Source organism: Desulfovibrio piger (assembly GCF_951793255.1).
Lineage (GTDB): Bacteria > Desulfobacterota > Desulfovibrionia > Desulfovibrionales > Desulfovibrionaceae > Desulfovibrio.
The window spans coordinates 1,394,427-1,451,094 of the sequence record NZ_OX636706.1; the positions used below are offsets into that span (position 1 = coordinate 1,394,427).

At 65.4% G+C, this 56,668-nt stretch carries 46 protein-coding genes (2 of these 46 only partly in view); 20 read left to right on the forward strand and 26 right to left on the reverse strand.

Going from position 1 to position 56,668, the window contains the following annotated elements; translation table 11 throughout:
- The 5 genes from Q4I12_RS06275 to Q4I12_RS06295 all read left to right on the forward strand — a co-directional run.
- Positions 1-673: the 3' portion of a phosphatidate cytidylyltransferase gene (locus tag Q4I12_RS06275; protein ID WP_168935880.1), read on the forward strand. It extends 140 nt beyond the left edge of the window; only the last 673 of its 813 coding nucleotides appear in the window; its start codon lies beyond the left edge, outside the window; its stop codon occupies positions 671-673.
- Between the two features lie 585 nt (positions 674-1,258).
- The gene (gene dxr, locus Q4I12_RS06280) at positions 1,259-2,578 is read left to right on the forward strand and encodes a 1-deoxy-D-xylulose-5-phosphate reductoisomerase (RefSeq protein ID WP_168935881.1); all 1,320 of its coding nucleotides are present in this window, start codon (positions 1,259-1,261) and stop codon (positions 2,576-2,578) included.
- Entirely contained in the window at positions 2,572-3,699 is a 1,128-nt protein-coding gene (gene rseP, locus Q4I12_RS06285; protein ID WP_204625519.1) for an RIP metalloprotease RseP, read from the forward strand. Before dxr ends, rseP begins: the two co-directional genes overlap by 7 nt.
- Positions 3,700-3,720: 21 nt before the next feature.
- Positions 3,721-4,533, forward strand: a complete 813-nt coding sequence (gene tsaB, locus Q4I12_RS06290; protein WP_204674326.1) for a tRNA (adenosine(37)-N6)-threonylcarbamoyltransferase complex dimerization subunit type 1 TsaB — start codon at positions 3,721-3,723, stop codon at positions 4,531-4,533.
- 133 nt (positions 4,534-4,666) lie between these two features.
- On the forward strand, positions 4,667-5,173 hold the full coding sequence (locus tag Q4I12_RS06295; protein WP_297158523.1) for a hypothetical protein: 507 nt from the start codon (positions 4,667-4,669) through the stop codon (positions 5,171-5,173).
- 420 nt (positions 5,174-5,593) lie between these two features.
- Here Q4I12_RS06295 and Q4I12_RS06300 read toward each other — a convergent pair whose 3' ends face one another.
- On the reverse strand, positions 5,594-6,661 hold the full coding sequence (locus Q4I12_RS06300) for a tetratricopeptide repeat protein (RefSeq protein WP_302261066.1): 1,068 nt from the start codon (positions 6,659-6,661) through the stop codon (positions 5,594-5,596).
- 11 nt (positions 6,662-6,672) lie between these two features.
- The gene (locus tag Q4I12_RS06305) at positions 6,673-8,460 is read right to left on the reverse strand and encodes an LIC12162 family transferase (protein ID WP_302261068.1); all 1,788 of its coding nucleotides are present in this window, start codon (positions 8,458-8,460) and stop codon (positions 6,673-6,675) included.
- 189 nt (positions 8,461-8,649) lie between these two features.
- Here Q4I12_RS06305 and Q4I12_RS06310 point away from each other — a divergent pair, with 189 nt between their 5' ends.
- On the forward strand, positions 8,650-9,564 hold the full coding sequence (locus Q4I12_RS06310) for a DMT family transporter (RefSeq protein WP_204625522.1): 915 nt from the start codon (positions 8,650-8,652) through the stop codon (positions 9,562-9,564).
- Positions 9,561-10,196, forward strand: coding sequence for an RdgB/HAM1 family non-canonical purine NTP pyrophosphatase (gene rdgB, locus Q4I12_RS06315; protein ID WP_278337908.1), 636 nt, complete (start codon positions 9,561-9,563; stop codon positions 10,194-10,196). Before Q4I12_RS06310 ends, rdgB begins: the two co-directional genes overlap by 4 nt.
- Before the next feature lie 548 nt (positions 10,197-10,744).
- On the opposite strand, the gene Q4I12_RS06320 is transcribed toward rdgB, so the two are convergent.
- The 8 genes from Q4I12_RS06320 to Q4I12_RS06355 form a co-directional block, all read right to left on the reverse strand.
- The gene (locus tag Q4I12_RS06320; protein ID WP_302261072.1) at positions 10,745-11,296 is read right to left on the reverse strand and encodes a 4Fe-4S dicluster domain-containing protein; all 552 of its coding nucleotides are present in this window, start codon (positions 11,294-11,296) and stop codon (positions 10,745-10,747) included.
- Positions 11,289-11,669, reverse strand: a complete 381-nt coding sequence (locus Q4I12_RS06325) for a hydrogenase maturation nickel metallochaperone HypA/HybF (protein WP_168935888.1) — start codon at positions 11,667-11,669, stop codon at positions 11,289-11,291. Before Q4I12_RS06325 ends, Q4I12_RS06320 begins: the two co-directional genes overlap by 8 nt.
- A 13-nt stretch (positions 11,670-11,682) precedes the next feature.
- On the reverse strand, positions 11,683-12,771 hold the full coding sequence (locus tag Q4I12_RS06330; protein WP_168935889.1) for a hydrogenase large subunit: 1,089 nt from the start codon (positions 12,769-12,771) through the stop codon (positions 11,683-11,685).
- A complete protein-coding gene (locus Q4I12_RS06335; protein ID WP_168935890.1) occupies positions 12,768-13,307 on the reverse strand; it encodes an NADH-quinone oxidoreductase subunit C in 540 nt (179 codons plus the stop codon). Before Q4I12_RS06335 ends, Q4I12_RS06330 begins: the two co-directional genes overlap by 4 nt.
- A gap of 21 nt (positions 13,308-13,328) precedes the next feature.
- Positions 13,329-13,910, reverse strand: a complete 582-nt coding sequence (locus tag Q4I12_RS06340) for a 4Fe-4S binding protein (protein ID WP_204625528.1) — start codon at positions 13,908-13,910, stop codon at positions 13,329-13,331.
- 215 nt (positions 13,911-14,125) lie between these two features.
- Positions 14,126-14,575, reverse strand: a complete 450-nt coding sequence (locus tag Q4I12_RS06345; RefSeq protein ID WP_302261075.1) for an NADH-quinone oxidoreductase subunit B family protein — start codon at positions 14,573-14,575, stop codon at positions 14,126-14,128.
- Positions 14,576-14,586: 11 nt separating this feature from the next.
- Positions 14,587-15,549, reverse strand: a complete 963-nt coding sequence (locus Q4I12_RS06350; protein ID WP_006007886.1) for a respiratory chain complex I subunit 1 family protein — start codon at positions 15,547-15,549, stop codon at positions 14,587-14,589.
- 15 nt (positions 15,550-15,564) lie between these two features.
- Positions 15,565-19,350 (reverse strand): complex I subunit 5 family protein, encoded by a 3,786-nt coding sequence (locus Q4I12_RS06355; RefSeq protein WP_302261077.1) that lies wholly within the window; start codon positions 19,348-19,350, stop codon positions 15,565-15,567.
- 113 nt (positions 19,351-19,463) lie between these two features.
- On the opposite strand from Q4I12_RS06355, the gene tnpA (Q4I12_RS06360) reads away from it, so the two are divergent.
- Positions 19,464-19,892, forward strand: coding sequence for an IS200/IS605 family transposase (gene tnpA / locus Q4I12_RS06360; protein WP_302260190.1), 429 nt, complete (start codon positions 19,464-19,466; stop codon positions 19,890-19,892).
- A 235-nt stretch (positions 19,893-20,127) separates the two neighbouring features.
- Here tnpA (Q4I12_RS06360) and Q4I12_RS06365 read toward each other — a convergent pair whose 3' ends face one another.
- Both Q4I12_RS06365 and Q4I12_RS06370 read right to left on the reverse strand, forming a co-directional pair.
- Positions 20,128-21,120 carry an NAD(P)H-dependent glycerol-3-phosphate dehydrogenase gene (locus Q4I12_RS06365; RefSeq protein ID WP_168935893.1) on the reverse strand — a complete coding sequence of 331 codons (993 nt, stop codon included), beginning with the start codon at positions 21,118-21,120 and terminating at the stop codon, positions 20,128-20,130.
- Positions 21,121-21,338: 218 nt separating this feature from the next.
- Positions 21,339-21,536 (reverse strand): heavy-metal-associated domain-containing protein, encoded by a 198-nt coding sequence (locus Q4I12_RS06370; protein ID WP_040369785.1) that lies wholly within the window; start codon positions 21,534-21,536, stop codon positions 21,339-21,341.
- A gap of 112 nt (positions 21,537-21,648) precedes the next feature.
- On the opposite strand from Q4I12_RS06370, the gene Q4I12_RS06375 reads away from it, so the two are divergent.
- Positions 21,649-24,009, forward strand: coding sequence for a heavy metal translocating P-type ATPase (locus tag Q4I12_RS06375; RefSeq protein WP_302261080.1), 2,361 nt, complete (start codon positions 21,649-21,651; stop codon positions 24,007-24,009).
- Between the two features lie 692 nt (positions 24,010-24,701).
- On the opposite strand, the gene Q4I12_RS06380 is transcribed toward Q4I12_RS06375, so the two are convergent.
- From Q4I12_RS06380 to Q4I12_RS06395, 4 genes are all read right to left on the reverse strand, one after another.
- Entirely contained in the window at positions 24,702-25,598 is an 897-nt protein-coding gene (locus Q4I12_RS06380; RefSeq protein ID WP_302261082.1) for a tRNA (adenine-N1)-methyltransferase, read from the reverse strand.
- 292 nt (positions 25,599-25,890) lie between these two features.
- Positions 25,891-28,353 carry a penicillin-binding protein 1A gene (locus Q4I12_RS06385; protein WP_168936174.1) on the reverse strand — a complete coding sequence of 821 codons (2,463 nt, stop codon included), beginning with the start codon at positions 28,351-28,353 and terminating at the stop codon, positions 25,891-25,893.
- 149 nt (positions 28,354-28,502) lie between these two features.
- Positions 28,503-28,820, reverse strand: coding sequence for a TusE/DsrC/DsvC family sulfur relay protein (locus Q4I12_RS06390; protein WP_006007905.1), 318 nt, complete (start codon positions 28,818-28,820; stop codon positions 28,503-28,505).
- Positions 28,821-29,046: 226 nt separating this feature from the next.
- Complete coding sequence (locus Q4I12_RS06395) at positions 29,047-29,703, reverse strand: CBS and ACT domain-containing protein (RefSeq protein ID WP_168936173.1); 657 nt, start codon at positions 29,701-29,703, stop codon at positions 29,047-29,049.
- Between the two features lie 153 nt (positions 29,704-29,856).
- Here Q4I12_RS06395 and larC point away from each other — a divergent pair, with 153 nt between their 5' ends.
- From larC to Q4I12_RS06415, 4 genes are all read left to right on the forward strand, one after another.
- Positions 29,857-31,017, forward strand: a complete 1,161-nt coding sequence (gene larC / locus Q4I12_RS06400; protein WP_302261083.1) for a nickel pincer cofactor biosynthesis protein LarC — start codon at positions 29,857-29,859, stop codon at positions 31,015-31,017.
- 122 nt (positions 31,018-31,139) lie between these two features.
- Positions 31,140-31,664, forward strand: a complete 525-nt coding sequence (locus Q4I12_RS06405; protein ID WP_168936164.1) for a hypothetical protein — start codon at positions 31,140-31,142, stop codon at positions 31,662-31,664.
- Between the two features lie 170 nt (positions 31,665-31,834).
- Entirely contained in the window at positions 31,835-33,064 is a 1,230-nt protein-coding gene (locus Q4I12_RS06410) for a dicarboxylate/amino acid:cation symporter (RefSeq protein ID WP_204625533.1), read from the forward strand.
- 294 nt (positions 33,065-33,358) lie between these two features.
- The gene (locus Q4I12_RS06415; protein WP_204625534.1) at positions 33,359-34,645 is read left to right on the forward strand and encodes an L-cysteine desulfidase family protein; all 1,287 of its coding nucleotides are present in this window, start codon (positions 33,359-33,361) and stop codon (positions 34,643-34,645) included.
- A gap of 626 nt (positions 34,646-35,271) precedes the next feature.
- Here Q4I12_RS06415 and gatA read toward each other — a convergent pair.
- From gatA to dnaK, 5 genes are all read right to left on the reverse strand, one after another.
- Entirely contained in the window at positions 35,272-36,732 is a 1,461-nt protein-coding gene (gatA, locus tag Q4I12_RS06420; protein ID WP_168936169.1) for an Asp-tRNA(Asn)/Glu-tRNA(Gln) amidotransferase subunit GatA, read from the reverse strand.
- A 12-nt stretch (positions 36,733-36,744) separates the two neighbouring features.
- The gene (gene gatC, locus Q4I12_RS06425) at positions 36,745-37,041 is read right to left on the reverse strand and encodes an Asp-tRNA(Asn)/Glu-tRNA(Gln) amidotransferase subunit GatC (RefSeq protein ID WP_006007921.1); all 297 of its coding nucleotides are present in this window, start codon (positions 37,039-37,041) and stop codon (positions 36,745-36,747) included.
- Between the two features lie 23 nt (positions 37,042-37,064).
- Positions 37,065-38,471 carry a type 1 periplasmic-binding domain-containing protein gene (locus Q4I12_RS06430; RefSeq protein ID WP_302261087.1) on the reverse strand — a complete coding sequence of 469 codons (1,407 nt, stop codon included), beginning with the start codon at positions 38,469-38,471 and terminating at the stop codon, positions 37,065-37,067.
- A gap of 545 nt (positions 38,472-39,016) precedes the next feature.
- Positions 39,017-39,310 carry a hypothetical protein gene (locus Q4I12_RS06435; protein WP_302261088.1) on the reverse strand — a complete coding sequence of 98 codons (294 nt, stop codon included), beginning with the start codon at positions 39,308-39,310 and terminating at the stop codon, positions 39,017-39,019.
- A 117-nt stretch (positions 39,311-39,427) separates the two neighbouring features.
- Positions 39,428-41,344: a molecular chaperone DnaK gene (dnaK, locus tag Q4I12_RS06440; protein WP_168936166.1), complete on the reverse strand. Its 1,917-nt coding sequence runs from the start codon at positions 41,342-41,344 to the stop codon at positions 39,428-39,430.
- Positions 41,345-41,771: 427 nt separating this feature from the next.
- Between dnaK and Q4I12_RS06445 the strand changes: the two genes are divergently transcribed.
- A complete protein-coding gene (locus Q4I12_RS06445) occupies positions 41,772-42,608 on the forward strand; it encodes a split-Soret cytochrome c (RefSeq protein ID WP_302261090.1) in 837 nt (278 codons plus the stop codon).
- A gap of 240 nt (positions 42,609-42,848) precedes the next feature.
- Positions 42,849-43,304, forward strand: coding sequence for an IS200/IS605 family transposase (gene tnpA, locus Q4I12_RS06450; protein ID WP_072333439.1), 456 nt, complete (start codon positions 42,849-42,851; stop codon positions 43,302-43,304).
- A gap of 204 nt (positions 43,305-43,508) precedes the next feature.
- On the opposite strand, the gene Q4I12_RS06455 is transcribed toward tnpA (Q4I12_RS06450), so the two are convergent.
- From Q4I12_RS06455 to Q4I12_RS06475, 5 genes are all read right to left on the reverse strand, one after another.
- A complete protein-coding gene (locus Q4I12_RS06455; RefSeq protein WP_168936080.1) occupies positions 43,509-44,324 on the reverse strand; it encodes a ZIP family metal transporter in 816 nt (271 codons plus the stop codon).
- A 574-nt stretch (positions 44,325-44,898) separates the two neighbouring features.
- Positions 44,899-45,507, reverse strand: a complete 609-nt coding sequence (gene recR, locus Q4I12_RS06460) for a recombination mediator RecR (protein ID WP_302261093.1) — start codon at positions 45,505-45,507, stop codon at positions 44,899-44,901.
- A gap of 3 nt (positions 45,508-45,510) precedes the next feature.
- Positions 45,511-45,822 carry a YbaB/EbfC family nucleoid-associated protein gene (locus Q4I12_RS06465; protein WP_006007936.1) on the reverse strand — a complete coding sequence of 104 codons (312 nt, stop codon included), beginning with the start codon at positions 45,820-45,822 and terminating at the stop codon, positions 45,511-45,513.
- Positions 45,815-47,812 (reverse strand): DNA polymerase III subunit gamma/tau, encoded by a 1,998-nt coding sequence (gene dnaX, locus Q4I12_RS06470; protein WP_297158625.1) that lies wholly within the window; start codon positions 47,810-47,812, stop codon positions 45,815-45,817. Before dnaX ends, Q4I12_RS06465 begins: the two co-directional genes overlap by 8 nt.
- Positions 47,813-47,872: 60 nt before the next feature.
- Entirely contained in the window at positions 47,873-48,793 is a 921-nt protein-coding gene (locus Q4I12_RS06475) for a branched-chain amino acid transaminase (RefSeq protein ID WP_006007938.1), read from the reverse strand.
- A 410-nt stretch (positions 48,794-49,203) separates the two neighbouring features.
- Here Q4I12_RS06475 and Q4I12_RS06480 point away from each other — a divergent pair, with 410 nt between their 5' ends.
- The 5 genes from Q4I12_RS06480 to Q4I12_RS06500 all read left to right on the forward strand — a co-directional run.
- Positions 49,204-50,940 (forward strand): hydantoinase/oxoprolinase family protein, encoded by a 1,737-nt coding sequence (locus Q4I12_RS06480; protein WP_302261096.1) that lies wholly within the window; start codon positions 49,204-49,206, stop codon positions 50,938-50,940.
- 268 nt (positions 50,941-51,208) lie between these two features.
- Complete coding sequence (locus Q4I12_RS06485; protein ID WP_168936084.1) at positions 51,209-51,694, forward strand: tRNA (cytidine(34)-2'-O)-methyltransferase; 486 nt, start codon at positions 51,209-51,211, stop codon at positions 51,692-51,694.
- Positions 51,695-52,050: 356 nt separating this feature from the next.
- The gene (locus Q4I12_RS06490) at positions 52,051-52,791 is read left to right on the forward strand and encodes a sulfite exporter TauE/SafE family protein (protein ID WP_006007943.1); all 741 of its coding nucleotides are present in this window, start codon (positions 52,051-52,053) and stop codon (positions 52,789-52,791) included.
- Positions 52,792-52,932: 141 nt separating this feature from the next.
- On the forward strand, positions 52,933-56,085 hold the full coding sequence (locus Q4I12_RS06495; protein WP_302262093.1) for an efflux RND transporter permease subunit: 3,153 nt from the start codon (positions 52,933-52,935) through the stop codon (positions 56,083-56,085).
- Positions 56,075-56,668 carry the 5' portion of a YkgJ family cysteine cluster protein gene (locus tag Q4I12_RS06500; protein WP_297158630.1) on the forward strand. 33 nt of this gene lie beyond the right edge of the window, so the window shows 594 of its 627 coding nt (coding positions 1-594); it begins with the start codon at positions 56,075-56,077; its stop codon lies off the right edge, out of view. The genes Q4I12_RS06495 and Q4I12_RS06500 overlap by 11 nt, the downstream gene beginning before the upstream one ends.

The following is a 56,668-nucleotide window of genomic DNA, read 5'->3' on the forward strand; positions in this document are numbered from 1 at the left end:
GTTCTTCTCCCTGTTCTGGGGCAACAAGCGCATCCCCAGCCGCGTCTGCGCCATCGCCCTGGGCTGGGGCATGCTGACGCTGACCTGGGCCCACCGCACGCAGGACGCCCTGGTCTGCCTGGGCGCGGGCTTCGTGCTGGCTGCCATGAGCTTCCTGTTCCGCTGGAACGAGGTGGAAGAGGAAGGCGTGCCCGCCTTTGCCGCCAGCGGCATCTTCATGGCCGGTCTGGCCTACATCCCGCTGCTGTTGCTGCCCGCCACCTATCTTTCCACCACCAAGCTCATCTTCGTGCTGGCGGCCGTGGCCGTCTCCGATACGTCCGCCTATTTCGTGGGCACCCGCTTCGGGCACCACAAGCTGTGGCCCCGCGTGAGCCCCAACAAGAGCTCCGAAGGCGCGGTGGGCAGTCTGGTGGGCTGCGTCATCTTCTGCACCATCTACGGCGCCTGCCTGGGCAGCGCCAGCTGGTGGGCCTTCGCCCTGCTGGGGATCGCCATCAATGCCTTTGCCCAGCTGGGCGACCTGTTCGAATCCGCCCTCAAGCGCGCGGTGCATGTGAAGGACTCCAGCAACCTGCTGCCCGGCCATGGCGGCATCCTGGACCGTGCGGACAGCATCCTGTTCGCCATGCCCATGTTCGCCGTCGTGGACCAGTGGTTCTTCTTCTTTTAGCCGTCATGCCGCCGGCAGCTGATGGAAGCGTCGGCTGCCCGTGCTGAGCCCGATTTTGCAAAGGGGCCGGTCTTCTTCTGGAGGCCGGCCCCTTTGGCGTTTTTGGGGGGACGCTGGCGGGGAATAGATCCGCTTGCCCTCTGTGGAATAGCCGTCGGATGACGGCCATTGCCCGACATCCGGGCGGGGTCAAGCGTGCCCCCAGCCCCCCTGCACCCCCGTGCCCCATGTTGGTCCCCGGTGCTGTGTGGGGGACGCCGTAGGAGGGGCGGCACGCTCAACTCCTGGGGAAGACAGCCTGAAGGCGAAAGGGCCACATTTTTTCCATCTCTGCCTGTCGTGTCATCCAGTCCTTTTTTCCCCGAGACTCCCTCCATGATCCTGTTCGCCCTGTGAGCGGTTTTTGGGGGAGGGAAGGGGGGCCGGGGGAAGGGAGGGGACTTTTTTCCGCTGGAAAAAGTCCCCTCCCTTCCCCCGCAAATACTTTTGCATCCCCCTCCTTCCTCCCTCCGGCCCGCTCTCGACGCGGCAAGGGATTTTTGGCATGCTGTGGACGATTTTGTCCCGGAGACAAAGGAGAAACACATGTCAGATCTGTGGCCCGGGCTGAACGGCCCTGCGATTCGGTATATTTCGGAAGCGCCTTCCGAGGCGTGGCGGCGCGGCGTGCGCCAGCTTGTCCTTTTGGGTTCCACCGGTTCCATCGGCGGCAACACATTGGCGGCTATCCGTTCGCGGCGGCGTGAATGCGTGGTGCTGGGCCTTTCCTGCGCGCGCAACATCAAGACCCTGGCCGAGCAGGCCCAGGAGTTCCGGCCCCCGTATCTGGCCGTGCTGGACGAGGCTTCGGCAGCGGGCCTGCGCAAGCTGCTGCCCACGGGCTACACCCCCGAGATCCTGGTGGGCAGCGAAGGCTATGCCCGTCTGGCGGCCCTGCCCGAAGCGGACACCGTGCTTTCGGCGCAGGTGGGCGCGGCGGGCCTGGCCGGGACGCTGGCGGCCGCGCTGGCGGGCAAGGTCATCTGCCTGGCCAACAAGGAATCGCTGGTGCTGGCCGGTGACATGCTGCGTCAGGTCTGCGCCCGTACCCATGCCAGCATCCTGCCGGTGGACTCCGAGCACAACGCCATCTTCCAGTGCCTGGCCGGACGCGGGCAGGAGGTGGACCGCCTGCTGCTGACGGCCTCCGGCGGCCCGTTCCGCGGCCGCAGCCGCGAGGAGCTGCGCAACGTGACCCGCGCGCAGGCCCTGGATCATCCCAACTGGAAGATGGGCGCCAAGATCAGCATCGACTCGGCCACCATGATGAACAAGGCCCTGGAAGTGGTGGAAGCCTTCCACCTGTACGGCGTGCCGCTGGAAAAGATCACGGTGCTGGTGCATCCGCAGTCGCTGGTGCACTCGCTGGTGCAGTTCACGGACGGCAGCCAGCTGGCGCAGCTGGGCACGCCGGACATGCGCATCCCCATCGCGGCCTGCCTGTTCTGGCCCCGCTGCGTGGATACGGGCGTGCCGCCGCTGGATCTGGTCAAGGCCGGTACCCTGCAATTCTTCGCCCCTGACGACGAGGCCTTCCCGGCCCTGAAGCTGGCGCGCCGCGCCCTGCGGGAACGCGGCGGCATGTCGGTGGTGATGAACGCCGCCAACGAGGCCGCCGTGGAGCTGTTCCTGTCCGGCAAATGCGCCTTTGCCGACATCGCGGATCTGGTCTCGGCCGCCATGGATGCCCATGCCGCCGGCGAGCCGGGGCACGAACCGTTCTGCCCGCCGCTGTCCTGTAGCGGCGATGACAGTCTTGCCCTTGAACGGGAAGTGACTATCTTGACAGAGCGCATGTCGCGCCTTGACCTGAAAACACGCGAGCTGGTGAAACAGCTGGCCCGCGCCGGAGTTGACGAGTGCTGACGACCATCGTTGCCGCCATCATTGTCCTTGGCGGCCTGATCTTTTTCCATGAACTGGGACATTTCGCCGTGGCCCGCTGGCTGGGCATGGGCGTGTCCACCTTTTCCCTGGGCTTTGGCCCCAAACTGCTCAAATACCGTCACGGCAAGACGGAATACGCCCTGTCGCTGGTGCCTCTGGGCGGTTATGTGGCCCTGGTGGGCGAGAACGACGAGAACGACATCCCCAGCGGTTTCACCCGGGAGGAATGCTTTTCCCTGCGGCCCGCGTGGCAGCGCTTCCTCGTGATCGCGGCCGGGCCCTTCGCCAACATCCTGCTGGCCTGCATCCTGTGCTGGGTGGTGGCCTGGGGCTGGGGCAATGCCGTCATGCTGCCGCAGGTGGGCGCCGTCATGCCCCAGAGCGCGGCGGCACAGGCCGGTCTGCAGAAGGGCGACCTGATCCTGAGCATCGACGGCCGTCCCCTCCATTCGTGGGACGAGATATCCCCGACCGTGGCCGAGGCCAACGGCCGTCCCCTGACCCTGACCGTGGCCCGGCAGCCCGCCGAGGGCATGACCCAGGGCACGGAGCTGGAACTGACCCTGACGCCGCAGTGGAGCACGCGCAAGACCATCTTTGGCGAGGATGAGAAAGCCTGGCTCATCGGCATCGGGCCGCTGGGCTCGGTGCGCGTGGAAGAACTGGGCTTTTCCGAGGCGTTGAAGACGGGCCTTGTCCAGACCTGGCGTCTGGTGGACCTGACCTGGCAGAGCTTCGTCAAGCTGGCCCAGCGCGTGGTGCCCGCCGATCAGGTGGGCGGCCCCATCATGATCGCCCAGATGGTGGGCCAGCAGGCGGAGCAGGGCCTTGTGGGCGTGCTCGGTCTGGCGGCGCTCATCAGCATCAACCTGGCCATCCTCAACCTGCTGCCCGTGCCCGTGCTGGACGGCGGCCAGATGCTCTTTTGCCTCATCGAGATGATCTTCCGCCGCCCCGTGCCGCAGAAGATCCAGGAATGGGGCATGCGCGTGGGCATGGCCCTGCTGCTGAGCCTGATGATCTTTGCCACCTTCAACGACGTGACACGCATCATCAATACGCCGGACGAGGCCCCGGCCGTGGAAAAGACGGCCCCCTAGCGTCCGGCGGGAGAAATCGATATGGCGACACACGCTGTCCCGGGAACGGGACTGGAGCTGATACTCAACGCCGCTGAAGGCGTGCTGCAGATCGTGGTCACGGAGGATGAGGCCATCCTTTGTGCGCAGGAATGGTACCGCAGCGAGCGGGCCACGGAGATCCTGGCCCCGGCGCTGGCCGAGCTGGCCACGTCGCTGGGCATCCGGTGGAGCGATCTGCGCCGCATCGCCTGCGTGCGCGGGCCGGGCTCCTTTACGGGCATCCGCCTGACCTTGGCCACGGCCGCCGCCCTGCGCCGTTGCGGCCGGGCGCAGCTGGCCGGGCTGGACTACATGCAGGCCCTGGCCACCACGGCCGTCATGCGGCGCGGCATGCTCTACGGCGGCCACGTCTGGGTCCTGACCCATGCCCGCCGCAACCTTGTCCACTGCCAGCCTTTCATCAGCTACGGGCCCGAGATCCCGGCCCAGCCCCTGCAGGGCGTGTCCCTGTGCACGCCGGCCGAGGCCGTGGCGGCCATCACGGCCGATACGGCGGACGCCACGCTGGTCTGCGGTACGGGCCTGCGGCGCAATGCGGACGCCTGCGCGCCGCTGGAAAACCTGCCTGCCGTGACCTGCCTGCCCGCCTGCATCCATGCCTCCACCGAGGCCCTGTGTTTGCTGGCAAGGCATGGTGACTATGCTCCCGAGGACATCGAGCCGCTGTATGTGCGCCCCTGCGATGCCGTGGACAACCTGCCCGATCTGGCCCGTCGCCAGGGCCGGGACAGCGATGCCGCCACCGCCGAACTGGAGCGCCTGCTGCATCTGGCCCCGGGCAGCGAGATCTGATGTTGTGAGGTGATGGGGCGTGTCCTGGGGAAGGGAGACTTTTTCCCAAAGACACGCCCCTCGTGTTTTCTTGCGGGCGTGCCTGCGCCCCGGAGCCCTTCACGGCGACGTCCTTTTCCAAGGAGGAACGCGCATGTCTGATGAACATATCCTTGAAGGCAGCGATGCCGCCGAACGGCCCCTGCTCAGTTATCGCCAGTCCTGGCTGGCCTGGGCCGGACCGGTGCTGATGCTGCTGGTCTGCGTGGCCCTGTGCGTGGCCGGGCAGCGCTACATGCCGGAATTTTTCTGGATTTTCGCGGGCGTGGGCGCCCTGCTGGTGCTGTGTATGGTCTACAGGGTCCTGCTGGTGCGCAGCGTGTACTTGTATGCCGACAGCAAGGGCGTCTGGCTGTACCGGGGCATCCTGCCCTGGAACCGGGGCGCCGTGGGCGTCAAATGGCGGGACATGGAAGATGCGGCCTTCACCTCGGGTTTCAGCAGCTGGCTGTTCAACAGCTACACCGTGCGGGTGGGCAACCGTTTTTCGCAGCAAAGCGAGATACTGGTGCACAACATCGCCAACGGACGCGAAGCCGTGAACCAGCTCAACGAGCTGCAGGGACGTTTTTGCGGTCGTGCCGCCCGGCATGACGACTGATCCTCCCCGTCTGAACCGGGGAAAGAGATACGAGAGGGGGAGGGGCGTTTTTTGGTAAAAACTGCCCCTCCCCCTCTCGCGCTCTTCCCCACCCCGAAAAAACTTTTCTTCTGGTCTGTATGGCGGGTCTCCGTCGCTGTATGGCGGGCATGGCGTCGCAAGGCTGGATCGGCCCGGCGCAAGGCTCGCGCTTCGTCCATATATTCCTCTGGATGGCATAAAAACGCCCCGTATCGTCTTGATACGGGGCGTTTCTGTGCTGCCGGGGAAAACAGGACGCCCGGCACGGTTTCGGCGTCTCTGATGACCGTCAGGGGCCATAATAAAAGTTTTAGGGAAGGAGAGGGGGAGTATGAGGGGGAGAGGGAGGACCCTTTTCCAAAAGGGTCTCCCTCTCCCCCTCATAAAAAATCTCCGTCGTTACTTGCGATTCTGGGCGCGCAGATAGGCCTTGGCGTCAGGGTCGCCGTTCTTGGCGGCCAGACGGTACCAGCGGGTGGCTTCGGAAAGGTTGCGCTGCACGCCGGTGCCCTGGTCGTACATAAGGCCCAGACTGTACTGGGCGGCGGGCTCGTTCTGGTCAGCCGCCTTGCGGTACCATTCCACGGCCTTGGCGTAGTCCTGCGGCACGCCGCGGCCCTGTTCGTACATGAAGCCCAGATTGTACTGGGCCTCGGCATAGCCGCGCTCGGCGGCACGGGTGTACCATTCCACAGCCTTGAGGTTGTCCTGGGCAAAGCCGCGGCCTTCGGCGTACATGTAGGCCAGATTGTTCTGGGCCTTGAGGTGGTCCTGTTCGGCGGCGCGCTGGAACCAGTGGGCCGCCTTGGTGTCGTCCTGGTTGCTGGCCTTGGCGTTGAGGTACATCCAGCCCAGGGAGTACTGGGCATCGGCCAGGCCCTGGTTGGCGGCACGGCCGTACCAGTCGATGGCCTCGTTCTCGCTTTTGCGCACACCGCGGCCGTGGGCGTAGAGGTAGCCCAGATTATACTGGGCCATGGCCAGGCCCTGCTCAGCGGCCTTGCGGAACCAGCGTCCGGCCTCGCCGTAGTTGCGCCGCACGCCGTCGCCCGTGGCCAGCGCGGTGGCCAGCGCGTTCTGGGCGTTGGCCAGGCCCTTGTCGGCGGCCTGACGGAACAGGGTCACGGCACGCTGGGGGCTCTTTTTGACGCCGCGCCCGTCCTGGGTCAGGCGGCCGAGGATGTACAGGGCCTCGGCATTGCCGTTTTTGGTGAGCGGGGTGAGCAGGGTGACGGCTTTTTTGTAATCCTTGCTGTCCAGGGCGCTCTGGACTTCGCCCAGCACGGCTTCCGCGGCGCGCTCTTCGGGACTGGAGCCGCTTTCGGCGGCCTGAGCGGCGTCAGGGGCGGGAGCCGCGGTATCGGCCGCCGGGATGGGCGCGGGCAGCAGCAGGGTCAGGGCCAGGACGGCGGGCAGGGCGAACAACGGCAGGCGGCACAGGGCGCTGCCGGTGGACATACGGGACATGGGAGGTCTCCTTACAGGCGTTGCAGCAATGAAACGATATGGGCATCCGGGCCCTTGGGATCGACGAAGGCGTGCTCGCGGCAGAAGGCCCGGCGGGCGGACTGGACGCGCTCATCCAGCCACCAGCGGGCGGGGTTGTCCCAGACTTCCCGGACCTTGGCGGCGGCCGCCTCGGCGGAAGGCTGCCAGATGCCGGCCTCGGCCAGCAGGTCCAGCCGGGCCAGGGCTTCGTCGGTCATGGGCCAGATGGATCTGTCCCAGTAGGCGATGGTGGGCACATTGGCCGCCAGGGCCTGGAGCAGGGTGGTGCCGTGATGGTCCAGCACCATGAGGGCGCAGGTGAGCATCCGGGCTTCCAGCGGGCCGCTGCACAGGCGCACATGGGGGAAGCGCGGCAACAGCCAGGGCGCATCGTCCAGCGAGCCCGGCGCGTCGAAATGGGGGCGGTAGAGGATCTTGTCGTGCAGGCGGCGGGGCAGATCCTCAAGGAACCACTGCTTGTCTTCCCGGTACTGGAGCCATTGCAGGGGCGTGGGGCGCGAGTCGAGACGGTGCCCGTACAGGGGCATCTCCGCGCCTACGAAGAGCAGAGTATCGTCGCCGCCGCGCCACTGGTCGGCCATGTTGGCCAGCAGGGGATAGGGCAGCGGCAGGAACTGGCCGCCCTTGCCCGCACCCGTGGCCTCGTAATGGCTCCAGCCCCAGGTGCCGAACGCGTGCTGGCTGAACTCCACCAGCGGGGTCTCGCACAGGCAGCGCACCTGGCCCACGTTGCCCCCGTGCTGGACGAACATGACACGGTGGCCGCGGGCACGCCAGAGGGCCAGCTTCTGGCGGTAATGGGTATCCTCATGCGCACGGACCGAGGCCACGCGCACGCGCGGGACACGCGCCGGGGCGACGTGGTCGGGATGATCCAGCTCGGCAAGGGTCTGGGGCAGGGCGCCGATGAAAATGGGCAGGGGATCGAGCGGCAGGTCGTGCTCCACACCGGTGGCCGCGCTGCCGAAATGGGCGGCCAGAGGGCGGCTGGCATCGGACTGGCGGCTGGGATGGAGCAGGGCCAGCGAATAGCGCAGGGCCTGATGCAGCCGCATGCCGCGCAGGGGCGGGCAGGGCAGGCGCAGCACGCAGGAGCGCGCCCAGGCCCGCAGGCGCTGTTTCAGGCTGCCGCTGTCTTCCGGCGGGATGAGCCGGCCATAGGAGGCGCACACGGGCAGGGCGTAGGAGCGGGTCCAGCGTTCGGGCCAGACGGCCTCCAGCAGGCGGGACATGAGCCAGGTGTTCCAGTCCGCGCCCAGGGCGCCGCTCATGACGAAATCGTGTTCCGTGGCGAAGGAAAAGGCGCAGTCCTCGGGCAGCAGCTCCACATGCAGGGGCAGGTGGCCCCAGTCCTCCACCATGGCGCGCACGCGCAGCCAGCGTTCCACCAGCTGGCGCGCCACCGTGCAGGCCCAGGGCGTCAGCAGGGTCTCCCAGTAGACGCCGGGCAGGTCGATCTCGTCCGGGCCCAGCAGGGTGCTGACGGGATTGTTTTCCTCGGCGCGACGGCGTTGCAGGTCCAACAGGTGCCGCCCCAGGGCGGGGATGCTGTCCACGGTCAGGGACTGGGCCATGAGCACGGCCCTGTCCAGGGTGGCGGGATCGCGCAGGGGCTCCCGGCCGAAGACGAAGCTGTCTTCCCAGCCGGGAAAGAAATCTTCTTCCGTATCGAAACACCAGGGCCCGGCTGCCCAATGGGTATCGGGATCGGCCCCACGGGGCATGAGCCCCAGGACAAGGTGGCGCGTCTGAGCCATGAGAGCAAACCTTGGTGGAAGTGGGCAGCGGGGGAACCCCGTGCGGGAGTGGAGACAGTGCGACATGCGTCGCGTAACGGCCAAGATAGCCGGTTTGCAGGGAAAAGGAAAGACTGCCCCGTCCCGCTTTTGCCATTTGCAGGGCAACCTGTTATGAGAGCGCAGGAGGACGGCAGCGCCGGGAAAAGCATGAAACAGAACACATCAGGCTACTTGCTGGCCCTGCTGGCCGTGGTCATCTGGTCGGGGAATTTCGTGGTGGCGCGCGCCGTGGCGGACATGATCCCGCCGTGGCAGTGCAACTTCTGGCGCTGGTTCACGGCCTTCGTCACCATCCTGCCCTTTGCCTGGCGCCATCTGCGCGAGGACTGGCCCGCTCTGCGCCGTCACTGGCGTTTTGTGGTGGTCATGTCCCTGCTGGGCGTGACGCTGATGAACACCTTTTTCTACAAGGCCGGGCAAAGCACAGAGAGCCTGAACATGGCCCTGATCGCGCCCACGGCCCCCATCATCATCCTGATATTCTCGCGCCTGCTCTACGGTGAGGCCATCACCCCGCGCCGTCTGCTGGGCATGCTGGTGGTGGCCACAGGCATCGTGATCCTGGTCAGCCGCGGCGATATGGAACGCCTGGCGGCCCTGCGCTTTGCCCCCGGTGACCTCTGGTCCCTGGGCGGAGCGGCAAGCTTTGGCCTGTATTCGCTGTTCATGCGCCACCGGGGCACGGATCTTTCGGTCTTCGGCTTCAGTGCCGCCACCTTCGGGCTGGGGGCGCTGTTCTGCGTGCCGCCCGTGCTGGCCGAGATGTGCTGGCTGCCGCCCGTGCAATGGGAGCCTGCCGTCATCATAGGCGTGCTCTATGCCGGGGTGGGCTGCTCCTTTTGTTCCTTCTGCCTCTGGACGGCCGCCATCAGCCGTATCGGGCCCGTGCGTGCGGGCATCGTCTACTACAGCATGCCCGTCTTCGCCGCCACGGGGGCCCATATCGTCCTTGGGGAGGCCGTCAACACGGCCCAGGTGGTGGGCGGCATGCTCATCATCGGCGGCATCCTGATCGCGACACTGCAACGACCGCACCTGCCGGTGCGCAAGGAGAACTCATGAACGACAACGGAAAGCTGCGGGTGGTGTTGGCCACCCATAATGCCGGCAAGATCCGGGAACTGGCCGATCCCATGGCCGACTTCGGCATCGAGGTAGTGGGCCTTTCCCTCTTCCCCGAGATCGGCGAGATCGAAGAGACCGGGACCACCTTCGAAGAGAACGCCCTCATCAAGGCCCGTGCCGTGTGTGCCGCCACCGGCCTTGTGGCCGTGGCCGACGACTCCGGCTTGGAAGTGGACGCCCTGGACAAGGGCCCCGGCGTCTATTCCGCCCGCTATTCCAACGACTGGGAAAGCCTGCCCGGCGAGAGCGTGGACAAGCGCAACATGCGCAAGCTGCTTTTCGAACTGCGCGATGTGCCCCAGGCCCGCCGCTCCTGCCGCTTCGTGAGCTGTATGGTGGCCGTGCATCCCGACGGCCGCGAGCTTGTGGTGCGCGGTACCTGGGAAGGTCGCATCCTCGAAGAGCCCCTGGGCGAGAACGGCTTCGGCTACGATCCCCTGTTCTGGGACGAGAGCATCCGCAAAAGCGCCGCCCAGCTCACCCGTGACGAGAAGAACGCCCGCAGCCATCGCGGCAATGCCCTGCGTGCCCTGCTGGCCCGCTGGTCCGATTTCATGGCCGGGAAGTAGCCCGGGAGCAGATCGGTGATGCGGGGAAAGGGGCTCGTCGCTGCTGCCGATGCCAGTAAAGTTCCTGCCCCGTTGATGGGGACGGCCTATCGTTTTTGAGGGAAGAACCTCCTCATTGTTGCTGTCGATGCCCGTAACGCTCCCTTGTCGCTAACGGGCACGGCCTGCGGCCGCCATCCGGTCGCTGCTGGCGCGAGAGGGGTTCCCCCCTCAAACTCCCCCCTCCCCAGCGCGCTTTATCGCGGTGCCTTCGGCCCCGACGGGGGCCGGCGACAAGGCTGTTTGATGCAAAGCAAGAGAGCGTCCCCACTGCCGCATGATACGCGGCAGTGGGGACGCTCCATTATTTTTGTGCGGGAGATGCTCCGGACAGGATGCCCGCGGCTTTCCTGTGCTCCAACTGCAGGGAGCAGGCCGGGACGGATAAAAGTTTTTGGAAGGGAGATGGGGGAGCACGAGGGGGAAGAGGGAGAACCTTTTTTCAAAAAGGTTTCCCTCTTCCCCCTCGTCAAAACGCGGCTGCCATGCAGCCTGTGGGCCCGTGGGCGCTATTCGGCGGCAGCGGGCTTTTTCTTTTCGGGCTTGGGCGCTTCGATGACGGTGCCGTCGGGCTCCACCATGGAAAGGGCGTGCACGGGGCAGGCCTCCATGCAGGCGGTGATCTTTTTGCCGTTCTCTTCACGCCAGGCCTTGCACATGTCGCAGCGCACGGCCACTTCGCGGCGGCTGCGCTGGGCCATGGTCTCGCCGCCTTCTTCGGGCATGCCGATGGTATCCAGCGAGATGGTGCCGTAGGGACAGACGGCGATGCACATCTTGCAGGCCACGCACAGCTGCACGCGCATGGTGATGCGACCGTCCTCTTCCTGCTGCAGGGCGCCGGTGGGGCAGATGTTGCAGCAGGGGGCGGGGGTGCACTGGTGGCAGCGCACGGTGGTCTTGAAGCCTTCGGCCTTGACCACCTGCACGCGCGAGACCAGCACGTCGCGGTGCTTCATGGCTTCCTTGAAGGTCATCCCGTGGTGCGCGGCGATACAGGCCACTTCGCAGCGGCGGCAGGCGCGGCATTTGTCGGGTATTACCTGAATATGCTCAATCATGGCTTTCCTCCGGCTCCACCTCCAGATTGGTCATCACAAGACCGTGTCCGCCGGTGAAGCGTATGGCGTCGCTGCCGCAGTGGGGGCAGGTAAAGTGCCTTCTGTGCAGCTCGAATGTATGTCCGCAATCCGTGCAGCGGCAGGGCAGGGGAGCGGTCTGCAGGATGAGCTCCGCGCCTTCGGCCATGCCGCCCTGGGCAAAGATCTCGAAGCAGCCTTTCAGGGTCTGCGGCTCCACACAGGAGATGAGGCCCAGCTCGCAGGTGATGCTGCGGATGCGGCGCACCCGTTGTTCCGGGTGGGCCGCATTGTGGTCTTCCACAGTTTTCAGGGCTATCTTGAGCAGCCCCTGGACAAGACTGGCTTCGTGCATCCTTGTTTCCGGCCTAGCGCTCCGTGCAGGAGACGCAGGGGTCGATACTGTTGGTGATCAGGGCCACGTCGGCCACGGCGCAGTCGCGCATCATGACGCCCAGGGCCTCCCAGTTCATGTACGAAGGCACGCGCCACTTGAGTCGGGCCGGGATGTCCGTGCCGTTGGTACGGATGTAGTAGAAGACTTCGCCGCGGGGCGCTTCGCTGCGGGCGCAGGCTTCGGCCGTGTGGATCTGGCGCATGGGCACGCAGTGGGGGCCTTCGGGCATGCGTTCGCAGCACTGGCGGATGAGCTTGAAGGATTCGAAGATCTCGTCCAGGCGCACCATGGTGCGGGAGTGGATGCAGCAGCCGTCATGGGTGATGCTCTTGAACTCCAGGTCGGGATAGGCCGCATAGGGCGAATCCTTGCGCACGTCGATGGCGATGCCGGAACCGCGCGCCACGGGGCCCACCACGCCCAGGCGCAGGGCGTCTTCCCTGGGCAGCAGGCCCAGGCCCTTGGTACGGCCCAGGACCATGGCGTTGGTGGCATAGATCTCGCGGATCTCGTCCACGGCGGGCTCCACCTTGTCGATCATGCCCAGGATGTACTTGAGCATGTCCGGGGGCACGTCGCACTTGACGCCGCCGATGCAGTTGGAGGCCAGGTTCATGCGGTTGCCGTACACGGTCTCCTTCACGTCCTGCATCATCTCGCGCACTTCCATGACGTGCATGAACAGCGACTTGAAGCCGATGATGTGGGCCTGGATGGCGGTGTTGAACAGGTGCGAGGCCACGCGCTTGATCTCTTCGGCCAGCACGCGCAGGTAGCGGGCGCGGACGGGGATCTCCATGCCCAGCACGTTTTCCACGGCCATGCTGTAGGTGAAGCTGTGGCTGTTGGAGCACAGGGAGCAGACGCGCTCGGTCAGGGTGACGTTCTTGATGAGGTTGCGCTGGGTGGCCAGGGCTTCCATGCCGCGGTGCACGTGACCGGAGGTCAGCTCCACCTTGCGGATGGTCTCGCCTTCCACGGTGAGGTTGAAGTAGACGGGCTCTTCAAGCGCCACATGCACGGGGCCCAGCGGCATGTTGAAAGTGGTGAGCTTGCTCATGCGCGTTCCCCTTCCTTTTCTTTCAGAATGCGTTCCCAGAGGTCCGTGGTGCAGGCCCCGTTCATCATGATGGACAGCGGCACGGCCTCGTTGAGGATGCCGGCGTCCAGTTCCTCGTCAAGGAAGAGGCGGCGCGGGTTGGGCTGGTTGGCCACGCGGATGCCGTACAGTTCCATCATCTCGCGCTCATGCCAGTCGGCATTGGCGAACAGGGGGGTGATGGAAGGCACGGTGTTGTGTTCGGCGGTCAGGGTGACGGTGATGTTGTAGACCACGCCCTGCAGCTCGAAGTGGTAGCACAGTTCCTGCTGCTGTTCGCCCAGCTGCTTCAGGTTGTAGGCCGTGATCATGCACAGACGGGCATGGGCGCCCTGCAGGGCGGTGGCGGCCTGGCTCATGAAACGGGGATGGTCCAGACGGAACCAGTGGAAGGCGTTGCCGTAGGCGTCGGTGCTGTGATGTATGGCTTTGTCGCGGGTGCAGAGGGCTCCCAGAGCCTCTATGAGCGCGGCGTTGCCTTGCAGAATCTCTTGCATGTTCAATCCTCGTAAAAACGGCTAATCCGTGGTGGGCGCGGCAGAAGCGGGGGTCTGGGCGGGCTCCATGGCTTTGTGGGGCTCGGGCAGATGACAAAGGCTGCGTTTGGCGTCCTCGATCTGGCGGCACTTGGGGCACAGGTGACGGATCTGGTCGGGGTCGATCTCGCTGTTCTTGGCGTAGAGTTTTTCCGCCAGTTTGAGCGGCAGGGGCCGCATGAGGGTGCCGCAGTGCGAGCAGGGTTCGTAATTGATGGTCTGCTGCTCCACACGACCGAACTTTTCGGACTCCAGGTGGGCCGAATGCCAGTCATTGGTGATGCTCATGGCACCGGTGGGGCAGTACTGGCGGCAGGAGGCGCACAGACAGCAGGAGTCCTGCCAGACCGTGATGGTGTAGCCGCTGTTGTCCGGTTTCTGGCGGATGTTGATGGCCCCGGCGGCACAGACATGACGGCACACGCCGCAGCCCATGCACAGGTTGGGGTCGATCTTCACCCGGCCCCGCAAGCGCTCGGGCGTGAATGTTTCACCCAGCGGGAACGGGTCCGTGCTGGGGCCTTGCAGCAGATTGCGGAACAGAATTTTCAGAAAACCCGCCATAATTATTCCTCCGGGCCCGGGCGCGGGCCTTTGGGCGTACGGGGAATCAGGCCGCAGACGTGGTGGCATATGCCGCAGCGCCGGCAGGGCTGATCCCCGGAAGTTGTCTCGGCAGCGGGGGAGGCACCGTCAAGAGGTGCGGTACCGTCAGCGGGAGCGGCGTCACGCAGCCCCAGCCAGACGGCCAGCCGATGCAAAGGCTTCCCCCTGTCCATTTATTCCTCGATGCCCAGCTTTTTGAGCCACATCTTGCGTGCCAGCACCACGCCTTCCAGGATGGCCTGGGGGCGGGGCGGACAGCCGGCCACGTTCACATCCACGGGGATGTAGCGCGAGATGGGGCCCTCGATGGAGTAGCCTTCGCGGAACACGCCGCCGGAGATGGGGCAGATGCCCACGGCCACGGTGATCTTGGGCTCGGGGATCTCGTTCCAGACCGCGAGCACGCGGTCGCGCACACGGGTGGTCAGCGGGCCGGTGATGAGCACGATGTCGGCATGGCGGGGGCTGCCGCAGTACCGGCACCCCAGGCGTTCCACGTCGTAGCGGGGGATGCAGGCCGTGGTGGCCAGTTCCACGTCACAGCCGTTGCAGGAGCCCGCGTTGATGCGGAAGAGCCACGGCGAGCGTACCGACAGTTTCTTGAGCATGTTGTCCAGACTCATGCCCGACCTCCTTACAGCGCCCACACCAGCACTAGGCTCACCAGAGCCAGGACGGTGGGGACCTTCACATAAAAGCGGAACGCCTGGTCGATGCGGAAACGCCCGGTGGCGGACTTGACCAGGGTCAGGGACAGCAGCATCAGCACCAGACATTTGAAGACGAACCAGATCAGGTTGACGATCCAGAAGTCGGAGATGGTGCCGGGGAAGAACAGGGCCACGCCCAGGCCCAGGACCACGAAGGTCTTGAGGGCGGAGCCGATCTGGAACAGGGCCAGCAGGGGGCCGCCGTATTCCAGCAGGGGACCTTCCAGCACTTCGGTCTCGGCTTCGGGGATGTCGAAGGGCGGCACGCCCATGGTGCCGGGCAGGAAGATCAGGTAGGCCAGCAGGGCCGGGATCATGACCGGGTTGAGGCCCAGGGAACCGGCGTTTTGCTGCCAGTCCACGATGGCCAGCAGCGAGAACTCGGCACCGGTACCGGTGGCCTTGCCCACGAGCATGGCCACGGCCAGCAGGATCATGAGCAGGGGGGTCTCGTAGGCCAGCATCATGAGCATCTCACGCGAGAAGCCCATGGCGCCGAAGGGCGAGCTGGAGGCCGAGCCGCCCAGCATGATGGCGATGGCCGGGATGGGCAGCAGGTAGAAGAGCACCAGCAGGTCGCCCATGTTGTACAGGCCGCTGAACACGCCGGGCACGGGGATGAAGGCCGCACAGACGGCCATGCCCGCAAAGCCCACCACGGGCGCGGCCAGGAAGACACTGCGCACGGCCGTTTTGGGGATCAGGGTCTCCTTGGTCAGCAGTTTGGCGATATCCAGCAGGGGCTGGATCAGCGGCGGGCCCACGCGGCGCTGCAGGCGGGCCTCGACGCGACGGTCAAGGCCTTTGAACAACAGCCCCACAGCCAGCGCGAACAGGCCGCCGGGGAAAATGCACATGTGCAGCACACCAAGAATGATGTCGGTCATCTCGGTTTCTCCTTCCTAGCTCTTGTTGTCTACGCTGGTATTGCCCGGGAACCAGGCCAGGCGGCGAACCAGCCCGCCGTAGATGCCCGAGGGCGCCATGCGGCTGGTGCCCACCTCGGTGGGCAGACCGCAGGTATGCACGTCCACTTCACGCAGCACCACGAAGCGGCGCACGAAGTACCAGCCCGCGGCGGCGGCGATGGCCATCATCACGCTCAGGCCGGTGGCGTTCCAGGCACCGGGGCCTTCCTGCAGGCCCGAGAGGCCCACCACCAGGCTGCCGGCGTTGTAATCGCCCAGGATGGCGTTGATGGGCCAGAGCATCAGGCCGGGGAAGATGCCGGTGATGATGCAGCCGATGGCCAGGATGGCCATGGGCACACGCATGGTCAGCGGGGCTTCCTGCACATGATCCAGATGCTTGGAAGGCTGGCCCAGGAAGGCCGCATGCAGGAACTTGGCGATGTAGGCCAGAGTCAGCACGCTGCCCACCAGGGAGAGCAGGGCCAGGAAGGGCTGGTCCGCCTGCATCAGGGCGTGGTAGATGATCCACTTGGACGAGAAGCCGCTGGTGGGCGGCACGCCGACCACGGACAGGCCGGCGATGGCGAACATGCACAGGGTGAAGGGCATCTTGCGGCCGATGCCGCCCAGGTCATCCAGGCTGTCGGCGTGGGTGGCGAACATCACGGCGCCGCAGACGAGGAAGAGCAGGTCCTTGAAGAACACGTGGTTGATCACGTGCAGCATGCCGCCCGCGTAGCCCAGGGCATCGCCGGCAGCCACGGCCAGCACCATGTAGCCGATCTGGCTCACGGTGGAGTAGATGAAGACCAGCTTCACGTTGTTGACCAGCAGGGCCTGGGTGGCGGCCATGACGATGGTGATGCCGCCGATCCACATGACCACGGTCTGGATCAGTTCATTGGGCCAGGCGGCGCTGACGCCGATCATGGCCAGGCTGCCGCCCATGAGCATGAAGAGCTTGATGAGGCCCAGGATGGAGCTCTTCAGCAGCACCGAGGATATGTAGCCGGACACGGGCGTGGGGGCCAGGGCCGGATGCATCTGCCAGTCGATGCGGAAGGGCAGCTGGGCGGCCTTCATGACGAAGCCGAGGGCCAGCAGGGCGGTACCGCCCCAGACGACCCAGCCGGGCAGCAGGAAGATCTTGGTCAGGTGCTGCATGGACTCGGAAGAGAACGGCGTGGCCGGACCGAGCACACAGACGCCCACGAAGATGAAGCCGGCGCCCAGCACGTTGAAGAAGAAGTACTTGAAGGCTTCGCGCAGCGAGGCCTTGTCGCCTTCATGGGCGATGGCCATGTAGAGCGTCCACGAGCTCATGATCTCCCAGAACAGGAAGAACTGGAAAAGATAGGTGCTGGCGGAGATGCCCACCAGGCCGCCGCACATGGCGGTGAAGGCACAGTAGAAGCGCCACTGGGTGTGGCTGTGGGACATGTAGCCCTGGGCGTAGAAGACGTTCAGGGCGCCGATGAGCGGCACGATGAGCGCGAAGCAGTAGCTCAGGGTATCCAGGTCGCGGCCCAGGAAGATCACCAGGGCGGCGGTCAGCAGCAGCACGAAGGCGCTGGAGCGGGCGGCCCAGATGGGATTGCGGCGGAAGAAGGCCGGCAGCAGGGCACCGAACACGGGCACGGCCACATAGATGGGCCAGGGCGCCATGACGGACTGGAGCACGACCAGATCCATGGAGGCCGGGGCGAAGCAGGCCGAGGCCACGGGGATGACCAGCGTGAGCGGGGCCCAGGGGGCCAGGCCCAGCAGCAGGCTGAGGGCGGCCAGGGCCATGAGGGCGCCGCGGATGGACCACGGGGCCTCTTCCACCATGGGCAGGTCGGCGGGACGTTCCTCGAAGACCAGGGTCTTGAGGATGCGCACGTAGTAGATGGCACCCACCAGGGAGCCGATGAGGATCAGGGCCGCCAGCGCGGGATGACCGGCATGGATGGCGGACTGGATCATCAGGTATTTGCTGAAGAAGGCGGTGAACGGCGGCAGGCCCATGATGCAGATGAGGCCCACGGCCATACAGCTCACGGTCCAGGGCATGCACTGGCCAAGACCGCGCAGGTCGGCGAGCTTGCGGCTGCCGGCCCGCAGGATGAGGGCGCCCGCACCGAGGAAGAGCAGGTCCTTCATGATGGCGTGGCTGAGCATGTGCGACAGGGCGCCGGCCGTGGCCAGCCAGGTGCCCATGCCCAGCACCAGGGCGATCTCGCCCAGCTGGCCCAGGGTCGAGTAGGCCAGCATGCGCTTGATGTCGTCCTGCTTCAGGGCCATGAGCTCACCGAAGATCAGGGTGGCCGCGCCCATGAAGGTCAGGATGGAGCCGAACCAGGACAGGCCGAAGACCTCGGCCTTGGCGAACAGGGCGCCGTTGGTCTGGCCCAGCAGCAGGACCACGATGCCGAACATGCCCATCTTGGTGATGATACCGGACAGGGGACCGGACACCGAGGAAGGCGCGGCGGGGTGGGCATCGGGCAGCCAGGAGTGCAGGGGCACCAGACCGGCCTTGACGCCGAAGCCGACGAGGCAGAGCAGGGCGGCCATGTTCAGCACATGGGGCGAAAGCAGGGCGCTCTGGATGCGGACATCGGCAAGGCCCAGGCCGCCGTTGCCCAGCAGCAGCATGCCGGGCAGCATCAGCAGGGCGCCGCCCGCGCACATCAGGTAGTATTTGAAGCCCGCGTCAAAGGCCACGCGGTTGGCTTCGTGCACCACCAGGAAGTAGGAGGCGAAGGTCATCAGTTCCCAGTAGCCGTACATGGCGGCCATGTCGGGCGTGGAAACGATGCCGGCCAGAGAGGCGAAGGTCAGCAGCAGGAAGAACCAGTACCAGCCCTGCCGGTGGGCGTGGGCCATGTAGCCCAGGGAGTACACCGAGACGATGAAGGCGATGAAGCCGATCATCACCAGGAAGAGCAGGGCCACGGGCGCGGGCGCATCCAGCGTCAGGGTCGCGGCCAGGGCGGCGGCACAGGCCAGCACGCCAAGGTGGGGCATCCAGCGGAATTTCGCCCAGGCGGCCACGCCGCAGACGAAGGCGCCGGCAAAGTAGATCCAGAAGGCGGGATGCACGGTGGCGTGGGCCACCTGCAGGCCGGCCCAGCCGGCGGCCACATCCAGCATGGGGCCGCGGGCCAGGCCCATGAGCGCCACCAGCACGCCCAGCACCAAGGTCAGGGCGTCGGAACGGCAGCTGCCGGAGGCAGCGCCGTCATAGGCGGTGCTACAGGGCTGCAGGAAGCACTGGCGCAGGGCGTCCACATGCAGGGCGATGAGGACCGTGGCCGTGACGGCCGCCAGCACGGTGCAGAACAGGCCGCAGTGCAGGGGCAGGGAAGAGGCCAGTATGCCCTGGGTGATAAAAAGACGCCCTTCCGGGATCAGGAAGGGCGAACCGCCCACGCTGGCCATGAGGCCGAGGGCGAACAGGGCACCATTGACGGGCTGGAGTTTGACGGCCCCGCGCAGGGCCGCGAAGGTCGCCGACGGAGCGGCGGGCCCGGCCAGGGAGTTGAGGGCGCTCCAGCTCAGGCCGCGGGCCAGCAGCTGGAAGGCCACGAACAGCCAGACGCCTGTACCGGCGGCGGCATTGGCCGCACCCAGCGCCATGCAGATGAGGCCCGCGTCATGCACGGCCCCCCACAGGATGAGCCGGCGGGCGTTCTGCCGCTGGCGGATCGCCTGCCATGCGCCGTACAGCAGGAACAGCAGGCCCGGGATGAAAAGGATGAAGGAACCGCTTGCCGTGTAGGATGGTATTGTCATACGCGCCCCATTGTCTGCCGGGTAAAAAGTACAAAATTATTGTCCCACTCAGGGAGGGGTAAAACCCCCACCTTTAGGTGGCGGCTTTAGCGTTTCTTTTGTAGTCTGTGGGCATGAGCAATTATCGTAAAGGCTCCCACAGTGTTTTTTCAATTCACCTGCACCTGGTCTGGATAACCAAGTACAGGAAAAAGATTTTGTCAGGCGACATCGCCCAGAGAGCCAGGTCGCTGATACGCGGCATCTGTGAAAAGCATCAGGTGGAAATTCTCAAAGGACATATAGCACCCGACCATATCCATCTTTTCGTTTCGATTTCACCAAGCCTTGCTGTGAGCAAGTTGATGCAACAACTGAAAGGCCGAACCGCGCATGCCATGATAAATGAATTTCCATTGTTGCGCCGCCAGTACTGGGGACGTCATATGTGGGCGCGTGGCTATTTCTGTTGCAGCAGTGGCAATGTGACCGATGAGGTCATTAAGCAATACATCACGCAACAGGAAGATGCAGATGAAACCTTCCGAATTGAGGGGGAATGACTTCAGCCTGCTTCAGCAGGGGCCATACCGGCTTTAGCCGGAACGCGACTTTAGTCGCCACGGTGAATCCACCGGCTTTAGCCGGTGGAGTGTTCAATGCAGAGGACGTGGATGCGCGTCATCTGCCCGTGTTTGCCCTTCCGGCGGGATATCCTCGTGAAAAAAATTTTTTTCACGATTAGCCTAAAGATACGCGACACTCCTGACTGGTGCAAGCCTTTTTTTGGCTTGCTTGTCATTCCTGGCGCAAAGTCCTCGTCATCAGACGCATGACCGCTTCGCGGGGGGATTCGCCCCCGTGCAGCAGCCCCTGGACGGTATCGGTCACCGGCGTCTCCACGCCCAGCCGCCGGGCCAGGTCGTAGACCGCCGAGGTGGTCTTGACCCCTTCGGCCACCATGCCCAGGCTGGAGGTGATGTGCTCCAGGCTCTCCCCCTGTCCCAGGCGCAGGCCCACCTGCCGGTTGCGGGAAAGGTCGCCCGTGCAGGTCAGCGCCAGGTCGCCCAGGCCGGAAAGGCCCATGAAGGTGGCCGCCTGCGCCCCGCAGGCCTCGCCGATACGGCTCATCTCGGCCAGGCCGCGCGTCAGCAGGGCCGCACGGCTGTTGTGTCCCAGCCCCAGCCCGTCGCAGACGCCGGCCGCTATGGCCATGACGTTTTTCAGCGCGCCGCCCAGTTCCACGCCCAGCACGTCGGTGCTGGAGTAGCAGCGGAAGGTGGCGCAGGAAAAAAGTTCACGCAGACGGCAGCCCAGCGCTTCTTCCGCCGTGGCCAGCACCACGGCCGTGGGCTGGTCGCGCACCACTTCGGCTGCGAAGGACGGCCCGGAAAGCATGGCATAGTGGAACGGCCTGCCCGCCAGCTCTTCCGCCACGATGCGGCTGCACGGGGAAAGCGTGCCCAGCTCCAGCCCCTTGGCGGCATTGATGAGCACGGGCTCGGGATGCAGATGGTCCCGCATGGCGTGGAGCCAGCCGCGCAGCTGCTGGCAGGGTATGGCCAGCAGAAGGAGCTCGGTACCCAGCAGTTCCGGCCCCGTCCCGGCCTCCAGGTCGGGATGCAGGGCAAGCCCCGGCAGGTAGCGCGGGTTCTCGTGCCTGGTATTGATGGCCTCGGCCACGGCGGCATCACGCAGCCACAGGCGCGTCCTGTGCCCGCGGACTGCCAGCAGATGCGCCAGGGCCGTGCCCCAGCTGCCGCCACCGGCCACAGTGATGGTGTGTCGCATGTTCTCTCCTGACGATCTGCGGACAATAAAACTCTTCGTTATTACGGCTTTTGTGCCATCACGGCAAGTAGGGAACGCTTGTTGTTCTATGCGTGTAGAATCATTGAAATAAATTAGAAAATATTTCATAAGATATTTTTTAAGGAAAAAGCGCCTGCCGTTTGGGGACAAAAAAAGGCCGCATGCGCGGCCTGAAAAAGATGTGGCGGTCGTGGGGGTTATTGGGGATCGAAGCCGATGTCGAAGATGGCCTGACGCAGGGCGGCCTCATCGACCGGAGCGCTTTCTTCATAGCGCAGTTCCTTGGCGTCCAGGTCCACCACGGGGTTGCTCACGCCGGGGATCTTGGCGGCGGCTTCTTCCACAGCGGCTTTGCAATGGCCGCAACGCATGCCGTTGACTTTGAGGATCTTCATGCGACACTCCTTGCTGTGTTCCCACATATTGATTTTCATTTTCAATGGGAGCACCATCAGGAATAATACTGCCGGAACGGAGCGTCAAGACCACCGGCAGGCAGGAGGTTTTATGGAAACGCGAAAGGCAGGTCCCTTGCGTTTTGATATCGGCGGCATGCATTGCGCCGCCTGCTCCTCACGTATCGAACGCGTGGTGGGGCGCATGGAGAACGTGGAGCGCATCGCGGTCAACCTGGCCACGGCCAAGGCGCAGATCTGGCTCAAGCCGGGCACGGAAAGCGAGACGGTGCCCCTGATCATGGAACGCGTGGCGGGCATGGGCTTCAGTGCCGTGCCGTCACAGGAAGAGGACGTGGCCGTCCAGTACGAGAAAAAACGCCGGCAGGACGAAAAGGACCGGCGCGTGCGTCTGGGGCGTCTGGGCCCCATGCTGGTCTTTGCCGTGCCCCTGCTCATCCTCTCCATGGGACATATGCTGGGCATGCCCCTGCCCGCCTGGCTCGATCCGCACCACGCGCCCCGCACCTTCATGCTGGCGCAGCTGGCCCTGACCCTGCCCGTGGTCTGGCTGGGCCGCCATTTCTACCGCGAAGGTCTGCTGGCCCTGGGCCACAAGGCCCCCACCATGGACAGTCTGGTGGCCGTGGGCACGGGATCGGCCCTGCTCTACAGCCTGTGGACGACCCTGCTGGGCCTTGCGGGCAGCGATCCCCAGCTGCGGGCCATGAACCTTTACTATGAATCCGTGGCCGTGCTGCTGACCATGATCGAGCTGGGCCAGTTCCTGGAGGCCACGGCCAAGCGCAAGGCCGGGGACGCCATGGGCGCGCTGCTGCGCCTGACGCCGGAAACGGCCCTGCGTCTGGAAGCTGACGGCCAGAGCCGCGAGATCCCGCTGGCCGAGGTCATGCCCGGCGATACCCTGGTCATCAGGCCCGGCGCCCGCATCCCCGTGGACGGCAGCGTGACCGGCGGCAAGAGCGCCGTGGACCTTTCCCTGCTGACCGGGGAATCCATCCCCGTGGCCGTGGGCCCCGGCGACAGCCTCGTGGCCGGGAGCGTCAACGGTGAAGGCGCCCTGACCATGACCGCCGAACATGTGGGGCAGGACACCCGTCTGGCCCGCATCATCCGGCTGGTGCGCGAGGCCCAGGGCAGCAAGGCCCCCATCGCCCGACTGGCCGACCGGGTGAGCTTCTACTTCGTGCCCGCGGTCATGGGCATCGCCACCCTGGCCGGGCTGGCCTGGCTCATCTTCAGCGACGAGCCCGCCACCGTGGCCGTCACGGTCTTCGTGGCCGTGCTGGTCATGGCCTGCCCCTGCGCCATGGGCCTGGCCACGCCCATGTCCATCATGGTGGGCACCGGACGCGGCGCCCAGCTGGGCGTGCTCATCAAGAACGGTGCTGCCCTGGAGCAGGCCGGCCACGTCCGGGCCATCGCCGTGGACAAGACCGGGACCCTGACCACCGGCAAGCCCGTGCTGACCGGAGTCATCCCCCTCGCCGCCCATGACGAGCAGGCCCTCGTCACACTGGCCGCCGCGCTGGAGGCCCGCTCCGAGCATCCGCTGGCCCTGGCCCTGGTGGCCGCGGGCAAGGAACGCGGCTGCCCCGCCTGCCCCGTGGATGCCGTGGACGTGGCGCCCGGCCTGGGCATCGCCGGTGTGGTGACGCTGGACGGTACGGCCTGGCGCGTGGCCCTGGGCAATGTCGCTTTCATGGAGCAGAACCGCATCGCTCCCGATGCCGCAGTGCTGGAACGTCTGGCCTCGCTGGCCGAGGCCGGGCAGACGCCGCTGCTGCTGGCGCTGGCTCCGGCCCGTGCCGCCCTTGCCGCTGCCGGTGATGACGACAGCGCCCGCTGGCAGTGGGACGACCTCCAGATCGCGGGCATCCTCTCACTGGCCGACGCCTTGCGCCCCGAATCCGCCGCGGTGGTGGCCCGCCTGCACGAGATGGGCATCCGGGTGGTCATGCTCACTGGTGACAACGAACGCACCGCCCGGGCCGTGGCCCGACAGGCCGGTCTGGCTGACGCCGACGTGGCCGCCGGACTGTTGCCCGCCGAAAAGGCCGAGCGCATCCGTCGGCTCCAGGCCGAAGGCCTGCTGGTGGCCATGGTGGGCGACGGCATCAATGACGCCCCGGCCCTGGCCGTGGCCGACGTGGGCATGGCCGTGGGCAGCGGTGTGGACGTGAGCGCCGAAGCCGGGGACATCGTCCTCATGCGCGGCGGCATGGACGCCGTGCTCACAGCTCTGGCTCTTTCCCGCGCCACCATGCGCAACATCCGCCAGAACCTGGGCTGGGCCCTCGGCTACAACCTGCTGGGCCTGCCCGTGGCCGCCGGGCTGCTGCATGTCTTCGGCGGGCCCATGCTCTCGCCCATGATCGCCGGCACCGCCATGGCCCTGTCGTCCTTCTCCGTGGTCAGCAACGCGCTGCGGCTACGCTTCTTCAAAGTATAGGCGGGTATTGTCTGCTGTTTGTTTGCAGGGGGGAAGGGAAACCTTTTTGGAAAAAGGTTCTCCCTTCCCCCCTTGCATCCCCCCATCCTTTCCAAAAACTTTTATTTTGAACGATGGCAGTGACGGGAGGGGCGGCGGTCTGGTCGCCGGCTGCCGGTCTCCATTTGGAAAGGTTGGACGTAGGTGGGAAGGCTGTGTCCCGGGTCGCAGAGGACGGGCAAAGTCCGTCGGGATCGGGGGGACAGGTCTGCCGCCGTCCTGCCGTATCCGGCATAAAAAAGAGAACGTCCAAAGACGTTCTTTTTTTGTGCGTTCAGGCAGAGGACGGCACAGTTTTCCGAGAGAGGCTCCAGCCGTCGCAGCTGCATGTGATTTTTGGCGATGTGCCGCGTTGTTCCCTGCTGTGAGGCAGCGGCGGGGAACAGCATCCCGACCAGAGAAAAGTTTTTCAGGGTGGGGGGAGAGCGCGAGAGGGGGGAGGGACAGTTTTTACAAAAAACGTCCCTCCCCCCTCTCGTTTATCCTGTCAGAGCAAGCCTGACGTAACGTCCTGTTGTCGCGCAGCCAGCGGCGGGGACCAGCCATCCGGCTAGGGAAAAGTTTTTTCAGGGTGGGGGAGAGCGCGAGAGGGGGAGGGACAGTTTTTACAAAAAACGTCCCTCCCCCTCTCGTTCAAAAAAGCGTTGCGGAAACTATTCGTCGTCGCCGGCGGTCTCGCCGTCGTCGTGGGGATTGGCGCCGCTTTCGGCAAGGCGGGCCTGACGGGCGGCTTCCTGCTTGCGCTGGCGGGTGCCCAGGGGGCGGCTGTATTCGAAGTCGGCACTGCGCTCCTGATGGCGGCAGAAGATGAGGAAGCCGGTATGGGCGTTCATGCGGTCTTCGGGGCGCAGGCGGTCAGCCACGGGCTTCCAGTTGCGCATGAGGATCTCGCAGACTTCGATGTCGGCGAAGGGGCCCTTTTCCAGACCCATGAGCAGCTTGCTGACCTGGTCCACAGTGGGCACGAGGAAGCCGAACATGGCGCCGGGCTTTACGGCTTTGACGGCGTGGTCGAGGTATTCCCAGGGGGTGCGCACATCGAGGAAGAGGGCGTCGGCGTTGTCGATGCAGAAACCGTCGGCGATGTCGCGGTGGACGATCTCCACGTTGTCGCCCACGCCGGCCCATTCGAGGTTGCGGCGGGCCAGCTTCATGAATTCTTCGCGGGCCTCGTGGCTGACGACGCGGCCGGTGGGGCCGCAGAACCAGGAAAGACCGGTGGTCAGGCCGCCGGAACCGCAACCGGCCTCGATGATGGTACGGCCGGGACCGGCGCCGAGGCGCAGGCAGATGTAGGCGATATCCTTGGGATAGATGATCTGGGTCTGGCGCTTCAGGCCCTTGAGACGGTCGTGCAGGGTGGCTTCCAGCACACGGATGGGGATATCCAGACTGGTGCGCACTTCGCTGCCGAAGTTGGCGGCGTGTACGGCTTCGGCGCTGAGGACGCCGTCGTTGCTGTGCCAGTCCTGACCTTCCTCAAGGCGCTTGATGTAGCGCCGGTCCTTGTTGGGGGTGACGTAGACCACCAGAGAGCCGTAGGGGATCATGTGTTTCCTTGTGGTTGGAGTGGGTCGGGGCAGGGCGCGGGCACTGCCCGGAAAGGGGCGCCGCAGGGCAGGGGCTGCCGGGCGGCCGGGGCCTTTCGTTATGGTCCGGGCCTGCCTGTCCGCGAAGGGGCGGGGCAGGGCGATCTGTGCTATGTGGCAGCGCCCGCAGCCCGTGCTGCGGAGGCTTCGGGTACATCAGGCGGGGCCTCCATCCGTCGGAAGGAGGCCCCGCAGTGTGCGTGTGTCTGTTTTTCAGAGGCTGTCCCCTGTGGGGACGGCTCTGGTTAGGGAGCTAGAACATCTGCCGCATGAGGTCTTCACCGCCACCGGAGGTATCGGGAGTCTCCGGGGTACTGCTGCCCGTGGCCGGGTCCTCGCTGGCGTTGTCGATGGCCGAGAGGCCGGGGCCGGGCACGCCCTGGAAGGCCAGACCGTCTTGCATGGTGATGCCGGGCGGCATGGTGAAGTCCTGGGGCTGGTCGTTGTACAGGTCTTCGATCTGGCTGCGGTAATAGCGGAAGATGGGGGCCGCGGTACGCCCGCCCTGTTCTTGCTTGCCCAGGGACTGGAGCTGGTCGAAGCCCACATAGACGCCCGTGACCAGAGAGGGCGAGAAGCCCACGAACCAGGCATCGTTCTCGTCGTTGCTGGTGCCGGTCTTGCCGGCGATGACGTGGCCGTCCACACGGGCGCGGCTGCCGGTGCCGGAGTTGACCACGTTCTTGAGCAGGGTGGCCATCTGGTAGGCGTTCTGCGGGGTGAGGGCCTGCCAGTGCTGGATGTCCTGCCGGTAGAGTTCGCGGCCGTTGTTGTCGGTGATGGAGGTGATGATGCGCGGGCGCACGCCCAGGCCCTGGTTGGCGAAGGCGGCGTAGGCCTGCGTCAGGTTGAGGGGCGAGACCGCCACGGCACCGAGACTGATGGACAGTTCCTGCGGGAAGTGGGGTTCGAGACCCAGCATCTTGGCGCGCTGGATGACGTTGCTGATGCCCACCTTGTGGGCCAGGCGCACGGTGCAGGTGTTGCGGGAAAGAGTCAGGGCCTCATAGAGCGGCATGATGCCGCGGAAGTTCTTTTCGTAGTTGCCGGGGCGCCAGACTTCGTTGGTGTAGGGGTTCACGTAGACGAAGGGGCCGTCCAGCACCGAGGACGTGGGCGTGAAGCCGAAGTCCAGGGCCGTGGAGTAGACCACGGGCTTGAAGCTGGAACCGGGCTGACGCCGGGCCTGGGTAGCGCGGTTGAAGTGGCTGTCGCCGAACTGGTAGCCGCCGATGAGGGCCACCACGTCGCCGCTCTGGGTCTCTACGGAAGCCAGAGCGCCCTGCACCAGCGGCTCCTGCTGGAGGAGCAGGGTGATGGGCTTTTGCGGCGAGGCCGTGGCGGGATCGAAGTCCACGGTCTTGGTGGCGGCCTTGCCCTTTTTGCCGCCTTCGGCCTGGACGGTCACGGGCGCGGCCGAGACCATGATCAGATCGTTGACGTTCAGCACCTTGCGGGCGTCACGCACGGCGGGAGCCCCCCAGCCGGAGATCTTGCGGTTGGGGGTACGGGCCCAGGACATGTTGGCCACGGGGATATAGCCGGTGTAGCCCTTGCCCAGCAGGACGCGGGCGCCCTTGGCGTCCACGGCCGTGACCACGGCCTGCACCCAGGCCTTGCCCATGAGGTCGGCGGGGGCGAAGGTACTTTTTTCGCGGAACTCGGTCACCTCCGCGGGGGAGAGCTTCTTGACCGGGCCGCGCCAGCCCTGGCGCTTGTCCAGTTCTTCCAGACCGCGGCGCAGGGCGGCGCCCGCGGCATCCTGCTGCACGGGGTCCATGGCGGTGCGCACGGTGAGGCCCGCGGTGTAGACGTATTCCTCGCCGCTCTTCAGGGTATCGATGCCCAGGGTGCGCAGGTTCTCTTCGGTGAAGAATTCCACCAGCAGGCGGCGGGCTTCTTCAAAATACCATTTGGAGGCCCCGCCGCGGTTCTCGGGCATGCTCCAGTAGACCAGGGGCTCGTTGATGGCCTGCTGGTACTGTTCCTCGGTGATCCACTTGAGGGTGCGCAGACGGCCAAGGACGTACATCTGGCGGGCCTTGGCGGCCTCGGGATGCCGGAAGGGATTGTAGCGGCTGGGGGCCTGGGGCAGACCGGCGATGACGGCGCTCTCGGCCAGGGTGATGTCGGAAGCATGCTTGCCGAAATAGGTACGGGCCGCGGCTTCCACGCCGTAGGAGTGCTGTCCCAGATAGATATAGTTGAGGTAGGTCTGGAGGATGTCGTCCTTGCTGACGGTGTGCTCCAGCCGGTAGGCCAGGATGGCTTCCTTCATCTTTCGGGTATAGCTGCGTTCCGAACTCAGCAGGAGCTGCTTGATGATCTGCTGGGTGATGGTGCTGCCGCCCTGCTGGCCGCCGCCGGAGGCCTTGTTGCGCAGGTTGTAGATGAAGGCACGCACGATGGCCACGGGATCGACGCCATGATGCTGGTAGAAGGAATCGTCTTCCGCAGCCAGGAAGGACATGGGCAGCCAGGGAGACATCTCCTTGAGGGTGATGCTGTAGCGTTTTTCCGTGGCAAGGGTGCCGATGGTGGAGCCGTCACGGGCCAGGATGACCGTGGCCTGCGGGGCTTCGTAACCAGTAAGGCGTTCCAGGTCGGGCAGGTCGCGTGAGGCCCAGTAGAACAGGCCGGCCACGGCGGCACAGCCGAGGATGCCCAGCGTGAACAGCAGACCGAAGGACCAGAGGAAGACTTTTTTTACGTTCATGGCAAGGCGGATACCGTTTTTTTGTCTGCGCGTAAAGGGAGGGCGCGGGGCGCCGCGGGCCGGGACAGAAAAAGGCGTCCGCCTGCGAGAGGGGACGCCTGAAAGGGAAAAGGCGGGACGAAGCCCCGCCTTTCAAGCAATGCTGAGAACTACACGCAGCCGGTGGGCTTGGGCAGGCCAGCCATTTTGCAGGCGCCTTTGCCGGGGCCGGAGGGGAACAGTTCGTACACTTCTTTTAGCTTGTAGCCGGTGTTCTTGGACAGAATGCGGACCATGGGAGCGATACCGTTCTTCTTGTAGTAGTCCTGCAGGAAGTCCAGGATCTTCTGATGGTCAGCGGTGATTTCGGCGATACCTTCGGATTCCTTCACGAATTCCATCCATTCCGGGCACCAGTCGTCGAAACGGAGCAGGAAGCCGTCTTCATCAACTTCGAAGGTTTTGCCCTGAAAGCTAATTTCAGCCATGCGTGTCCTCCTTGGACGTTTGCTCTATTCGGGCCTTGCGGCCCGAGCCAGACAGCCGAAGCATATGGTGTTCGGCTCATTCCCCATTAATTGCGAAAGCTCTGCAATCGCAAATGCACACTTCTTTTGCCACAAAAAAATAATCTTGGCAAGCCCTGAAAAAACCGTCAAAACCTACGCATATACGAAGATTTGCGTCTGCTGTTTCCTTCAGGGAGGCGGTCAGCTACACGTCATAGGGAGCAGCCAGCAGCAGCGTGCCGGTCGCTTCCAGATCCTTGACGAGGGCTTCGACAGCCGATTCTTCCATGCTGCGGATACGGACGTAGATCTGGCGCTTGTTGTCTTCCATATAAGAGGACAGCACCGAAATGATGCGGGCATTGTGCTTGCGCATGGTATCGAAGATCACGCGCATGCTGCCGGGGGTATCGGGCAGTTCGAAGGCGAACTGCATGCCTTCCACGCGGGCACCGGTGATGTTGATCAGCAGCTTGAAGATGTCCTGGTCGGTGATGATGCCCACCAGCTTGTTGTCTTCGGAGACCACGGGCAGACCGCCGAACTTTTTGTCCATCATGATGATGGCCGCCTGCTCCACGCTGTCCCAGGGCTTGATAGTGACCGGCTTGGCGGTCATAATGTCCTTGGCCTTGAGTTCTGCCAGAAGGTATTGCATTTCATGCACTTCCAGCGCCGTGGCCTTGGAGGGCGACGCGCCCTTGACGTCTCTGTCGGAGATGATACCCACCACCCGGTTCTGGTCATCGACCACGGGCAGGCGGCGGATCTGGTGTTCCTTGAGCAGGTTGCGGCACTTCAGCAGGGACGTGTCGGGCTTGACGGCAATGACGTTGGTAGCCATCCAGTTTTCTACGAGCATGGATCCTCCTGTTGAACAGAGACCCTGCGGCATACCGCGGGCGGGAAGGTTCCCTTTTCTGTCCTGTCCTCTCACCATATACCAAGCTGCGCCCACAAACAAGCCTGTAAGCAAAAGTGGCAGCGCGGAGTTTCATAACGGAGTCATTATCAGATGCAGCATCTTTTCCTTGATTGCAGTCACGGCATGAGCGGGGACATGACCCTGGCTTCCCTTGCCCATCTTGGTGTGGACCTTTCCCCCCTGCCGGGCCTGCTGGCACAGGCGGGCGTGGCCTGCCGTCTGGAGGTCTGGCAGGAAGAGCGGGGCGGCGGTCCCGGCTGCCGGGTGGAGGTCAGCTGGGAGGTGGAGGGCCAGCCCCTGCGGCACCCGGCGGACATCGCCGCCATTTTTGCCGCCGTGCCTGTGGCCGACAGGGTGCGCCACAAGGCCCTGGCCGTGCTGGAGGCCCTGACCCTGGCCGAAGCCGAGGCCCACGGCATCGCCCCTGAAGAGGTGCATTTCCATGAAGTGGGCGCCGTGGACACCCTGGTGGACATCCTGGGCGCCTGCTGGGCGCTGGACCAGCTGGGCGTGGAGCGGGTGACGGCCTGTGCACTGCCCTGGTTCGGGGGCAGCATCACCTGTGCCCATGGCGAGATCCCCCTGCCCGCGCCCGCCACGGCCAACCTCATGCGCGGTCTGCCCGTGTACCCCACCGACGCGAAGGCGGAGCTGGTGACCCCCACCGGCGCGGCCCTGGCCCGTGTGCTGGTGGACGAATTCGTGGAAGGCCCGGAAGGCCGCCTGCTGGCCATGGGCACGGGCTACGGCGCGCGTCCGGCGCCCACCGGCCTGCGGGCCTGGCTCGTGGAGGCCCGGGAGCCCCGGCAGGCTGATCACGGCCAGGGGGGCGAGGAAGACGTGATGCAGCTGGAATGCCATCTCGACCATCTGACCGGCGAGGAGCTGGGCACGGCCCTGGAGCAGCTGGCCGCTGCCGCCGATGTGCTGGACGTGCTGTGGCTGCCGGGCACGGGCAAAAAGAACCGTCCTGCGGGCCTGCTGCGGGTGCTCTGCCGTCCTGCCGATACGGAAAATGTCGCCCGGGCCGTCCTGCGGCATACGCATACCCTGGGCCTGCGGCGCCAGCTGCTGCAACGTCTGGTGCTGCCCCGCAGGGCCACGACCTGTGCCTGCGGCGGGGCCAGCCTGCCGGCCAAGGAATATGAACTGGAAGGCAGGGTGTATGTCCGGCCGGAGGCTGACGCCGTGGCCCGTCAGGCGACGGCCCTCGGACTGGGGGCCCCGGCGTTGCGCTTTGGGAGAAAATGAAAATTTTTTCCGCTACCTGTAAAAATATTTAGCCTTGCTCCGTTCCTACGGGAATGCTATGCGGGAAATGTGGGGCAAATCTGCCCGCAACGGGCAGTCCCCGACTCGCAAGGAGTTTTGCCATGAGCGCAAAGAACTTTCGTCTGTTGCTGCCGGCCCTGGCCCTGGCCTGTATGGCTACGTTCGCTTTTGCGGATGAAGGACAGGCCGCGCAGCATGTCGCTGACGGGATGCCCGTGGTCGCGGATCATGTGGATCACATGGGCGTATTGCCCGGGACCCTGGTGGCCCGCAACGACAACGGCCGCCATGAAGGCTGGTACAAGGACAAGCCCCGTCCCAAGGGACACTACAAAAAGGGGCCCCCTCCCGGACCTCGCCCCGGGTACCATCGCCCCGGCGACCGTCCTGGCCCCCGTCCCGGCTATCACCGTCCCGGTGACCGCCCCGGTCCTCGTCCGGGTTACCACCGTCCCGGTCCTCGCCCCGACGGCCCGCGCCCGGGCTATCATCGCCCCGGTGACCGTCCCGGCCCCCGCCCCGGCATCCATGACGGACGCGGCCCGCGCCATGATGGTCCCCGCCCCGGCCCGCGTCCCGGCGGCCCGCGGCCCGATCATCGGCCTGACGGTCCCCGTCCCCGCTAGGGCACTGTCTTTTTCCGGTTAAGGAATCCGCAGGAGGTCTGCTTTGTAGGCCTCCTTTTTTGTCGGGGAAAGCAGGCCATGCGGCACGGCACATTGCAAAAGCCTCTGGCCTGCGCTACGGTAGCCACGGTGTCTATGGTTTGCGTATCTTAACCCCCCGGAGGTGCAGGATGGCTGCTAAGGTCGGCGATTTTTCCCTTATTCTCAAACTGTTGGGCGGCATCATCATCGGCGCCCTGCTTGGTCTGTACATCGGCGAGAACGCCGAAGGCTCCCTGAAGCACGTCATGGACGTGGTGGTCTCCCTGCGCCATATCTTCGGCCAGATCATCTTCTTCCTGGTGCCCCTGGTCATCGTGGGCTTCATCACCCCCGCCATCGTGCGTCTGGGCCAGAACGCCAGCAAGATCCTGCTGGTGGCCGTGGCCCTGGCCTACGTCTCCTCGCTGGGCGCGGCCCTGTTCTCCATGATCTCCGGCTACTGCATCATCCCCAACCTCTCCATCGCCACCAGCACCGAGACCCTGCGCTCCCTGCCCGAGATGGTCTTCCGTCTGGACATCCCGCCGCTGTTCAGCGTCATGAGCGCCCTGGTGCTGGCCCTGACCATGGGCGTGGCCATCGTCTGGACCAAGTCCGAGACCCTGGGCAAGATCTTCTGCGAGATGGAACGCATCATGACCGCCCTGGTCAACCGCATCATGATCCCCATCCTGCCTTTCTTCGTGGGCCTGTCCTTCCTGGGCCTGGCCTATGAGGGCTCCCTCAGCCGCCACCTGCCCGTGTTCATCATGATGGTGCTCATCGTCATCGTGGGCCACTTCATCTGGCTGGCCGTGCTCTACGGCATCGGCGGCGCCCTGTCCGGCCGCAATCCCTCGCAGGTCTTCCGTCATTACGCGCCTGCCTATCTGACCGCCGTGGGCACCATGTCCAGCGCCGCCACCCTGCCCGTGGCCCTGGAATGCGCCCGCAAGTCCTCCGTCCTCAGCCGCACCATGGTGGAATTCATGGTGCCCCTGGGCGCCACCGTGCATCTGTGCGGTTCCGTGCTGACCGAGACCTTCTTTGTCATGACCATCAGCCTGATGCTGTACGGTTCCCTGCCTTCCGTGGGCACCATGCTGCTCTTCTGCGTGCTGCTGGGCATCTTTGCCGTGGGTGCCCCCGGCGTGCCCGGTGGTACCGTGGTGGCCTCGCTGGGCATCGTGACCGGCGTGTTGGGCTTCGACCCCAATGGTGTGGCCCTGCTCATCGCCATCTTTGCCCTGCAGGACAGCTTCGGCACGGCCTGCAACGTGACCGGCGACGGCGCCCTGACCCTGATGCTGGAAGGCCTGTTCAACCGCAATGGCGAACTTGGGCCGTTGCAGGACGTGGCCCCGGCGGAAAAGGTCTAGCCGTTTCAGTTTCGATCGTTTGACGGGGAGGGGCCCGGCGGCAGGTACGCTCCGGCCCCTGTCTCCGGGCCTTTCCCGTCTTGTTGTGCCCTCTCCGGCAGTCTTTTCCCCTTCGTGGCTGCCCGTGCGTCCCCTGCCTTGCCGGGATCCCTGAACGGGTGTCCGCCGAAAGTGGCGCCCCGCTGTCCGCGTCGTACCGTTGCCGAAAAGGGCATCCGCCCGCTATCCCCGGGAGCCTGTCTCCCGTTCCTTGCTCCAACCTTCTACATCGTGGGCCTCAGGCCCGGAGAATGCATGAGTCTGTCTCTTGCCGACAGGCAGGCCATCCTGGCCCTGCTGCATCAGGAAGTGGTGCCCGCCCTGGGCTGCACCGAACCCATCGCCGTGGCGCTGACCGCGGCCCGTGCCGCCGAGGCGCTGGGCCGGAAGCCGGAACGCCTGGACGTGGCCGTCAGCGCCAATCTGCTCAAGAACGGCATGGGCGTCATGGTCCCCGGCACGGGCGAGATGGGCCTGGCCATCGCCGCCGCTGCCGGTGCCCTGGGCGGGAAGAGCGCCCTTGGCCTGGAGTGCCTGGCCTCGCTCGATCCCGCGCAGGCCGAAGCCGCCCGGGCCATGGTGGCCGCCGACGCCGTGGAACTGCACCTGCCGGACAACGACCTGCTGCTGTACTGCCTGGTCACGGCCCATGCCGACGGGCACAGCGCCGCCGCCGAGCTGCGTGACAGCCATGACAACATCACCCGTGTCTGGCAGGACGGCGCCCTGGTGGAAGACCATATGCCTGCGGAAGCCAACGAGGCTGCGCCCGCCGACTGGCCCCTGACCCTGGCCCGGGTCTACGAATTCGCCACCACCGCGCCGCTGGAAGAGATCAGCTTCATCCTTGAAGCCGCGCGCATGAACCGTCAGGTGGCCGAGGAAGGCCTTTCCAGCCAGTACGGTCTGGGCGTGGGCAAATCCATGGATGCTCGGGTGCGCAAGCACATCCTTTCCGATGACCTGCCCACCTTCGCCATCCGTCTGACCGCCGCAGCGGCCGACGCCCGCATGGCCGGGGTCATGATGCCCGTCATGAGCAATTCGGGCAGCGGCAATCAGGGCATCACCTGCACCATGCCCGTGGTGGCCTGCGCCATCCGGCAGGAAAGCAGCAACGAGGATCTGGCCCGCGCCCTGATGATGAGCCACCTCACCTCCATCCACATCAAGCACCATCTGGGTCGCCTGTCCGCCCATTGCGGCGCCATGGTGGCCGCCACGGCCGCCGGTTGCGGTATCGCCCTGCTGCTGGACGGCGATCTGGCGGTCATGGAACGCACCATCCGCAACATGGTGGGCAACGTGGCGGGCATGATCTGCGACGGCGCCAAGAGCAGCTGCGCCCTCAAGGTGGCCACCGCCGTGGGCGCGGGCATCCAGGCCGTCATGCTGGCCCTGGACGGCTCCGTGGTGCCCGGCAACGAAGGCATCACCGATGACGATATCGAAGTCTGCATCGCCAACCTGGGCCGTCTGGGCTCCACGGGCATGAAGGAGGCCGACAAGGTCATCCTGGATATCATGCTCAAAAAGTCCTAGGCAGGATGGTTGAAGAAAACGTTTGCTGAGGGGAGAGGGAGACCCTTTTGGAAAAGGGTCCTCCCTCTCCCCTCATGCTCCCCTCTCCCTTCCCAAAACTTTTGCTCTGGTCCCCGGCAGGTGGCGTAACGCCACAGGCGGAAAAAAGATGGCAGTCCCCCGGAGAGGATGGAGGACGGCACGATTGGCCTTGCTCAGGCATAAAAAGCGCCCGGTCACAACGACCGGGCGCTTTTGCATTGGCAGGGTGGGGACTGGTAGGCCGTGTTTCCTCCACTGTGTACCATGGCATCCACTTGGGGCAGTCGGGGGCGGCAGTCCAGGGGCAGGAGACGCGGAGTGTCCCTGTTTCTTGCAAAAAGGAGGTTTAAACGAGAAGAGCCCGGTCAGTTCCTGACCGGGCTCCTCTCGTCTGGCGGTCCTTCATCCGAAGACGGGGACCTGCATGCAGATCGGAAGAAAAGGTTTTGGAAGGGAGGGGGAAAGGCCGGCCAGGGGCGGCCCGCAGGGCCGTGCCCGTTACGACGAAGGAAGTTACGGGCATCGAGAGCTGGCTGGAGGGAGGACCTTTTCCCCGAAAAGGTTTCCCTCCCCCTCAGCTTTCCCTTTGAGTCTGACGTTACGACCTACAGCTGTGCCAGACCGATGCCGGGCAGGGCGGCTTCGAGACCGGCACCCAGGCGGAAGAGGCCGGCTTCGTCAAAGGCCTTGCCGATGAGCTGCATGCCCACGGGCATCCTGCTTTCGGCGGCCATGCCCACGGGCAGGGACAGGCCGGGCAGACCGGCCAGGTTCAGGGACAGGGTGTAGGCGTCCATGAGGTACATCTGCAGCGGATCGGCGCTGTGGCAGCCCATTTCCCAGGCCGTGACGGGGGAGACGGGGGCCAGCAGGGCGTCGCACTGTTCGAGGGCGGCCAGGTATTCGTCGCGGATAAGGCGGCGGACCTGGGCGGCCTTGCGGAAGTAGGCGTCGTAGTAACCGGAGGAGAGCACATAGGTGCCCAGCAGGATGCGGCGCTTGACTTCCTGGCCGAAGCCTTCGCTGCGCGAGCGCACATAGAGCTCGGCCAGCTGCTTGACGTCGGCGGCACGATGGCCGTAGCGCACGCCGTCGAAGCGGGCCAGGTTGGAGCTCGCTTCGGCCATGGCGATGATGTAGTAGGTGGCGATGGCCGCATTGGTATGCGGCAGGCTCACTTCCACGATCTCGGCACCTTCGGCGCGGGCCGTTTCGATGGCTTTTTCGCACACGGCGCGCACTTCGGGGGCCAGACCTTCGGCATAGAATTCCTTGGGCAGGCCCAGGCGGGCGCCCTTGAGGGAAGGCGCGGCGGCAGCGGCGTCATAGTCGTCCACGGGGCGGGGATCGCAGGTGGCGTCGCGCTGGTCATGACCGGCGATGACGCCCAGCACGCGGGCGCAGTCGGCCACGCTGCGGCCCAGGGGACCTATCTGGTCCAGGGAGGAGCCGTAGGCGATGAGGCCGTAACGGGACACGCGGCCGTAGGTGGGCTTGATGCCGGTGCAGCCGCACAGGCTGGCGGGCTGGCGGATGGAGCCGCCGGTATCGGAGCCCAGGGAGGCGAAGCACTGGCAGGCGGCCACGGATGCGGCGGAACCGCCGCTGGAGCCGCCGGGCACGCGCTGGAGATCCCAGGGGTTGTGCGTGGTCTTGTAGGCGGAATTCTCCGTGGTGGAGCCCATGGCGAACTCGTCGAGGTTGTTCTTGCCCAGGATCACGGCACCGGCCTCACGCAGGCGCTGCACGGCAAAGGCGTCGTACACGGGCATGTAGCCTTCGAGGATGCGGGAACCGGCGGTGGTGGGCATGCCCTGGGTGGACAGGGCGTCCTTGACGGTGACGGGCACGCCCCAGAGGGGCTGGGAGGCGTCGGGGCCCTGGGCGTCCAGCTGGCGGGCACGGGCCAGAGCGCCTTCGGCATCCACATGGAGCAGGGCGCCCACGCGTTCTTCAGTGGCGGCGATGCGGTCGAGGCAGGCGCGGGTGGCTTCTTCGGCACCGATCTCTTTCTTTTGCAGGGCATCGGCCAGCGCGGTCAGGTTCAGCGAGCAGATCTCGTTCATGATGCGTCTCCTTTAGACGATGCGCGGCACGATGAAATAGTCTTCATCATGTTCGGGAGCGTTGCCCAGCACATCCTCACGGCGACGCTTGCGCTCGGGCTGGTCGTCGCGCATGGGGGTGGCATGGCTCACGGGGCTGTAGAGGGGTTCCACGGCGCTGGTGTCCACCTGGGCCAGCACATCCATATAGGCGAGGATGTCGCCGAACTGGCGGGCAAAGAGGGCCTTTTCCTCGTCACTGACGGCAAGGCGGGACAGTTGGGCCATGTGGGCCACGACGTCCTGGCTGATATTCTTGTTTTCGGACATGGGATCTACCTTGAGGGGCACCGTTATCGGGCGGTACGGGTTGTGCCGGTGGTGGCCGGCGAAAGGCGCAGTTTGTACGACGGCTGGGGCGTGGTGGACAGGGGCGCCACACCGGGCGTCGGGGACGTGGCCGCGGGCGTGTTGAGCACGGCAGGGCCGGCCGACATGCCGGGCAGGCCCGGGATGAGGGAGTTGCCCTGCTCGTCCACGGTGGGCAGCCCCTGCATGCGCAGGGCGGCACGCTGCAGGATGGCTTCACGCATGTTGCGGAAGCGGGTCAGATCCAGCGGCTCCATACCGTTGGCGCCGGGCTGGAACAGATGCAGTTTCTGGTGGGCGATGCCTTTTTCGTCCCAGGAAAGGGGAGCCATGGCCCACTGGATCTTCATGTTGGCAGCCTGGGCATTGACCGTGGCGGCCGGGGGGCGGCTGTCGAAGGCCATGCGCACGGCAAAGCGCACGAAGTCATAGCCCAGGGCCACCCAAAAATCGGTGCCGGGGGCCCGCAGGGCGGCGGGGGCCTGCGTGGCGTCCCAGGCGGCGGGGAAGACGGCCAGGGCATAGCGGTCGGGCTCGGCCACGGTCTTGCCGTCCAGGCCCTGCTCCCACAGGGTGGTGCCCAGCAGCACGAGGCGGTCCTCGCCGTTGTACATCAGGCTGGTGGTCAGCAGGTTCATGTTCTTCCAGGAGTCGGGCAGGAAGAGCGCCTCGAACTGCGTCTGGGGGATGGGCGCGGTGATGTTCTCCTGGGTGGTCGGATTGATGAGCGTGGCGGCCTGGCCGCTCCAGGTGCTGGACTGACCGGGCGTGTAGCTGGCCGAATGCAGGGTGATGCCCATGCCGGTGAGCTTCTGGTCCAGCAGGCCGGTCATGCGGGGGCCGTAGTTGTCCGTGGGATAGAAGGCGCCAAAGGTGCGCAGGCCCAGGTCTTCGGTGACGAGGCTCACCAGACGGTCGATCTGGTCCTGGGGGCTGGGAAAGAAGCGCCAGGCCCGCACGCCTTCGTCACCGGGCAGCAGGCTGGGCATGAAGGCGAAGAAGACGCGCTTTTCCAGCATGCCGGACGTCTGGAGCTGCTTGAAGACGGGGGCCTGCAGGGGGCCGCCCACCATGACGCAGTTGGGGGGCAGGGCGGCAAGCTGGGCGTTCCAGTCGGGCTTGCTGGTATCCACCATATGCAGCTGGGCCAGCAGACCGCCGGCCTGGAGTTCACGCAGGGCGATCTCGGCGCCGTTGCGGATCTTGGCGCTTACGCCGGCATAGGGGCCGCCGCTGGGCAGGGCCAGGGCGATGTGAGGCCCCGTGGGCGTGGCGGGCTTGGGAGCCGGAGCCTTGCTGGGAGCGGAGGAAGAGAACTGGCAGGCGCTGAGCGCCAGAGCCAGGAGCAGCAGGATCGGGAGAAAAACGCGGGACGAGCAGCTGTTTTTCATGGCAGTACAGGGCTGAAAGGATGCGTCGTTTCCGGACGCGGGACGGGCCGGGACCGGATGGCCGGTGATGGCATGCCTCAGGCAGGCGGCATGACGGACATGCTGCCGGGCACGGGACGGGCAGGAGCGGCGTTCCCGGGCAAGTCTGGAATCATAGCCCGCTCTGCGGCGTGGCGCAAGGGGCGGGAGAGAGGCAGGCGGGGAGGGGAAAGGGACAAAAAAACGCGACGCGCCCAAGGATTGGATTGGAGCGGAGCGCGTCGCGGCTGTGCCTGTGGGAGGCACAAATATGGAGGTCTTCCGGCGTGCCGGAAGGGGGGACCATCTGCAAATCCAGAAAGTTATGCAGCAAAAAAAAATTTTTGTAACGATGCGTCATGGCAGGAAATATCCTTGTCCCGACAAAGCGTTTCCCGGCAGCGGCCGGCGGTGTGCGCAGGGCTTGTTGCAGGCCGTGTGCGGGGCTGCGGCCATCCCCGTTCCATGCCCTGTGCGGGGCCGGAGACGAAAAATGCGGAAGCTCCGGGGAGCTTCCGCAAAGGGGATCAGCGGCGCGGGGGATGGTCCCGCCTGTCGTCGCGGCGGTCATGGACGGGGATGGGCTTGTTGTCCCCGTGGCGGGGTTCCGGGCGGGGAGACACATGGGGCGGCGGCGCAGGCTTGCCGGGCTGGGCCCTGTGCGGCGGTGGCGGCGGTTGCCGGTGATGGCGCGGCGGTGGCGGGTCGTCATACCAGGGGTCATTGTCATGCACACAGCCTGTCCCCAGGACGAAGAGCCCGGAGAGCAGGATCAGGGCCAGGACATGCAGGAGCCTGACAAAAGCGGGATGCGTACGCATAGGCACTCCTTGGTTCCCTCCAGGATAGCACCCCCGGCCAAGGAACAAAAGAGGCCGCGGGCATAAAAAAAGGGACGGCCCCGAAGGGCCGTCCCTGAGATGCATAGGGTATGGGGATTATTTCTTCACTTCGGTGAAGTCGGCGTCCACCACATCGTCGTTGTTGTTGCCCTGGGCGGCACCGGCGCCGGGGTTGGCGCCCGCACCGGGCTGCTGGGCACCGCCGTTGGGGGCCTGCTGCTGGTAGAGCTGTTCGGCCAGCTTGTGGGAAGCCTTGGCCAGCTCTTCGGTGGCAGCCTTGATGGCGGCGGCGTCATCGCCTTCCATGGTCTTGCGCAGGGCGGCGATCTTGCCTTCCACGTCGCTCTTCACAGCGGCGTCCACCTTGTCGCCCAGATCGTTCAGGGACTTTTCGGTGCCGTAGATCAGGCTGTCGGCGTGGTTGCGGGCCTCGATGGTCTCCTGCTTCTTCTTGTCTTCGCTGGCGTGGGCTTCAGCTTCACGCACCAGGCGCTGGATGTCTTCTTCGGACAGACCGGAAGAGGACTGGATCTTGATGGACTGTTCCTTGCCGGTGCCCATATCCTTGGCGGACACGTTGACGATACCGTTGGCGTCGATATCGAAGGTCACTTCGATCTGCGGCACGCCACGGGGTGCCGGCGGGATGCCGGTCAGGTCGAAACGGGCCATGGTCATGTTGTCGGCCGCCATGGGACGTTCGCCCTGCAGCACGTGGATGGACACGGAGGGCTGGTTGTCAGCGGCCGTGGTGAACACGTTGCTCTTGCGGGTGGGGATGGTGGTGTTGCGGTCGATCAGCTTGGTGAACACGCCGCCCATGGTCTCGATACCCAAGGACAGGGGCGTCACGTCCAGCAGCAGCACATCCTTCACGTCACCGGCCAGGATGCCGCCCTGGATGGCGGCGCCCATGGCCACCACTTCGTCGGGGTTCACGGAACGGTTGGGATCCTTGCCGAAGAACTCGCCCACCTTCTTCTGCACCAGGGGCATACGGGTCATGCCGCCCACCAGGATGACTTCGTCGATCTGGTTGGGGGAAAGACCGGCGTCGGCCAGAGCCTTCTGGCAGGGAGCGATGGTGCGGTCCACCAGGTCGCTGACCAGGGCTTCCAGTTTGGCGCGGGAGAGCTTGACCACCAGGTGCTTGGGACCGGTCTGGTCGGCGGTGATGAAGGGCAGGTTCACTTCCGCTTCCATGGAGGTGGACAGGTCCTTCTTGGTCTTTTCAGCGGCTTCTTTCAGGCGCTGCAGGGCCATGCTGTCCTTGGACAGGTCGATGCCGTTTTCCTTCTTGAATTCTTCCACCAGGTAGTTGATGACGCGCTGGTCGAAGTCTTCGCCGCCCAGGAAGGTGTCACCGTTGGTGGCGAGCACTTCCACCACGTTGTCGCCCACTTCCAGGATGGAGATATCGAAGGTGCCGCCGCCCAGGTCGAACACGGCGATCTTTTCGTTGGCCTTCTTGTCGAAACCGTAGGCCAGGGAGGCGGCCGTGGGTTCGTTGATGATACGCTTCACTTCCAGACCGGCGATGCGGCCGGCGTCCTTGGTGGCCTGACGCTGGGCGTCGTTGAAGTAGGCGGGCACGGTGATGACGGCTTCGGTCACGGGTTCGCCCAGGTAAGCTTCGGCGTCGGCCTTCAGCTTGGCCAGGATCATGGCCGAAACTTCAGGAGCGGTGTAGGTGCGGCCGTCCACTTCCACACCGGCGTCGCTGTTGGCGGCGGAGGTGATGGTGTAGGGGGAATGCTCCTTCCAGCGGTCCACTTCAGGAGAAGCGTACTTGCGGCCCATCAGACGCTTGATGGCGAAGATGGTGCGCTTGGGGTTGGTCACGGCCTGACGTTTGGCGATCTCGCCCACCAGGCGTTCCTTATCGGTGAAAGCCACCACGGAGGGAGTGGTGCGGCCGCCCTCAGGATTGGTGATGCACTTGGGGTCCTTGCCTTCCATGACGTAGACACAGGAGTTGGTGGTCCCAAGGTCGATGCCGATGATTTTGGACATATGTGGATCCTCCTCGGAGAAATAAAAACTGTATCGGTGAACGCCTTGGCGGCGTCTCTTTCGCTTGCGTCCTCTAAGTAAGTCTTTCTGCGTGCTCGTCCAGTGGCAAATGAAAATTTTTTTCTGTGGGCCCGGCATACGGGCAGGGAGGAAAGGGGAAGCGCGGAGGATGGACAATCATGAAAGGACAGCCGCCCGGCACTGGCGGCAGGCCCTGTCCCTAGGCCGGGAGGGGCGGGCGGGAGCGCCTCATGACGGCATGACCGGCAGGGGAGCGGGGCCGTTTGCCGAGGGGCGGGACACGACCGGAGCGGAGGAAAAGTACCCCTGTTCCATGCGATACGGCCTTGCTTTCCCCGCTGGAAAAATGTAGTGAAAAAAGTAACGACTAACATGAAGGGCGCAACGCGCCGAAGAAGGAGGATATATGGACAACAGCAGACGCAATTGCCTGTGTGGCCTCGGTGGTCTGGCCGTGGGCGGGGCCGTGGCGGCCCTGGTGGGTACCGGCGGCAGCATCGCCCAGGCGGCGGCTCCGGCCAAGCGCTTCGAGCAGGTCAACGGCGAATTCGGCTGGAAGCCCCACAAGCTGGATCCCAAGGAATGCGCCAAGGTGGCCTATGAAGGTTACTGGTACAAGGGCTACGCCTGTGGTTACGGTGCCTTCTACAGCATCATCGGTCTGCTGGGCGAAAAATACGGCGCCCCGTACAACCAGTTCCCCTTCAGCATGCTGGAAGCCAACAAGGGCGGCATCTCCGACTGGGGCACCATCTGCGGCGCCCTGTACGGTGCTGCTGCGGCCTATGCCCTGTTCTGGGGCCGCAAGGAACGCACCCCCATGGTCAACGAGCTGTACCGCTGGTACGAAGTGACCAAACTGCCCATCTACAACCCCGGCGACCTGGCCCAGGGCGTCAAGGGCGACCTGCCCAACAACGCTTCCGGCTCCGTGCTCTGCCACATCTCCGTGTCCAAATGGTGTGCCGCCAACAAGATCGAAGCCACCAGCAAGGCCCGCAGCGAACGTTGCGGCCGTCTGACCGCCGACGTGGCCTACAAGGCCGTGGAGATCTTCAACGCCAAGATCGAACAGGGCAAGAACTACAAGGGCACCTTCGCCGTGCAGCCCGCCGTGAGCGGCTGTGGCGAATGCCATCAGACCAAGGGCAACGATGCCAACTGGGCCAAGGGCGTCATGGACTGCACCCCCTGCCACAACGGCGCGGACCCCCTGCTGAACAAGTTTGAAAACCATCCCTAGGTCCGGGACCCCGCTTCCGGGCATACCTGCCTGAAAGCATAGGATAAAAAGAAGGGCGCGGCTCCAAGGAGCTGCGCCCTTTTCGTTATGGGCTTTAGCCTGTTGAGCGCCTGACAGGCGCGAAACAAAAAACCACCCGCTATGCGGGTGGAGACAATACGTTATACACACAAAAACACCTTTCCGCTACGATGAAGTTGTTCAAGCCCATCGCAACATTAACGGAAAGGTGTTTTTGTTATGGGAACCAAGGCTCATAGCCTAGCGCATACGAAATGGTTGTGCAAGTATCATATCGTCTTTACTCCAAAATATAGAAGAAAAATAATCTTCGCACAGCTCCGTGAAAGTATAAAAGAAATTCTGCAATGCCTCTGCAAATATAAAGGGGTTGAGATTCTGGAAGGGCATCTGATGCCGGATCATGTCCACATGCTGGTGTCCATTCCTCCTAAAATCAGTGTGGCAAATTTCATGGGCTACCTGAAAGGGAAAAGTTCGTTGATGATATTCGATAAGCACGCAAACCTTAAATATAAGTTTGGCAACAGAAAATTTTGGGCCGAAGGATATTATGTCAGTACGGTGGGGCTTAATGAGGCAACGATCAAAAAATATATCCAGGATCAGGAACGTCACGACATTATGAGAGACAAGCTGACATCACGCGAATATCAAGACCCCTTTAAGGGGTAGCCAAGGCGGCAAGGGCACTGGGCTTGAACAGCGTGAAAGCCAGCGTCTTTAGGCGCAGCCGGTAACAGGCCCTTACAGGGCCAGAGCAAACCACCCGCTTTGCGGGTGGTTCTGATTTGGCTGGTTCCTGTCGGCCGTATGGCCGGACGCCCTGCCCGCCGGTCGACGGTGTGACGCCGGCGGCCTGCGGGCTTTCTCTTCGTTCTAGCCCACCAGGCTGGAGAAGCTCATGACCAGGCAGAGACCGCCGATGCAGGCCACCGTGGCGGCGTTGCCGTTGCCGGAGGCATTGGCTTCGGGGATGACTTCTTCGATGACCACATAGACCATGGCGCCTGCCGCCGCAGCCAGGGCAAAGGGCAGCAGGCTGCCCGCCACCTGGGAGGCGACGGCACCGAGGATGGCGCCGATGGGGGCCGTACAGCCGGAAAAGACGCCGCACAGCCAGGACCGTTTGGCCGAGAAACCTTCGGCCCTCAGGGCCGTGGCCACCACCAGGCCTTCGGGCAGGTTCTGGAGCAGGGTGGTACCGGTGACCATGAAAGCGGAGCTCATCTCCAGGGCCACGCCCGAGGGCAGGGTGCTGCCCGCGGCCACGGCGCCGTACCCCACGCCCATGGTCAGGCCTTCGGGGATGTGGTGCAGGGCCATGGCCGTGACCAGCAGGACGCTGCGGCGCCAGCTGGTGGAAAGGCCCTCCTGCTGCTTCTGGCGGATGTGCAGATGGGGCAGGAGATGGTCAAGGCCCATGAGGAAGGCGGCACCGGCCATGAGGCCGCAGACGATGGGGATGAAATGCAGGCGGCCCATATGGGAGGCCATCTCGGCCGCGGGCTGCAGCAGGCCCAGGAAGGCTGCGCCCAGCATCATGCCGCCGGCGGCCCCCAGCATGCAGTCCATGGCCAGACGGGAAAACTCGCGGCGCAGGAAGATGGCACTGGCCCCCAGACTGACCGAGATCCAGGAAAGGATACCGGCAAGCAGGGACTGCAGGATGGGATGACCAAAAAGTGCTTCCATGAAACATTCTCCTTCTGGTTGGTCAGACCGGGCCCGATGTGTCACGCGCTGTTGCAGCAACGCGCGACCGGATGGCGGCCGTAAGGCCGTGCCCGTTGGCCGCGAGGCCACTACGGGCATCGACAGCAACGCGCGACCGAAGGCGGCCGCAGGCCGTGCCCGTTGGCCGCGAGGCCATTACGGGCATCGACAGCAACGCGCGACCGGATGGCGGCCGTAAGGCCGTGCCCGTTGGCCAAGACTCTCGGCAAAAGGCCGGGCGTGGCATCCGGGGCCGTCGGTATGACCGGCGGGGGGCTGTAAGGCGAAAGGTCCACGGAACACACCGCAAAACGGCATCCCTGCGGCCTGCCGCGCCCCCCGGAACGGCAGCCGCCGGACATGCGTACATGACGGCGTGATGAAGACGCCTTCCCGGTATGTGCGGGAAGGAGGGGACGGCGCTGGCCGTCCCTGCGGGAAGATCCCCGTGCCGGGACAGGGGCGGACGGGCCGCCGCCGTTCCCGGGCATGAAAAAAAGAAAGGGCGCCTTGGGCAAGGCTCCCTTTCCCGTCTGGAAATTGCCGGGACGCGCTAGATATCCTGCCGGTATTGCAGGGACTGGCGCAATGTCTCCCGGTCCATGTATTTGACCTCCGCGCCCAGGGGGATGCCCTGGGCAAGACGCGATACCCTGATGTGCGGGAAACGCTTGCGGACGAGGTTCCTGATGAACGACGCCGTGTTCTCCGCATCGATGGTGGCCCCCAGGGCCAGGATGAGCTCGTGGATCTCGCCTTCCTCCAGCCGGGAGATGAGGCGGTCGAGGTCGAGGCTGTCGCTGTCCATGTTGGCCAGCGGGGCCAGCAGGCCGCCGAGGATTATGTACTGGCCGTGATAGAAGCCGCCTTCGTCCAGGGTCAGCATGCTGTCCCACTCGTTGACCAGGCAGAGCGTGTCCCGGGAGCGGTTCTCGTCCTTGCAGATGTCACAGGGATCGGTGGCCGAAAGGCCGCCGCAGCGCGAACACAGGTGCAGATTGTCCCGCAGGTCGTGGATGCCCTTGCCCAGGCGCCGGGTCTCGGCCTCGGGCCACTTGAGCAGGGTCATGGCCACGCGCATGGCCGACTTGGGGCCAAGCCCGGGCAGGCGCGCCAGCTGTTCCACCAGGGCGCGCAGCGGTTCGGGAATCTGGCTGTGCATGGCCTAGAACACGCCGGGAAGGCGGATGCCGCCGGAGATGGCGCTCATCTCGCGGTCCAGGGTCTCGCGGGCGATGCGGCCGGCTTCATTGACGGCAGCCATGATGAGGTCCTGCAGCATTTCCACGTCGCCGCCTTCCAGGGCCTTGGGGTCGATGGTGAGGCCGCGCAGTTCCTGCTTGCCGGAGACCACGGCCTTGACCATGCCGCCGCCGCTGCTGGCTTCGTAGGTGCGTTCGTTGAGTTCGTTCTGCAGCTTGGCCAGCTTGTTCTGCATGACCTGCGCCTGGCGCAGGATATCGTTCATGTTACGCATGGGTATCTCCTTGGTTGGATTCGGTACAATGTTCGATATTGGCGTTGAGCAGACGGAGGCAGGCCTGCATCTCGGGCCTGTTCCGAAATTCTTCTATCAGTTCCGCCTCGGTACGGGCCTGACGCGGGGCCACGAACTCCAGGCGCAGATGCCCGGCGCCCCAGGCCGCCAGGGCCTGTTCCAGCGGGGGCCGCTGCTTCTCGGTCTGATGCAGCAGGGTCTCGGCCCGCGGGGTCAGGCGCAGGCAGTCCGGTTCCCAGCTGGCGCGCAACTGGCGCAGCAGATGGAGCTGCGGCGCGGCCTCGCCCTTTTCCAGACGCTGGGCGCAGAAATCACAAAAGGCCTGCCAGTCGGGACGGAAGCCTTCCGCAGCCGCAGGGGCTGCCGGACGCGTCTCCACGGCAGGTGCTGCCGGAGGCACGGGGGCCGTCGTCGCGGCCGGTGCCACAGGGGCGGCCGGAGCTGCGGGCCGGGCAGGTTCCACCGGTGCGGCGGCCGGGATGTCGTCAGCTTCGATCATGCCCGCTTCGCTGGGCCCCACATGCTCCGGATGTTCCGGGGCCTCGGGTCGGGGCTGGGCGGCTTTCGGGGCTGAGGTTTCCGTCACTCGTGCGGGACGGGCTGTCTGTCCGGCGGGCATTTCCCGCTGGGGCCGGGCGCAACTTCCGGGCTGCCGGGAGGGCGCAGGCTCGGGAGCGGGTTCGCTGCTGCCGGCAGCGGCGCTCTTTTCCGCCGGGGTCCCGTGTTCACGGGCGCGGGTCGCCGGGGCCCGGACAGGTACGGCATGGCCCATGTCCCGGGGCGGGAGGGGGCTGCCTTCCTGCCTGTCGTGAGCGGGATGCCCCTGTACGGGCGCGGACGGTGCCGGGACGCTGTCCATGCGCTCCAAAGGCAGCAGCTGCGGCAGCAGGGCCAGGTTGAGCAGCAACAGCTCCAGGGCTGCGGCCGGCTCGGGATTCTGCACGATGCCGCGCTGGGCGTCCAGTACCATCTGCCAGGCCGCGTGCAGGTGACCGGCGGAGAAACGCGGGGCCAGGCCCTGCCAGAAAAGGATCTCCTCGCCGGGCAGGCCCAAAGTGGGCGCCACGGCCTCGCCGCCCTGCCGCAGCAGGAACAGGTCGCGCAGATGTCCGGCCAGCTCGCGCACGAAAAATCCGATGTCCACCCCCTGGCGGAACAGGCTGGCGCACAGCTGGGAGACGGCGGCGCAGTCCCGGGCATGGAGGGCGTCGAAGAGGTCGGCGAACAGTTCCTGTCCGGCCAGTCCCAGCACTTCGCGGGTCACGGCGCTGGTGAGGTTGTCGCCGCCCAGGGCCAGGGTCTGGTCCAAAAGGGACATGCTGTCGCGCACGCTGCCCGCGGCCCGGCGCGCGATGAGGCGCACGGCGCCTTCCTCGAAGGGGACGTTCTCCTTGTTCAGGACCTGGGAAAGGTGCTGTACGAGGGCGTCCTCGCCCAGATGGCGGAAGACGAAATGCTGGCAGCGGCTGACGATGGTGATGGGGAACTTGTGCGCCTCGGTGGTGGCGAAGATGAAGACCACGCGCGCGGGCGGCTCCTCCAGCGTCTTGAGCAGGGCATTGAAGGCGCTGCGCGAGAGCATGTGGGCTTCGTCGATGATGAAGACCTTGTAGCGGCCCTCCATGGGGGCGTAGCCGATGTTCTCGCGCAGGGCGCGGGCGTCTTCCACACTGTTGTTGGAGGCGCCGTCGATCTCGGTGACGTCCACATGGCTGCCCTGAGTGATCTTGCGGCACTGGTCGCACTGGTTGCAGGGCTCGGGGCCCGGCGCATGGCGGCAGTTGAGGGCCTTGGCGAAGATGCGGGCGATGGTGGTCTTGCCCACGCCGCGCGTGCCGCTGAGCAGATAGGCGGCGGCGACCCGGTCTTCGGCGGCGGCACGGGAGAGCACGGCCTTGACCATGTCCTGTCCGGCGACCTGGGCAAAGGTCTGGGGGCGGTATTTTGCGGCGAGGGAGAGGTGCTTCATGAAAAAAACGGCAGGGCGCGCCTGTCCCCCTGAAGGTTACAGGCGCGCCGGAAGAGAGTGCTAGAACGTGTAGTGGCTCAGCCAGTCGGCGTACTTGGCGTTCTGGCCCTTGACCACGCCGAAGTATTCCTTCTGCAGGTGCTTGGTCACAGGACCGGCATGGCCGGCGCCGATGGTGCGGTTGTCCACTTCGCGGATGGGCGTGATCTCGGCGGCGGTACCGGTGAAGAAGGCTTCGTCGGCGATGTACAGCTCGTCACGGGTGAACTGCTGTTCTTCCACGGTGTAGCCCAGGTCGCGGGCCACCTTCATGACGGAGTCACGGGTGATGCCGCCCAGGATGGAGGTCCAGGGCGTGGTCTTGATGATGCCGTCACGCACGATGAAGATGTTTTCACCGGTGGCTTCGGAAACGAAACCGTTGGTGTCCAGCATCACGGCTTCGTCGTAGCCGTCTTCCTTGGCTTCGATCTTGGCCAGGATGGAGTTCACGTAGTTGCCGGCGGCCTTGGCCTTGCTCATCAGGGTGTTGACGTGCATGCGGGCGAAGGAGCTGGTCTTGGCGCGGATGCCCATTTCCAGGGCTTCGGGGCCGAGGTAGGCGCCCCAGGGCCACACGGCGATGATGGTGTGGACCTTGTTGTTGCCGGGGTAGACGCCCATTTCGCCATCACCCACGAAGGACAGGGGACGGATGTAGCCTTCCTTCATCTTGTTGGCCTTCAGGGTATCCAGGATGCCCTGGCTGATCTCGTCGACGGTGTAGGGAATGTTCAGACGCAGGATCTTCGCGGAATTGAGTAGGCGCTGGCTGTGTTCCTTCAGGCGGAAAACGGCGGAAGTGCCGTCAGCACAGGCATAGGCGCGGATGCCTTCGAAAACGGCGCTGCCGTAATGCAGGGCATGGGTGAGAACGTGAACCTGGGCGTCGGCCCAGGGGACCATTTTGCCGTCAAACCAGATGAAATCGGTCGTTTGCATGATACATTCCTCAATATATTCCGCGATATTGGCCAGGCCGGATCTTCCGCGCGCGGCGGGGCCTGTCCGAAGGGTAAAAATTTACTGGAAAGCGCCGCGTATGGCAAGCGTCCGCGGGCAGGAAGATGCGCTGCCCGCAACGGGAAGAGGCGGGAGCCCGCTACCGGGCGCGGGCTGCCGTGCCGCAGAGAGGAGAGCTCCGGCACCCTTCCGGCGGGGCATCCCGGGCCGCTTTCCTGCATCCCGGCGGCAGTTGGGCATCCTCCGGCGGTCTTTCCGGCCCCTCCCCGTATGCCGGGCCGGGGACTCCCCCCGTCAGGGCAGTGGACGGGCCTTGCTTGTCAGTGGCGGGACGAAAGTTTACAACCCAGCAGACAAACATTTCAGGCAGCGATGCCTGTGGAGGCAGCATGACAGCGCAGACGTTTCTGGGGATCGATGCGGGCGGCACGCATACCGATGCCGTGCTTTGCGGGCCGGAAGGCATCCTGGCCGGGGCCAAGGCGCCCACCTGCCACGAAGATCTGCCCTCTTCGGTGCGTGCGGCACTGGCCGCTCTGGAAAAGGCTCTGAAAGAAAAATTCGGCCCCGAGGGCCCGGCGCGCCTGCGTGCCGCGGACCGGGTGACCGTGGGCACCACCCTGGCCGTCAACGCCCTGGTGCAGGGCCGGGCCGACCGCGTGGCCCTGGCGCTGAGCGCCGGGCCTGGTCTGGCGCCCGCCCGTTTCGCCATCGGGGACGACGTCTGCATCCTGCCCGGCGGTCTGGACCATCGTGGCGTGGAAGTGACGCCGCTGGATACCCGCCCCCTGGCCGACGCCTGCGCCGCCTGGAAAAAGAAGGGCGTGCGGGCCGTGGCCTGCGTGGGCAAGTTCTCGCCCCGCAATGCCGCGCATGAGCTGGCCATGGCCGACGTGGTGCGCGCTGCCGGACTCACGCCCGTGTGCGGGCACAGCCTGTCCGGCGAACTCAATTTTCCGCGCCGCATCGCCACGGCCTATTACAATGCCGCCGTGGCCCGCATCGTGGACGGCTTTTTGACCGCCGTGGAGCAGAGCCTGCAGGCAGCGGGCATCCGGGCCCCCCTGCGTCTGCTCAAGGCCGACGGCGGGGCCGTCCCGGCGGCCCTGGCCCGGCAGGAACCCGTGCAGTCCGTCCTGTCCGGCCCGGCGGCCAGCGTCATGGGCATACTGGCCCTGTGTCCCGCCGTGGCGGAAGATGCCTGCTCCGTATTGCTGGACGTGGGCGGCACCACCACGGACGTGGCCCTGTTCGCCCAGGGCTCGCCGGTGGTGGACCGTGACGGCATGAGCGTGCGCGGCCGCCGGACGCTGGTGCGTTCGCTGGCCTCCCTGTCCATCGGCGTGGGCGGCGATTCCCTGCTGGGCGTGGAAGGGCAGGGCGCGGAGGCCCGCGTGCATACCGGCCCCCTGCGCGAAGGCCCGGCCATGGCGTTCGGCGGCACGCGTCCCACGCTGCTGGATGCCCTCAACGTCTGTGACCGGGAGCGGCCCGGCAGTCTTTCCGGGGATGCGGCGGCCTCCCTGCGCGGCGTGGCGGCCCTGGCCGGGGAGCACGGCATGGAGCCCGAAGAGCTGGCGGCCCGGGCCGTGGCTGATGCCCTCGATCAGGTGGCGGCGGCCGTGCGCGAGCTGGTGGACGGCGTCAATGCCCGCCCCGTCTACACGCTGGCGGCCCTGCGCGGCCTGCGCGACATCGCACCGGAGCGGGTCTGGCTGGTGGGCGGTCCGGCGGAGCGTCTGCGCGAGCGTCTGGCCGGACGGCTGGCCCTGCCCGTGGACTGTCCGCCCCATGCGCCGGTGGCCAATGCCGTGGGCGCGGCCCTGACCCTGCCCACCGCCGGTCTGGAAGTCTATGCCGACAGCGGCCGTGCCCTGCTGCGCGTGCCCTCGCTGGAACTGGAAGAAAAACTGCCGCGTGCGGCCACCCTGGAGACCGTGAAGGAACGCGCCGTGGCCCTGCTGGAAGAGCGGCTGGCCGCCCATGACGCGGCCGGTGCCCGGGTGGAGGTGGTGGAAGCCGACCTCTTTGCCGTGCTGGACGACAGCGGCCGGGCCTCGCGCGACATGCGCGTGCGCTGTCAGGCCGTGCCGGGCATCACCGGGCAGGTGGGGACCGCCGGTTAGGCGGGACGCTTCTCCCGGCCGGTACGTATCGTTTTTGGGGGAGGGGAGTCCCCTGCCCGCTGCCCATGCCAGCAAGGCCGGCGCCAGCGGATACGGCCCTTCGTTTTGGGGGAGCCTCCGCATCTCTGTCCATGCCCGTGACGCCTCCGCGTGGCCGGCGGGCAGGGAGGAGCGTCAGCAGACCGCTGCCGCGAGGAAGTGGTCCCCTTCAAAGCCCTCTTCCCGCCACACTTTAGTTACCGTCGTCATCAACAAGGGACGCCATCCTATGAAGATCGTCTTGTTCGAGCCGGAGATCCCGCCCAATACCGGCAACATCGCGCGCCTGTGCGCTTCCACGGGCATCCACCTCAACCTCATCGAGCCGCTGGGCTTCAAGCTGGAAGACCGCTACCTCAAGCGTGCCGGGCTGGATTACTGGCCGCATGTGCGCATGGATGTCTGGCCGGACTGGGACAGCTGGCTGGCCGCGGCCACGGCGGAGAACGGCGGTACGCCGCCGCGCTGTGTGCTGACCTCGGCCCGGGGCGGGGAGCCTTTGCAGCACTTCGCCTTCGCGCCGGACGACTGCCTGGTCTTCGGGCCCGAGACGCGCGGCCTGCCACCGGAGATCCTGAAGCGCTCCCCGTACAAGGTACGCATCCCCATGCTCAAGGACAGCGTGCGCAGCATCAACCTTTCCACGGCTGCGGGCATCGTGCTGTTTACGGCCATGAGTTCCTGCGGGCTCATGGAGGGCCCGGAATGGCAGTGATCCGGCTTTGCGCGCCGTAGCCCCGCGGGGCAGGGGGCGGTCTTTCCTAAAGCCATACGGGCAGGGTATGATCCCTGCCTTTTTTCATGCCTTTTGCCGGGACGGCGCGCTGCCCTTTGTCGCACAGCGGAGGGCAGGGGATGCCGCTCAGGGAGACGCAGGGCGATTTATCAGTAAAAATAATCTATTTCCTTTTTATGATGCACGGATGCAACGCATTTTGAGCCTCGGGGAAGGCTGGGGACGCATCCGCGCAACATTCGCGCCGTATCTTGCCAGCAGGGCCAAAAAGGAGAATAAGGCATAGAAGGTGCGGCCAGCGTGCCGCATCGATTTTTGCACATCCGGGGGGCGTGATGATCGTTGTTTTGCTGGTATGTCTGCTGGTGGGCTTTCTTGTGGGGCTGGCCGGGGTGGGCGGCATCCTGGTGCCGCCTGTGCTCATCCTCATGAGCGGTCTGGAGCCGCACACGGCCATGGGGACGGCGCTGGCCTCCTTCATCGGCACGGGCTTCGTGGGGACATGGCTCTATCACAAGAACGGGCACTACCGTTTTATGGAGGCCGTGCCCTTTGCCCTGGGCAGCTTCGTCTGTGCTGCGCCCGGTGCGCTGGTCAATGCCCGCATCGATGCCGGGCCGCTGGTCATGATCCTGGCGGTCATCATCGTTTTTGCCGGTGCCTGCACCCTGCGTCCGCCCAAACCGGGCCGCAAGGGCAGCCCCTTCTGGCTGGGCTGGAAGGGCAGGGCGGTCATCGGCGGCGCCACGGGCTTCATGGCCGGGCTCACCGGTGCGGGCGGCCCTGTGGCCTCCATCCCCTGGATGGTGCTGGTGGGCTATTCCCCCATCCATGCCGTGGCCCTGTCCATGCCCTACCAGATCGCCACCTCGTTTTCCGGCAGCGTGGGCAACATGATGGGCGGCCATGTGGACTGGATGCTGCTGCCTGCCCTGTGCGCCGTGCAGGTAGTGGGCCTGCTGGGCGGCATCGCCATGGCCCAGCGCGTGTCGGCGCCGTTTTTGCGCAAGGTCATCGGTGCCCTGTGCATCGGGCTGGGGGCCTTCCTCTTCCTGCGTCAGGCGGGCTGTTTTTAACAGAAATAATTCCCGAGCTGCTTCTTGGGGATAATCCCCTTGAATCTCAAATAAAATACCGTTGCAGACGCAACATTTGTGCGGGCGGGCCAGGGGCTCGCCCGCTTGTGTCCTGCGGGACGGGCAGGTATGCTGCAGCGTATGAATATCGCTGCCCTTTTCATCCGCCGACCCGTGGCCACGGCACTCATCATGCTGGGCATGCTCTTCTTCGGGGCTGCCAGTTATGTGAACCTGCCGGTCAACCAGTTGCCCAACGTGGACTTTCCCACCATCCAGGTGAGCGCCGACCTTTCCGGCGCTGACCCGGAGACCATGGCCGCTTCCGTGGCCACGCCGCTGGAAAAGGAATTCTTCACCATCGCGGGCATCGACTCCATCTCGTCCGTCAATGCCACGGGCCGAACACGCATCACCATCCAGTTCGCCCTGGACCGTGATATCGACGCCGCGGCCCTGGACGTGCAGGCCGCCATCGGTCTGGCCCAGCGCCGTCTGCCCACCAACATGACCAATGACCCCAGCTTCCGCAAGGTCAACCCGGCAGACTATCCCATCCTCTATCTGCGCGTGGGCTCTCCCACCCTGCCGCTGTACGAGCTCAACGAATACGCCGATACCCTGGTGGGGCAGCGACTTTCCATGGTCAAAGGGGTGGCCCAGGTGGTCATCTACGGGCAGAAGAAGTATGCCGTGCGCGTGCGTGTGGACCCCGACGCCCTGGCCAGCCGCGGGCTGGGCATCGACGAGGTGGCCGATGCCGTGAGCAATGCCAACAGCAAGCTGCCCACGGGTTCGCTGGAAGGGGAGCGGCGCGCCAGCGCCATCAAGGCCTCGGGCCAGCTGGAGGACGCCGAAGCCTTCCGCGATGTGGTGGCGGCCTACCGCAACGGCGCGCCCGTGCGCCTTTCGGACATCGGCGAAGTGGTGGACAGCGTGGAGCAGGACAAGCAGCTCTCCTGGGCGGATGACGGCAAGCCCTGTATCATGCTGGCCGTGGAACGCCAGCCCGGCGCCAACACCGTGCAGGTGGTGGACGACATCAAGACCCTGCTGCCCGGCCTGACCCGCCAGCTGCCGCCCTCGGTCAAGCTGGAGATCTTCTATGACCGCTCGGAATCCATCCGCGAGTCCGTGGCCGAGGTGAAGTTCACCCTGGTGCTGACGGTCTTCCTGGTGGTGCTGGTCATCTTCCTGTTCCTGCGCAACCTGCCGGCCACCATCATCCCCAGCCTGGCCCTGCCCATGTCGGTCATCTCCACCTTCGCGGTGATGCTGGCCATGGGATTCAGCCTGGACAACCTGTCGCTCATGGCCCTCACCCTGGCCGTGGGCTTTGTGGTGGACGACGCCATCGTCATGCTGGAGAACATCGTCCGCCACCAGGAGATGGGCAAGGACCCGCTCACGGCGGCCTATGACGGCTCGGGCGAGATCGGCTTCACCATCCTTTCCATGACCGTCTCCCTGGCGGCGGTGTTCATCCCGGTACTGTTCATGGGCGGCATCGTGGGCCGTCTGTTCTACGAGTTCGCCGTGGTCATCATCACGGCCATCCTGTTCTCGGGCGTGGTCTCCCTGACCCTGACCCCCATGCTCTGCGCCTACTTCCTGCGCCATTCGGGCAGCAAGCACCGCGTGGGCTATGAGGGCATCTACGGCAAGCTGGAGCGCGCCTTCGAATGGCTGGCCGACAAGTACGCCCGCTCCCTAGATGTGGTGCTGCGGCATCGCCGCACCACGCTGATCTTCTCGCTCCTCTTGCTGCTGGCCACCGGCTGGCTGGGCGTCATCGTGCCCAAGGGCTTCCTGCCCAGCGAAGACATGGGCTTTGTGGTGGCCACCACCGAGGCGGAGCAGGGCATCTCCTTTGAAGGCATGGTCAAGGCCCAGCACAAGCTGGACGAGGTGCTGCGCAACAACCCGCATGTGGACCGTTTCAATTCCGTGGTGGGTATCGTGGGCAGCAGCCAGAGCATGAGCAACGGCACGCTCATGATCCACCTCAAGCCCCACGGCGAGCGTCCGGACATCCAGACCGTGGTGCAGCGCCTGCGCCGCGAGCTCAACACCTCGCCGGCCATGCAGGTCTTCCTGCGCGTGCCGCCGGCCATCAACATCGGCGGGCGTTCCACCAAGGCCCTGTACCAGTACACCCTCACCAGTACCAATATGCAGGAGCTCTTCGAATGTGCCCAGAAGGTGGAGGCCGCCCTGCGCCAGGTGCCGGAGATCCAGGACGTCAACAGCGACCTCCAGCTCAAGAACCCCGAGATCCGGGTGACCATCGACCGTAACCGCGCCTCGGCCCTGGGCATCAGCGCCGGGCAGATCGAGCTGGCCCTGCAGACGGCCTACGGCTCGCGCGAAGTCTCCACCATCTACGCGCCCACCAACGACTACACGGTCTTCGTGGAGGTGCGCAAAGACTTCCAGCGCAACCCCGACGCCCTGACGCGCCTGTATGTGCGCTCTTCCAGCGGCGAGCTGGTGCCCCTGTCCACCGTGGCCAGGATGAGCCCCGGCGTGGGCCCCATCGCCGTGAACCATGACGGCCAGTTCCCGGCCGTGACCATCTCGTACAACCTGCGTCCCGGCGTGGCCCTGAGCGAAGGCGTGGCCGCCGTGGAACGCGTCAGCCTGCCGCTGTTGCCCGACTCGGTGAGCGCCAAGTCCCAGGGCACGGCCCAGGCCTTCCAGGATTCGCTCAAGGGCATGGGCTGGCTGCTCCTGCTGGCCATCGTGGTCATCTATCTGGTGCTGGGCATCCTCTACGAGAGCTTCATCCACCCGCTGACCATCCTTTCCGGCCTGCCGTCGGCGGGCTTCGGGGCCCTGTTCACCCTCTGGATATTCGGCCAGCCGCTGGACCTCTACGGCTTCGTGGGCGTCATCATGCTGCTGGGCATCGTGAAGAAGAACGCCATCATGATGCTGGACTTCGCTCTGGAAGCCCAGTGCCATGACCCCTCGCGCACGCCGCTGGACGCCATCACCGAAGGCTGTCATGTGCGTTTCCGTCCCATCATGATGACCACCATGGCGGCCCTCATGGGCGCGCTGCCCATCGCCATCGGCATGGGTGCCGGCGCCGAGGCCCGCCGTCCCCTGGGCCTGGCGGTGGTGGGCGGCCTGTGCTTCTCCCAGCTGGTGACCCTGTACATCACGCCCGTGTACTACGCTTATATGGAAGACTTCTCGCGCTGGCTCACCCGCCGCTTCGGACAGCGTTTCGAGGCCAACCGTGCCGCCCGTGCCGAGCATGAGAAGGAGGAAGGCAGCCATGCCGGATAACACGCCTGTGTGCCGCCGTTGCGGCCGTTGCTGTGAACTGGGCGGGCCCGGCCTGCTGCGGGACGATGCCCCGCTGCTGTCCTCGGGCGCCCTGAAGCCGGAGATGCTCGTCTGCCTGCGTCGCGGCCAGTGGGCCCGGCAGGACGGCATGGGCGGCGGCCTGGCCCAGCTGGAGAACGAGATGATCAAACTGGCCGGTACGGGCAAGGCCCCGCATCCGTGGCAGTGCCTGGCCTATGCGCCCGGCACGGGCTGTACCATCTATGAGCGGCGTCCCGTGCAGTGCGGCGTGCTGTTCTGCGAGGATACCCGGCCGCTGGAGGCCCTGCTGCGGGACGTCCCGGCCCTGGACCGCCGGGCGGCCATCGCCCTGCTGCCCCTGCCCGACGCGCAGCGCCGTTTGTGGGAGGAGCTGGTGCAGGCCCATGAGGAAGCCTGCGACGTGCGCCAGTACTTCGTCCTGCTGGACATGGGCGACCGTGAGGCCGCCGCGGCCATGGAGCGGTACGACGCCGCCTTCCGCCGGCTCTGTGTGGAGCGCGGCGCGCTGACGGAGGCCGAACTGCCCTTTTTGCTGGGGCAG

Excerpts from the sequence above, each read along its gene's own strand:
- dxr (WP_168935881.1), top strand. The coding sequence starts at position 1,259 with ATGTCAGATCTGTGGCCCGGGCTGAACGGCCCTGCGATTCGGTATATT.
- tsaB (WP_204674326.1), top strand. The coding sequence starts at position 3,721 with ATGGCGACACACGCTGTCCCGGGAACGGGACTGGAGCTGATACTCAAC.
- Q4I12_RS06295 (WP_297158523.1), top strand. The coding sequence starts at position 4,667 with ATGTCTGATGAACATATCCTTGAAGGCAGCGATGCCGCCGAACGGCCC.
- Q4I12_RS06300 (WP_302261066.1), bottom strand. The coding sequence starts at position 6,661 with ATGTCCCGTATGTCCACCGGCAGCGCCCTGTGCCGCCTGCCGTTGTTC.
- Q4I12_RS06305 (WP_302261068.1), bottom strand. The coding sequence starts at position 8,460 with ATGGCTCAGACGCGCCACCTTGTCCTGGGGCTCATGCCCCGTGGGGCC.
- Q4I12_RS06310 (WP_204625522.1), top strand. The coding sequence starts at position 8,650 with ATGAAACAGAACACATCAGGCTACTTGCTGGCCCTGCTGGCCGTGGTC.
- rdgB (WP_278337908.1), top strand. The coding sequence starts at position 9,561 with ATGAACGACAACGGAAAGCTGCGGGTGGTGTTGGCCACCCATAATGCC.
- Q4I12_RS06320 (WP_302261072.1), bottom strand. The coding sequence starts at position 11,296 with ATGATTGAGCATATTCAGGTAATACCCGACAAATGCCGCGCCTGCCGC.
- Q4I12_RS06325 (WP_168935888.1), bottom strand. The coding sequence starts at position 11,669 with ATGCACGAAGCCAGTCTTGTCCAGGGGCTGCTCAAGATAGCCCTGAAA.
- Q4I12_RS06330 (WP_168935889.1), bottom strand. The coding sequence starts at position 12,771 with ATGAGCAAGCTCACCACTTTCAACATGCCGCTGGGCCCCGTGCATGTG.
- Q4I12_RS06335 (WP_168935890.1), bottom strand. The coding sequence starts at position 13,307 with ATGCAAGAGATTCTGCAAGGCAACGCCGCGCTCATAGAGGCTCTGGGA.
- Q4I12_RS06340 (WP_204625528.1), bottom strand. The coding sequence starts at position 13,910 with ATGGCGGGTTTTCTGAAAATTCTGTTCCGCAATCTGCTGCAAGGCCCC.
- Q4I12_RS06345 (WP_302261075.1), bottom strand. The coding sequence starts at position 14,575 with ATGAGTCTGGACAACATGCTCAAGAAACTGTCGGTACGCTCGCCGTGG.
- Q4I12_RS06350 (WP_006007886.1), bottom strand. The coding sequence starts at position 15,549 with ATGACCGACATCATTCTTGGTGTGCTGCACATGTGCATTTTCCCCGGC.
- Q4I12_RS06355 (WP_302261077.1), bottom strand. The coding sequence starts at position 19,350 with ATGACAATACCATCCTACACGGCAAGCGGTTCCTTCATCCTTTTCATC.
- tnpA (WP_302260190.1), top strand. The coding sequence starts at position 19,464 with ATGAGCAATTATCGTAAAGGCTCCCACAGTGTTTTTTCAATTCACCTG.
- Q4I12_RS06365 (WP_168935893.1), bottom strand. The coding sequence starts at position 21,120 with ATGCGACACACCATCACTGTGGCCGGTGGCGGCAGCTGGGGCACGGCC.
- Q4I12_RS06370 (WP_040369785.1), bottom strand. The coding sequence starts at position 21,536 with ATGAAGATCCTCAAAGTCAACGGCATGCGTTGCGGCCATTGCAAAGCC.
- Q4I12_RS06375 (WP_302261080.1), top strand. The coding sequence starts at position 21,649 with ATGGAAACGCGAAAGGCAGGTCCCTTGCGTTTTGATATCGGCGGCATG.
- Q4I12_RS06380 (WP_302261082.1), bottom strand. The coding sequence starts at position 25,598 with ATGATCCCCTACGGCTCTCTGGTGGTCTACGTCACCCCCAACAAGGAC.
- Q4I12_RS06385 (WP_168936174.1), bottom strand. The coding sequence starts at position 28,353 with ATGAACGTAAAAAAAGTCTTCCTCTGGTCCTTCGGTCTGCTGTTCACG.
- Q4I12_RS06390 (WP_006007905.1), bottom strand. The coding sequence starts at position 28,820 with ATGGCTGAAATTAGCTTTCAGGGCAAAACCTTCGAAGTTGATGAAGAC.
- Q4I12_RS06395 (WP_168936173.1), bottom strand. The coding sequence starts at position 29,703 with ATGCTCGTAGAAAACTGGATGGCTACCAACGTCATTGCCGTCAAGCCC.
- larC (WP_302261083.1), top strand. The coding sequence starts at position 29,857 with ATGCAGCATCTTTTCCTTGATTGCAGTCACGGCATGAGCGGGGACATG.
- Q4I12_RS06405 (WP_168936164.1), top strand. The coding sequence starts at position 31,140 with ATGAGCGCAAAGAACTTTCGTCTGTTGCTGCCGGCCCTGGCCCTGGCC.
- Q4I12_RS06410 (WP_204625533.1), top strand. The coding sequence starts at position 31,835 with ATGGCTGCTAAGGTCGGCGATTTTTCCCTTATTCTCAAACTGTTGGGC.
- Q4I12_RS06415 (WP_204625534.1), top strand. The coding sequence starts at position 33,359 with ATGAGTCTGTCTCTTGCCGACAGGCAGGCCATCCTGGCCCTGCTGCAT.
- gatA (WP_168936169.1), bottom strand. The coding sequence starts at position 36,732 with ATGAACGAGATCTGCTCGCTGAACCTGACCGCGCTGGCCGATGCCCTG.
- gatC (WP_006007921.1), bottom strand. The coding sequence starts at position 37,041 with ATGTCCGAAAACAAGAATATCAGCCAGGACGTCGTGGCCCACATGGCC.
- Q4I12_RS06430 (WP_302261087.1), bottom strand. The coding sequence starts at position 38,471 with ATGAAAAACAGCTGCTCGTCCCGCGTTTTTCTCCCGATCCTGCTGCTC.
- Q4I12_RS06435 (WP_302261088.1), bottom strand. The coding sequence starts at position 39,310 with ATGCGTACGCATCCCGCTTTTGTCAGGCTCCTGCATGTCCTGGCCCTG.
- dnaK (WP_168936166.1), bottom strand. The coding sequence starts at position 41,344 with ATGTCCAAAATCATCGGCATCGACCTTGGGACCACCAACTCCTGTGTC.
- Q4I12_RS06445 (WP_302261090.1), top strand. The coding sequence starts at position 41,772 with ATGGACAACAGCAGACGCAATTGCCTGTGTGGCCTCGGTGGTCTGGCC.
- tnpA (WP_072333439.1), top strand. The coding sequence starts at position 42,849 with ATGGGAACCAAGGCTCATAGCCTAGCGCATACGAAATGGTTGTGCAAG.
- Q4I12_RS06455 (WP_168936080.1), bottom strand. The coding sequence starts at position 44,324 with ATGGAAGCACTTTTTGGTCATCCCATCCTGCAGTCCCTGCTTGCCGGT.
- recR (WP_302261093.1), bottom strand. The coding sequence starts at position 45,507 with ATGCACAGCCAGATTCCCGAACCGCTGCGCGCCCTGGTGGAACAGCTG.
- Q4I12_RS06465 (WP_006007936.1), bottom strand. The coding sequence starts at position 45,822 with ATGCGTAACATGAACGATATCCTGCGCCAGGCGCAGGTCATGCAGAAC.
- dnaX (WP_297158625.1), bottom strand. The coding sequence starts at position 47,812 with ATGAAGCACCTCTCCCTCGCCGCAAAATACCGCCCCCAGACCTTTGCC.
- Q4I12_RS06475 (WP_006007938.1), bottom strand. The coding sequence starts at position 48,793 with ATGCAAACGACCGATTTCATCTGGTTTGACGGCAAAATGGTCCCCTGG.
- Q4I12_RS06480 (WP_302261096.1), top strand. The coding sequence starts at position 49,204 with ATGACAGCGCAGACGTTTCTGGGGATCGATGCGGGCGGCACGCATACC.
- Q4I12_RS06485 (WP_168936084.1), top strand. The coding sequence starts at position 51,209 with ATGAAGATCGTCTTGTTCGAGCCGGAGATCCCGCCCAATACCGGCAAC.
- Q4I12_RS06490 (WP_006007943.1), top strand. The coding sequence starts at position 52,051 with ATGATCGTTGTTTTGCTGGTATGTCTGCTGGTGGGCTTTCTTGTGGGG.
- Q4I12_RS06495 (WP_302262093.1), top strand. The coding sequence starts at position 52,933 with ATGAATATCGCTGCCCTTTTCATCCGCCGACCCGTGGCCACGGCACTC.